The organism is Streptococcus mitis (assembly GCF_000722695.1).
Classification (GTDB): Bacteria; Bacillota; Bacilli; order Lactobacillales; family Streptococcaceae; genus Streptococcus; species Streptococcus mitis_O.
This window is the reverse complement of the sequence record NZ_JPFU01000013.1, coordinates 691,532-749,202: the sequence shown is the minus strand read 5'-3', so window position 1 is coordinate 749,202 and position 57,671 is coordinate 691,532. Positions and strand designations below refer to the sequence as shown.

The following is a 57,671-nucleotide window of genomic DNA, read 5'->3' as shown; positions in this document are numbered from 1 at the left end:
TTTGGATTATAAAACAAAATATGTTGAAGACAAAGAGTCAGAAGCAGGTAAAAAGACAGTTGTTACAAAAGGTAGTAAAGGTCATGAAACAAGCACGATTACCTATAGTTTTAATTCTGAAACAGGAGAAGCAACCGCAAATGAACCAAAGGTTGAAAAAACTGAATCTGTAGACGAAGTTATTTCTGTGGGAACAAAGCCTGTTGTCACAACTAAAGAGTTGGATTATAAAACAACATATGTTGAGGATAAAGAGTCAGAAGCAGGTAAGAAGACAGTTGTTACAAAAGGTAGCAAAGGTCATGAAACAACCACGATTACCTATAGTTTTAATTCTGAAACAGGAGAAGTGACCGCAAATGAACCAAAGGTTGAAAAAACTGAACCGGTAGACGAAGTTATTTCAGTAGGGATTAAGCCCAAAGTTGAAATTAGGGAAACAGAATTTAAAACTGAAAAACGAGAAAATAAAGATTTAAAGAAAGGTGAAGAAAAAATTGTTCAAGCCGGTGTTAAAGGTAGAGAAACAATTACGACAACTTATTATCTTAATCCAGATACTGGAGAGGTAAAAGAAAACAAACCGAGTCTTGAAAAAGTAGATCCTGTAAATGAAATTATTGAAGTAGGCACCCAAGCTGAAAAAGTATTACCTAATACGGGAACTAGTTTATCCAATTTCTTGACTTTGACAGGAATCATTGGAATAGCATTAGGAATCTCTGTAATAATCTATAGGAAGTTAAAGAAAAAGTAGTAAAATATAATGTAAAAACAATATAAAAAATATTGTTAAGGTTGTCGATTTATGCTATAATTACGGTAGATTGTGGAGGGGTAGAGTTATGAAATTTGGGAGTGATTTTTCCTGGTTATGGGTAGCTTTTATTAGGATTTTTACAGCTCCCTTTTATATCATTCTTTGGTGTATTAATGTTGTGAAATCAGCTGTCGGTATGTTTTTATTCTGGATTATAGGAAAGATATGTCTGACACTTGTGTTACTTGCGTTGTTAGGTTGTGTACACTATTTTTTTAAAGAATCCAGTGAAAAATTTTTATCAGCTATTCTTGGATGGTACTATTCTAATATTATGGGGTGGTCCCCTGAACCATGGATGACTGACGGTCAAATATTTGAAGCTCCCAAGGGGGCTGTTAGTTTCTTCCCATATCCAAATATTGAAGTTCCGATAATGATTGTACTTACTCTTCTAGTAGCTACTGTTCGGACGATTTATCGTGAAGAATTTGATGAATTATAAAAATAGTATTGTGTTTGGCACTGTAGAAATCTCTGCAGTGCCTTTTGTTATAAAAAAAGAAATTAAAAGAGGTAAAACAAATGGAAATTCTTACAAAAATTTTTGCTGGTCTAGGCGGTGTTGGAACAGTTTTAGGTCTTATTTGGATCTGGAATGGTACAATTGACTATATCCAAGGAAGAAAGAATAAAGATAAGCAAAGGCAAGATGATGGGGCAGATTCTATGACTAATGGTGTCTATTTATCTGTCGCTTCTTCAGGGATTGCGGCCGCAATTATTGCAGCACTAAATCTGATAAAATTTTAGGAGTAGCCTATGAATTTAGATATTAGAGAGCTAACTAGTTCTCTTTCCAGTTACAGCTCTGCGACAAACCAAGCTGTAAATATAATGGCTGATGCAGTCAGACCTATTGGGTATATCCTTTTAGGTCTTTTTTTCTGGTTTGAAATGGCATCATGGTTACAAATGGTCAAGTCGCGAGGAGGTTCATTAACACAGAAGATTTGGCTAGAGGCCTTGATGAAGTATTTATTTGCTTTCATAATGATTTCTGCTTCATCTCAAATTTGTGATGCCATTCTGGAATTACTTAATATTGTTGTGAAAGTGATTGCTCATGTAACACCTACCGTTAAAACAACCATTGATTCTAATATTTCTGGTGGAAAAGGTTGGTTTGAAAAACAAATTATTGGATTTGTTGGTTTTATTGTCGGTAAAGTTTCTAACATTATTCTAGGGATTATTGTTTTCTTACGTTACTTGGATTTATATATGCTTAAAGCCATAGCTCCATTGTTAGCAGCCTTCTTTATGATGGATTCGTTGCGATCTGTTACGATTAACTTCCTGAAATACTTTGCGGCCTCTGCCCTTATTGGTGTCATCCTAATTATTGTTTCTGTTGTATACGATTCGATTGTGGCAACAGATCTTCTCAAGGTTACGACTGCAGACAATGGTACTTGGGGAACAGCATTTGCTTCAATTGCCAAAGGAGTAATCTATATCTTTGTAATGGTTGGATCTAGTCGAAAAGCCAAGCAGCTTTTAGGAGTGTAATCCATGTCTAGAGAAATTAGGATTGTCCGATGTGAACTATGTATAGAGAATCGTGTGGATGTTTTCTATAGAAAGAGGTGACTATCGATGGAAACGTTAAAAGAGATAGGAAATAAACAATTTAATAATTTACAAAAGCAACATGGGACAAGAGAGTTAAAGGATAAAATAACTTCTCTTGAACAAGAAATAACACGTCTTTCTTGGTTTGCCTATGAACATGAATTATTATCGGAGCCTTTATTGGAGTGGATATTGGATGGTAAAGTTAAGATATCTGAGATTCCTCGTGCTGTTCGGATGAGTAGTTACGGTGATGAACTATATATTTATGCTTGGGGCTACGCAGAAGCTAAGCAAGATGCTTTTTATGGCATGAGAATTCTTACCCTTCTTCAGGAAGATATAAAGCACTGTGTTATAGCCGATAGTATCAGTCAAACAGAGTATGTTTACCGTTTGGAACAGTGGATTAAATATATGGCTCGTGGTAAAATGGTCTTCAAAGGAGATGAAAACTTTGAACGCTATTTTCAGGAACAAAAAGCGGCTAACAGAAGTCTATTCGATACTGAGGGGTTATGAGAATGAAATCAAATTGTTAAAGAAACAGTTAAGCATTCTTAATAGAGATTTGCCAAGAATTGAAGAATCGAATTATAGTGAAAGAATGATTCTTTTTAGTAAGACTATTCAGAATAGACGTATTATTATCACGGTGCGCTATAACCTAAATTATAAAAAACAGGTTGAGATGCTTTATTTTAGCTTGGATGATGGTCAAGGAAAGACTAAATACGCTCATCAGTTACAACTTCAAGCCCTCTATGGTAATCATGATGGATTATTTAAACAATTGGTAATAAGGGATTTTCTTATAAGAGATCCTAATAGAGGATATGGCAGTCTATTATTAAGGGAATCTCTTCTTCATATTAGTCAATTATTTGGAGTAAAGACTAAAATTGTTGGAAAGTTGTCTTTTGTAGACGAAGTAGACAAGGTAAATCATCAACGTTGAGATCATTTGTACCAAAAATTTGGTTTTTCTATCACAGATGGAAGAATTTCGCTTGATGAGATTCCTGTAGCTATGCTTGTAAAGGAACGTGATAAATAACTGACATAACACTAACAGTTCTAGAGGAACTGTTTTTTTGATGGGAAGGAAACTAATTGAAAAAAATTGGATCAGAATTTTTAAGAGAATTTGAAAACGAGGACAAGCCAATTCTATTTGGTCTAACTACTAGAATGCTTGTTCTATACGTGTGTTTGATAATAGCTGTCTCAGGGACAATTGCTATATACTTCTTTGGTTTGCCTGATTGGTACATTTATCTGTGGGATGCTCTATTTGTCGTTCCTGGTGCAATGTACGGTACAGGCATGACAAAAAGAATGCGGATTAAAGAAAAAATCAATTTCTTTTTCCGAATCCAACAAAGAACCTATGAGACAGAATTTGGAAAGGTAGGAATGTATACGAAAGATGAGTTTATTCAAAAGCAAAAGAGAAAAACTAGAAAACGCAGAAAAGAAAAGAATTGAGCGCTTGCGTCGTCAGATGAAACCTACGACGCAAAATACGATCAATTACACACATCTACATGAAGATGGATTAATGCACATTGCACGTGAGAAGTATTCTCGTAGCTTTATGTTGGGGGATGCTTCTTACTCTACAGCTCAACAAGATGAAAAAGAGAGTATCATCGATACAACGATGGACGCTCTAAATTCACTGGATGAGGGCAGTAACTACCAACTCCTAGTCATTAACCGTCGAGTATCGGATAACTCCTTGCAGAATATCTTGTTTGAAGAAACAAATGATGGCTACGATGACTATCGTGAAGAATTGAACGAGATGATCAAGGAGCGATTTACAACACATGCTAACAACTTCGAGGTACATAAGTATGTGACCATTTCAACGAACGCTGATGATCGAAAACAGGCGCAGTTGATCCTACAAGATATTGGAGTTTCCCTAGGGACTCAGTTCCAGGAATCTGATATTACTTTTAGGGATATGAATGGTTTGGATCGCCTAAAAGTCTTTTCTGAGCTACTACGAGGTAATCCCTATGTTAATTTTGATTACAAAGAAATTGCTTTGACAGGTTTATCTACTAAATCATTTATTGCGCCAAACAGGATTGAATTTCAAGAAAAACGCATGATTATAGATGATAGCTGGGTCAAGGTACTTTATGCCCACCGCTATCCTAACTGGATGTCTGATCGGCTTATTCGGGATTTAACAACACTAGGATTTGAACTAGCTATTACTATCCATGCAGAACCTTATGAGAATGTTGAAATCTTAGAGAAGATTGACGATGCAGAAATGGATGCTGAAATTGGGAAACTTCGTTCTAAACGCAAGGCGGCTCAATCTGGTATCTTTGATGATGCGGTGGTTGCTGGTCGTGACCAAGAAATCTCAGAAGCTACCAAGAAGTGGCGAGACGAGATTACTGAGTATGATCAGAAAATCTTCTCTGGTTTGATTGCAGTGTATTTTAAGGCAGAGAGCCAAGAGGAATTACAACGTAATGAACAAAAGATTAAGCGTGCGGGCCGTAAATTAGGGGTAGAGTTTGATGATCTTTATTATTATCAAGAAGAGGCTTTGAATACGATTCTACCTATTGGAGAGTGCTTCTTGAATGTGAAGAAGAATTTCATGAGAAAGATGACAACAGCTAATATTGCTACGCAAGTTCCTTTTACCAACGTGGACTTGAAGTCTGAAAGCTCACTCGCTCGCTACTATGGTCAAAATCAGTTATCAAACAATATCATTACACTAGATCGAAAACGTGATTTGAACACGGGTTCAGGGGTTGTGTTAGGTTCTTCAGGATCTGGTAAATCTACGACAATCAAGGGTGGAGAACTTATTCCAACTTTACTGAAATATCCAGAAGACCGAGTTATCATCGTGGATCCCGAAGATGAATATTCTGATATTGGCCGTGCTTTCGGTGCTCAGATGGTGGATATTTCGATTGGTTCTAAAACACATATCAATCTTTTGGATCTACCAGATCTGGATCGTTTGGATGATGAGGATGACGATCCAATAGGGGATAAAGCAAACTTGTTGATGGGATTGTTTGAATCGATTCTGTCAGAGGTGACAGATGCCCAGATTGGGATTATTGATCGAGTGACAGGTGTGACTTATGAACGCTATTTGACGGAGAATTTTACCCCAACATTAAAAGAGTGGCACCAGGTCTTGAAAGAACAACCCGAACCCGAAGCACAAGACTTAGCTTTAGCAGTAGAGACCTATACAACTGGTTCTCAAGACATTTTTGCTCACAATACCAACGTGGATCTCAATCATCGCTTTGTTATCTTTAATCTGAAGAAGTTATCGCACAAATTGAAGCCGTTCGCTTTGATGGTGATTCAGGATTATATCTGGAATCAAATTGTAGAGAATCAAGGGAAATGTACTACATGGGTTTACTTTGATGAGATGCAGATTCTATTTAAAAATAAGGCTCAAGCAGACTTCTTTACTACGTTGTATTCACGGATTCGGAAATACGGTGCGATTCCAACAGGAATTACCCAGAACGTAGAAACACTAGCTGCTGTTGAAGAAGGTCGGAAATTGCTCTCAAATAGTGAGTTTATGATTTTACTCAAACAAAAACCCCAGGATTTGGCTATCCTAAAAGAGATTGTCAATCTGACTGACAAACAGATTCGCTACTTAGCACGGCCAAAAGCTAAAGGTACTGGCTTAATCGTAGCAGGGTCAGTTGTGGTGCCTTTTGAAAATCCAATACCAAAGAATACTAAGTTGTATAACTTAGTCGCAACAGACGCTTAGGAGTCTTACTATGGATCAGGAGAAAGGCAGACCAAAAACAATCGGTCATAGGTTAGATCGAAAGCTAGAAAAAGTTCGTAAGAATTACCGAACGGTTCAACAAGATAGCGCAAAACAACTTACGAAGTTACAATCTCAGACCAACTCTAAACGTCAGTTGGTAAAGAAGAGTCGAAGCCAATTTCGAGCTTCTAAGAACAAGGTCAAGAAGATACAAAAAGAGTACAAGAATATCCAGAAACAAGGAAAAAACCTTGAAAAAGAAGGAAAGGCACTTCGTCCAGAGGAAATTAAAAAGCAGGCCTTCCTTAAGCAGGAATTAGATAAGGCGAAACTGGAGAAAAAAACTTCTAAAAGAACTTTTAAAGTCGCTCAAGAGGCTAATGGTGGTTCACGCAAGAAGAAGTTGTTCCGTGCTACGAAACAGGCTCTAGAACGATCAACCAGTCAACAGGCTAGCTCTGTTGCGCATCAGGATGATACACTGTCAGATATAGCACGAGCTAAGTATCGGTATCAGGATATTCAGATTCAAGGGAAACGGATCAAAACGATTGGGAAGTATAGCGGTAAAATTGGCCAAGGAATGGTTAAATCGAGCTATAGCCTTGGAAATAGAGCCTACAATAAGGCTAAGGGTAGGGGCTTCACTCGAACTCCAAGAGAATTTTCTTGGGAAGGAAAACTCTCTCGTCGTATTCAGGATTATAAGAAACGCTTGGCTGCTTCTAAAACAGGGAAAGTGGCTAAGAAAGCGAGGAAGTTTTACCGTGTAGGTTCTAAACCGCTTAAAGCTATTCTCAAAAATCCATTTAGCTTAAAGGCTTATCTGATTGCATTTGGTCTGCTTTTGTTTCTGGCTATACTTGGTATCGGTAGTTCAGGAATTACCCGTCAAGATGAATTTGATTTGAATGATACTTGGTTGTATCTTTCAAAATTGGATCGTGAAAAATCGGATGACAAGGTAGATTATTGGACAAATATTGACGATCCACTTCTGTACTTGAATTATAAGTATGATGATATTTCAGATAAGCTTCGTATAGACGGGAATAAATATTTTTCACAACAGAATCGAGGGAAACTTTACTTAGATACCTTATGGAAGAATTTGAATGGGGATAAAGACAATCTTAAAACGATGGAAGAGCTTTATACCAAAAATAATCTCTATAAGCTTGATAAGGACGAGTTAGAGGAGTATAAAGAACTCTTAGAAATTGCTAGAGATAGCGGAAAATATATGTTGCTTCAAGAACTAGATAATCCATTTTATACAGAAGAACAACCTGAATCACAAGCACCTCTTCAGATTATTGAGCGTTTTGGATATAAATCGAAGACGGAAGTTTTTAATGGCTCTGTTTTGCAGGTTTCAGGAGGTCAGTCTCTGTTAGCTGTTTTAGATGGGAAAGTTGAAGTTAAGGGGAGTGACATAGAAATTAGTGATCAGGATTCTAAGTTTCTGTATAAGAATGTAGATACGATTCGCTATAAAACAGGTGATCATGTTAAATCTGGAGAGATCATCGGGAAAGTAGCACCTGAAGGGAATCAAACTGTTTATTATCAAAAGCTAGAACCTGATCGATCAAACAAGAAAGATAAAGATGGGAATATCAAGAAGAGCTGGACTTATGTCAATGTCGGTTTTTACTTCCAGCGTGTAGAATATACCCAAGCAACGTCTGTTGTCAGTAATATTGAAACATCTGGAGATAAAGGAAGACGTGCAAGAGCTTTTGCGGATGCAATCAAAAAAAATATACCAGAAGCAACAGATGAAGGAATCGCAGCCGTTTTGGGAGGATTTGATATTGAGAGTTCCATCACCTTTAAACGCTATGAAACAGACTTTCTAACCAATAATCAGTTTGATAAAGTCGCTAAAGAACCAACTGCAGAAAATCTAGTTGGTAATTGGGGAGCCTTTCAAGCTATGTACCCTACCTTGCCTCTAAATGAAAGAGGTTATCTAGTCAACGGTTTGCACTATATCGGTATTGGGATTGGTCAATTTACTGGCCCTCGTGCTCTTGCATTGTGGAATTTTGCAAAATCTGTGAATGGAGATATTTGGTCTGCGGAAGTCCAAACAAAATTTCTTCTGGAGGAAGATGATCCAACTAGACGTGCAGCATTCAGAAGAATTGTAACATCTACTGGATCCGTAGAAGCTCTTACGGAGGACTTCTTGAACGCTTGGTTGGGAGTACCAGGTAATAAGCTCTTAGAACGACAAAATGCAGCCCGTCAATGGCTAAATTTCTTAAAAAATAAAGGAGGAGGTTCAACAGGTGTTTCTAGCAAGCAAGTTCCAGCAGAATATAAAGATAAGCTACCTTATGGACTACCTACCGATCAAGCACTTTTAGAAGGACAAGGCTATTCAGGTAACGCTTATGAACTAGGGAATTGTACTTGGTATGTTTATAATCGCTTTGCTCAAATTGGAGTTGGCATTCATCCCTATCTAGGAAATGCCAATCAGTGGGTTGATAGTGGCCAAGCGCAAGGATATGACATTTCAACTACTCCTAAACCAGGTTCTGCAGCTGTATTCATGAATGGTGTAGCTGGGGCATCGCCATTCTATGGTCACGTTGCTTTTTGTGAGTACGTTAATAGCGATGGTAGCTTCTTAGTTTCAGAAATGAATTTTGGTGGTTTATATGTATCAAGTTGGCGTACCTTGAAACCACAATCAGGTATCTATTTTGTTACCCCTAAATAAGAAAGGAAAAGAATGTATAATCAAAAGTTAATCAAAATGGTAAAGGGACTCTTTATGGGATTCATTGCCGTTTTATGTATTGTCCTGGGCTATTCTATTGCTCAAGTACAACAGAATTTGAGACAGACTAGTCAAAGTCAGGAAGAGGTGAAGCAAGATAAAGAAGAGAAACAGCAGGAACAATTTTCTCTTACTGAACAACAGGTTGAAGATTTTTTGATTGCTTACTATACAAAAAAGGATTTAGAAGAGAATCGCCCACGCTATAAGCCTTTTATGACGGATTCTATGTATCAGGAAACTGTTCAAGAAGAACAAAAGCCAGTCAACCAGACCTATAAGGGGTATGTGGTTGACCAAGCTTTTGAATCAGGATCTATATACATTGATAAACAACATAAAATTGCTTTAGCTCAGGTTCAATATACTAGTACCACCCTAACAGAGAAAGATAATAGGGCTTCTAAGGGGCTTACTGGTAGTACTAAGGCTACAATTCGGTTGACCTATGTAGAAAAAGCAGGGAAACTATTGGTTAATAAAATTGAGCCTATTGTCTTGACTGAGGCAAAGGGGCAAAGTATAGGAACCTATTCAGATACTAGCAGTTCAAGCTCGACTCCAGTTTCCTCTACATCAACGACAACACCTACATCTTCTGAACCAACAACCGCAACTAGTAGTCACCAATAAGGAGAATGGAATGAATAAAAAAATAGAACAACTTGAAGGTAAGCTTGAGAAAGTGAGAAAAGATAAGGAAAAAGCGCAACTACAAAAAGAAGAAGCAGATAAAAAAATCAAGAATTACATAAATCAAGAAAAAGATTTTGAAGCACAGCTTTTTGTGGCACTATCAGAAGAAAGTGGCTTATCCTACCAGGAAATGAAGGAACTCATTCTTCCAGCACAATCAAGTAACCAAGGAGTGAACCATGTATAAAATTATCAATCAATTGACTAATCAAGAGGAAACATTTGAGCACCGAGATGATTTATTATCAAGGCTAGAAATCATCAATGAGCGAATGAAGAGTAATAAAATAAACGGAACATATCGGCTTTATTCTCTTAATCCTGAAGGTGAAATCCTACAAGAAGAAAGTCTAGAAATACCTTTTGTTGGAATCATTGATCAGTTGCTGGGAAATTTTGGTATGAGTGCAGGAAAGAAAAAGAAAGGTTTTCTTCATTTTTTAGCAAAACATAAAGAAAAAAACTCCTTACTAGGAACACCAGAACCTCAACCCCAACCAGAAGCAAATCCTGAACTAGAAGATTTAACGGTAAAGGAAGAGGCGAATATGGCTCGTCAAAGAATTGCTGAGCTAGTTTCTCAGAAGCCTCAAGATGAGGTTGGAGAGAAAGTACCTTTGGAAGATAAAAATACCTATTCTTCCAGTGAATGGACTACAGAAGACTTCAGTAGGTTGGATAAAAAAGAGGAAGAACTAGTAGAAGCTTCACAAGATATGCCTACACAAGAAGTAGTTTCTATTGTTGAAAAATCAACGCAGGAAGAGAAAATACTTCTTTCTGTTAAAGAAGATAAGGGTAATGTTGAACCTTCCTTCTCCCTTTCTCATGTGACTTCAGTAAATTTACCTTCAGAGGTCATTGATAGCTTTGAGACTCAGACCATCACTTATAAGCAGTCTATTAAACATAAAATTCAGTCTAACGAAGAGTTTATCCAGGAAGCAAACGAGGAAATTATTGAGTGTCAAAATAAAATCAATGAGTTGCGACAACAGATTCTTGCCAAAGAGAAACAAGCTAGTCAACTGAAGGATCTTTATTTCAAAATTGAAGAGGTGAGCTAAAATGGAACAAGAACAAGTGGTAGCCCAATTAGGACGGGCAACTCTTGTGACAGGAGAAATCATCTTAAAAGGACTCTTCCTGGTAAGCTCTAAGGCAGTTGAAATGTATCAAGCCAGAGGGGAGAATGTGGTCTTTACTGGTGAGACAGACTGGAATAAATTCATGGCAACAGCAGATGCTAAAGAAGTCCAGCAATTACTAAATAATGAAGTCAATCTCGAGGCAGTTCGAAAAGAACTTGGCCAATACGGGATTGGCTTTTCTTTTTATACACACCCTGATGGTAAGACAACTCTTGCTTTCAATGCAAAAGATAAAGGAGTTGTCGAACAAGCCTTTAAGGATGTCCTAGAAGGCATCACAAGAGATCCGAGAGGATTCAATGAGCGGAACCTTAAAAATGGGAAAACAACTTCTTTTGAGGAGAAATTACAACATTTCAAAGCAGTGGAACAAGAGAAAATTTCTTCCCTCCAGGTAAACATTCATACGAAGGAGTTTGTTCTTCCAGAAAATATCGAACCACAGATTGGAGGAAAAATGAAGTGATTACAGAAAAGAAGAAACGGAGACTTAGACCGTATTTGTTGTTAGGAATTGGTCTATTCTACCTCTTTCATTGGTTCTTTAAACTATGGCTGTTGGCACCAAATACTGATTCAGTAACAGATGTATTTGGATTTGGAAAGCTTAACTGGATGAATGACCATCTAAACGATAAATCTTGGTTTGATTTTCAATTTACTCCAGCTTCGTTATTAATTGGTATGGGCGGATTTTTGATTGCTTTTCTACTGTATTTAAGAGTATCGGATACAGGTACGTACAGGTATGGGGAGGAACATGGATCGGCTCGTTTTGCGACAAGAGAAGAGTTGATGAGATTCCGAGATGAAGAACCTGAAAAGAATATGATCTTTACCCAGAATAGCCAGATGGGACTATTTAATAACCGCTTGAGCTTTGAAAATCAGATTAATAAAAATATTCTGGTATATGGAGGTACAGGGGATTCAAAGACACGTAGTGCTGTAAAACCGAATATATTACAAGCTAACTCTAGTTTTGTAACTACAGATACCAAAGGGATTTTGATTCATGAAACAGGGAAATCTCTTGTAGAAAAGGGTTATAAGATGAAGATTTTTGATTTGATTACTTTCCTGAATTCAGATGGTTTCAACGTTTTTAGATATATTCATAATGAAATGGATATAGACCGAGTGGCAGAGGCAATTACAGAGTCTCTCAACAGAAATGGTCATGAAAGTGATCCTTTTTGGCCTGCAGCAAATAAACTCTTGATGCGTTCTCTAATTGGCTATCTTTATTTTGATGGTCAAATCGATCACTATCTGCCTAATTTGGGGCAGATTACAGATATGATTCGAGAATTGAGAAGGAATCATCCAGAAGCGGAGAGTCCTGTTGAATTGATGTTTGAAGATCTGGAGAGAAGGAGCCCAGGGAATTATGCCTGCAGGCAGTGGGAACTATTCAATAAAAACTTTGATGGCCAAACACGGGCTTCTGTTTATGCCATTTTTGCAACAACCTTCTCAGTGTTTGACCATGAGCAACTAAGAAAGATTATTGAAAAGGATACGCTGGAGATTGAAAAATGGAATATTGAGAAAACAGCAGTTTTTATTCATATTCCAGAAGTAGATCCAGCTTACCAGTTCTTATCTGCCCTTTTTTTTAGTACCATTTTCGATGTGCTAATAAAAACTGCAGATGCAGTTATATTAGGTAATCATACAACAAAGACCAAAGAAGAGCTATTACATCTACAAGTGTGGGCAGATGAGTTTGGTCAGATTGGGAAGATTCCTAATTTACCGCCAATTATCTCTGTTATTCGTTCTCGAGAGATTTCTATCAAGATGATGGTACAATCTCAAAGTCAGATTGAAGTGTTATATGGTAAAGAAAATACGAAGACGATTATCAATAACTGTGGTGCTATTCTTTATTTAGGTTCCAATGACTTAGACACGCTTAAGTACCTATCTGAACGATCAGGGAAGCAAACTTTGAATGATCAGAATTATAGTGAGAGCAGAGGAAGAAATGCCAGCAGTTCTAAGCAAAACTCCAAAATTGGTCGAGAACTGTTGACACCGCATGAGGTTGCCACGATTGGAACAACAGAAGCCCTACTCTTTCTATCCAAACAAAATGTCTTTCGAGATCAAAAATTTAACCTGGACACGCATCCGAGAGCTTACCTCTTAAGTAATGGCCCGAATGATGACAACTGGTATCGATACAAGCGCTATCTGAGCGATATTGATGAGTGGAAAGCCCAGGTTGGGGAAGAAAATGTTATTCATATTGGGATTAAGGAAGTTGAGGAAGTTCCTCTCAAAGTGAGTTAGAAAAGAAAGGAAATCTAATGGAATTTTATGACTCTTATTGCGTTTTCATAGCAATAAATTGGGATCAGTATGTGTGGCTACATCAGGAAGGCGAAAAAATAACCTGGCATGAAAATTTTGCTCATGCAGGTTTTTTCCGTGATTTTAATACAGCTAAAAGGGTAGTGGAAACTCATTTATTAGAAACTTTTGGAGCCATAGGCTTCTATAAAATTGTTGGTTTTTCTACAGATGAACGTGGGTATTTAGAAACTAAGAACTAGATAGCACAATGTGTTTTGGTATTTTGTGATATAATGAATGGAGAATAAGCGATGATTGAAAGGAGTACACTAATCCTATGATATCTACTATAAAAAATTATTATGAAAGGTGGATGAAACGGCATGAACGCCGTTACAAAGAAGCTTTTGGGTACTATAATCGACGGTCAAAAGAGGCAATCTTAGCAGAATTTATAGAGTTAGAAATAAAAAAAGAGAGAAGTTCCCGTAGCTGGAAATTATTGGTAGGTCTAGTATTAACCATCATTTTTTCAAATGATTTAAAACGAATTTTAGCAATCTTATTTTCACCTTTAACAGGATTACCTACTAAGGAATTGAATGAAAGTGTGTTACTGAGTATCATTATAGCACTATTTATAGTTTTGTTATTTTTGACTATTTTGATCTATAATTTTAGCTACTCATTGTTATTAAGACGCTATCTTATTTTGAAACGCTATATAGAAGAACACTATACTTAAATAGAGGAGATGAATTTGAATAGAGATCGAATGTTTAAAGTATTAAAAAGTCCATGTACGCCTTATGTGGCAATAGAATTAATTTATGCAATAGTTGTTATTTGCTTTAATATTAATCTGGGAAATTTAAATAAGCAACTAACACATCATTTTGATATTGATAAAATGATAAATCAGAAAGATGTGTCAATTGCGTCTAATGTCATGTCATATGAAAATAATATATCATGGCACTTTTTGTTTTTTGGAATCTTGTTAATTATCATTGGTTTTATAATACCTATATTATTTTCAATGATAAATAAGTCTAGTTATAAGAGTGAGGAAATCAAAAATGTCATTTGGTTCATTATCTTTATAGTCACACTGGTTAATTTCTTTTTAATTGCTTCAATATCGAAATCTCTTTATAGTCCGATTATCATAGCCACTTTAATAGTGTGTGCGGTAGGAGCATTATTGGGAACTCTTGCAATCTCTAATAACTAAACAGTAAAAGGCAGCCGTAATGGCTGTTTTTTTGATGAGGAGAATCAAATGAATTTAGATCAACTTAAGCAACGGCGAGATGAGCTGATTAAAGATAATGAGTTTATGGATAACTTAATTAAGGAGAAGGAAGAAGAGTTATGGGAAGTGAAAGTGAGAATGATTGCTGCTTCTGAGTTGGCTAGATCAGCATTGGAATCTGCTTTACGTTCCGCAGGTATCGTAGATACCTTTTACGGCTCAGATAACGGAAAGAAAGGAAACGAAATAGAATGAATACACTACCACAAAAACAATTTAAACGAATGAAGCGTGAAGTTGAGGAAGAAACTGCTCGAGGGATTGGTTATTTTGAGGGGATTTTAGAACATATCCCTTCTTACCCCCTATCTGAAGCAGTAAAAGAGCTGGCTTTAGCTGGTTGGATTACACCTCATACAGATGTCGTTGATGTCCAAAATATGATTGTTACTGAATCCATAAAATGGATGAATTATCAAGATTTCAAAGAAGTTGCTCCCTATTTATTTTCATATCCTCGAGAGCAACGAGACAAAGATTTATTGGTTCAACCAGTGAAAATCTCCAGAGAGTATTTTGAGGAATTACAAGCCAATGCAGAAGAATTATTTCACTTGAAACAAGACTTGCTTCAGGTTAATAATCAATTAGATGCTAAGATTAAAGAATTGGAGATGGATCAGCTACCCAATGGCGATCAGGTCATTGGAGTTGATCCGGAAGCTGAGGAGGTATTGTTACTACGAACTCCAGAAAATGCTCAGGTTGAGGAGTGGGAGGTTCGTAAAGATGGCTTGATTACTGATTATCGTTCCAATCTTTCAGAATCAGCTCAAATTGTAGATACTTTGCTTGAAATGGAGAATCCAGAGATCGATACCATTCTTTACGAAGAAGTAATCAACTATTCTAAGAAAACTTGGCCAGATTCAGAACCGATTCAACTTCCAGAAAATATCAAGGAACTATTGAATCAAGAGGGCAAGCTTGACCCCTCATATTATCAAATAGCCCAGTTTGAAACAGTAAAACAAGCCTATATCTATGGAATGATTTCACCTAGTTTTCAGGAACATTTCCCTCATTATTCAGACTTTGTTAGGAACTATGTAGAAGATAGGGAACAATATGAGTTTTTCAACTATCGTACAGAAGCCGTTTCATTAGCTCAGGAAATTCTAGTACCACGTTTAGGAGATATTAACCAGATTTTAGGAACGAATAACCAGGAGTTAATCGTTCAAGAGGTCGTTGGTTATTCTCAAGGTGAAAGCTGGGAACTAGCTTATTTACGGGATACAAAGACGGAAGATAGAGAATCTGTTCGATTCTATCTTGAAAGTGAGATTGGAGCTTGGTATAAGGGGAGTTTGACAGAGTTGGCTGTTATCCGCTTTGATGATATTGATTTAGAGAAAGGATTTAATGGCCATCAGGAAGCAGTCTATCATATCGATGAGAACTTGTTAGTTCAGGATAAGCTAAAACAAGCCCAACTCCATTTTCCTGATTTAAAACGCTTTGTAGAAGCAGAAGAACTTAAGAGAGAACAGACACAAGATATAGTAGCAGAAAAAGAAGATCCGGAATTTTCATTTTAGGGGGATAACAAATGGTGTTAAGCAAAGAAGAAGCCAAAAGATTATCTATTATTTCTGTTGCAGAACAACTAGGTATGGAGTTAAAGCGTACAGGGAGCCATAGCTATAACTGGGTAGAACATGATTCATTTGTAATAGATACAAAGAAAAATGAATTTTACTGGAACTCAAGAACTGAATTTGGAGATGTTATTCAGTTAGTTCAAACCATACGAGGTGTTTCTTACAAGGAGGCGATGCATTTTTTAGAAACTGGAGAATTTAAGGAAGTCGATGTAGAAGCTCAGACGGCTTCAAAAGAGCCTTTTAGCTATCACTTGGAAAGATATGAGCGTCAGGATTTCAGCGCCTCTAGAAGCTATTTAAAGGCACAGAGAGGCCTTTCAGATGATACGATTAACTTCTTTATTAGCCAAGGGAGTATAGCGGAAGCAATCCGAAAAAAGGGAGACTATTTTGAGCCTGTGATTGTCTTTAAGTATAAGGACAATACAGGCTTTTTAGCTGGAGCGAGTCTTCAGGGAATAGTAGAGAATCGGGAGCACTATCCTGAACGTGGGCGTCTAAAACAAATTATGAGAAATTCAGACGGACAATTAGGCTTTTCAATTGATATTGGGAATCCTAAACGTTTAGTATTTGCGGAAGCTCCAATCGATCTAATGAGCTACTATGAGCTTCATAAAGATAGGCTTCAGGATGTCCGCTTAGTAGCTATGGATGGAGTAAAAGAAGGAATCATTAGTAGACGGTTTATGGAATTGTATGCAGAGATAAATGATAAATCCTATCAAGTCAATCAGAATACTGGGAAAGCTCTAGAAGTAGTCGCTAGAACAACGAACCATTTTAAAGATGGTCAGCATCAGGATATGATTACCTTGGCTGTAGATAATGATATGGCTGGCCATAAATTTATAACTAGTCTGCAGGAAAAGGGGATTCCAGTACAGATTGCGATTCCACCTATCCTTCAGGGAGACCAGGAGAAGGAAGATTGGAATGACTTTCTGAAGGGAGGGAATAACACTCCTAAAGAGTTAGCACACGTTTATACAGTAGATGAAAAGTCTTGGTATTACCAGGGCTTTTTTGAGAAGGAACTAGCTCTTGCAAAAGCGCAAGAGCTAACTACACAGGATGTAAAAGCTTTTGTGTCAGATGTCCAGCTGACAAAGGAGGAAGTCCGTCAAAAATATCAAACAATCATTCATCAAGAGAGAGGGAGAGAAAATACTATGTCAGAATCGTACGATAATGGGACTAAGTATGAAGCAGAGGATGTACCAAGTAGTTCTAAAAAAGATGACGGATTCGTTATTCAACCAGAAACACAGGATATAATTGATTCTGGAGAGGTCAAACAATGGGCTGAACATCCCAATATCTACTTTGTAAAAGGGTTACGTCGAGTTGCTTTAGAACTGACAGAAGAAGGAAAATTTGAAAAATCATCTCAATATCTCCCTAATACGAAGGAGGAAAAAGAGGTAGTAAACAAGTTACTGTCCAAACAAAAAAAGCAAGACGATCAGAGTTCTGAATTGAACATAGACACTAGTAATTTATCCTCCGAAGATGCAGAATGGCTGAGGCAAAACTGGCATAATATTAGCTTCTCAGTAGAACCTAAAAAACAGATGGTCATTGATGGAGATAAAACGGTAATCTATGAAAAGCCTTCCAATCCTGTTGGAGATACTTATGAAGCGCAGGAAGAAATTCAGAGCATAGAAAAAGCTCTTGAGAAGTCTCAAGAGCAAATAAAGAAGACTGAGAACGAATTCGGGGATTTTTCTGAGATTTATCAGAAGGCAGCACCTCTACCTGAAGCGAAACAATCGCAACCTTTGGATGGCTCGTCACCGAACCAAACTCAGTCTCAATCTTTACTTCATTTTACTATATTGGATGCGGATAAGTCAATTTATAAACCGAATTATCACCCAATTAAAGCAAATGAATTACGAAAGTTGAATCGTTATGCACCTCAATTGCAACAGACAGCTAATTGGTATTTAAATACGCTAGCAGATAGTAAGGTGTACTATTTTTTTAAAGATGAAGAAGATATTAAAGTAGTATCTGTTTCTTTTTATAAAGAGAATTTCATGCACCTTACAGGAATTGCTCCAATAAAAGATGACCAAACCCCAGAACAAACACTACTTGATTTTGTGGAGGGGAGAGGGGAATTTGATAATATTATGATTGCTAATAGGGGAGCCGCATTTGAAAAACTACAAGTGTTACCTGACTTTGAAGCAATTATTGATGCAGGTTCTTTCTATTTTGATGATTTATCTCAAATTGAAAAATTCAATCGTATTGATTTATCTCAAGCAATTATGTCTGAGGATAAGGATTTGTTGCTTGCGCTAAGAGATATTGATGGGATTGGAGTTCCTGCTTCTTTGATGAAAGTAAAAGAAACATTATCATATGAGCTAGGAGGAAAAGAAAAGATAATTCTTGGTGTTTTTCGTGACCGCGACGGTCTAATCGAACAGCTATCGATCAACGAGGATTACATCAAGAATGATGGCAAAGAATTGCAATCCATTATGGAAAATGGCTTGTTTGAGGCAATTCAACCAAATGAGATTGACAAAAATAACTACAATGTCCGCCTTCAATGGGCAGAAAAGCATGATGGTGGGCTAAGTTTACCTTTTAGCAAAACAGAGTTGGTTGATTATCAGTCTTTTGCAACAGAGCTATATAAGCAGAATAATATCTATTACGAAAAGCATCATGCAAGTGTAAGTGATCGAATGAACCAGGTAGAAGGTGCTTCCTATACCCCTTTTACAAAGGTTCAATTTACTTTATACAGCCCCGATGGTGAACTGATTCAAGATGGTATTCGTTACAATATTGGGGATGAGATTAACCCAATCGCTCATAAAGAAAGACTTGGTACACGAGAAATGCTAGAGCATCCAGAGTTGATGAAGATAGATGGGGCATTATTTAATCAATATCATCTGGAGAGATTGGCGAGTGAACTAGATATTTCCCAATTCAGTTACGCTTTGGAAGATATTCCTTATGCAGATAAACTGCTATCTCAACTCCCTTATGGAGATTTAAAAAATAGTCCCATCGGATTTACAGATAGTAGTTACGATAGCCGTCTTGGTTTTATCTCTTTTGATGGAATGGATAGCGTTGAAGTTGAAAATTTATCTGCTTGGTTTGAGAAGTTAGGAGTTAAAGATTCGCATCTAGAACAAGTAGCTCTTGTAGAAAAATGGCAAAAAGAAGTGAATGATTTATCAGAAAAAGTTGAACAAACTATGGCCAATGTTCGAGAAGAATTTGAAAAATTACAAGTCAAAGATTCGCAAAATACACCAGATAATCCATACGAAAAAATTTATCAGTATAACCGAAAAGATGAGAGGGATCGTGATTTGGATGGTGATGGTATTTCCAATTCTGATGAGATGTTGCAGGGAACAGATCCATACAACGGTGCCTCTAACCTTCATAAAAAACAGGAAGATAGAGAAAGAAGGACAGATGTTGAATCGGAAACTGGAGCTATTATAACCGATGCAATTGCTGCTAAAACTTCAGAACAAACCATTTCCCAGTTAGTCGCAAATAAAGATACAAAAGCTTTAGCTGAACACTTGAAAGAGGGAATGAAGAACTATTTAGATTCAGAACAGTTTAAATCATTCTTGAATACGATGAGTAAGTTTCACAACTACTCACTCAACAATATTCATTTGCTGAAGATGCAAAATCCTAATGTTTCCCAAGTTGCTAGTTTCAATAAATGGAAAACAGATTTTGACAGAACAGTTAAAAAAGGTTCAAAAGCTCTGAAGATTTGGGTTCCGTATCAAGTGAAAACCAGCATTCCTGTTCATCAAAAGGAGTTAGATTTTACTCCAGCTGAAAATGAAATGGAACAGAAGGAAATCATTGTTACTCGATTCAAGTTAGGGAATGTCTTTGATGTATCTCAAACAGAAGGAAAAGAATTGCCAAAAGCAATTCATGAATTGACTGGAGATGTTAAAGATTATGAAGATTTGTACCGAGCAGCCAAAGCTGTTTCAATGGATAATCAGATTCCTATTAGTTTTGAAGAAATTAAAAGAGAGAGCGCAAATGGTTATTACTCTCCAGATGAAAATCGAATTGTTATTTCAAAAGGATTAAAGGGTCAAGAACAGATTTTAAAAACCATTTTTCATGAAATGGCTCATGCAGATTTACATAGAGGAAGCAATGCCCAATATGGGGACGACCAATATCGTAAGCAAGAATTACAAGCTGAAAGTGTAGCCTATGTTGTAGCTAATCATTTTGGTTTTGATACGAGTAGCTACAGTTTTGGATATTTAGCTATCTGGGCGAAGGATAAAAATGGTTTTGAAGATATGGTAGAACAACTGCAGGTTGTTCAAAAGGAAGCAAAAAGTTTGATTGATCGGATGGATGCTAAGTTAGAATTAGTGAAAAATAAAACTGTGACGAAAGATAAGTTTGCTGCTAAACTCCAACAGGCAAAAGAAAAATCTGAGCAGTTGGGGAATCAAAAGGCGGAGGCTGTAAAGCAGGTGGAAGAAAAAAAGTCCCTGAGCAGCCCTCGATAATGGAGGCATTAGTCCGTAGGAAGAAAAACAAAAAAGGAGAAACGGAAGATGATTGAACATCTAAAACAAGAAACTTTTGATCTTTTAATGGAGATATTTTTTGAGGATGAGGCTACAGATTCGCCAAAAGTGAATGAAGTCAATCAGCACATTTCACGTAAGGAATGTCTATACATTCTTCGTAGAGATATGCGAATTAAAACAAACTATGAGCTAGAAGAAGTAGAAATGTATCCCGTTGCACTTAAAGAAATTGAAGGGATGAGTGATGAACGATTTGAGCAACTAAAAGACGAAATTCTTAAAATGGAGATGGTTGATACAATGGAGCTTCTACTGGAAGACTTAAAAGTTTAGTCAAACTTTTCCCTCGTTATAGAACAAGATTCCTGCTTGCAGGGATTAGGGGATTGGGGATTTCCCCAAAGATTTAAAAAGTCAAGAATGGTCAGGTGTACACGCTGACCATCTTTGACCTTTTTAAAAACAGCATTTGGGTACCCAAGTGCTAATCTTGCCAGAAGAAAAGGGGCCTGAGCCCCTCAAGAGAAAATAGCAGAAGAGAGGTGAAGATTTTTTGAAAAATAAAGAAAAAAGAAAACGAATGATTCAGAAAAAAATTCGTTTAACGGAAGAAGAGGCACGATTTATTTCAACTAAAGTTGCAGAATCTGGAATGTCAAATTTTAATACCTTTGCCCGAATCCTATTGATTATGGGAGAAGTCAATATTTTAAAATTTGAAGAATTGAAAGAGTTACGTAAGGAAATAAATCGGATAGGGGTCAATATTAATCAGGTCGCAAAAAAAGTAAACGAAGATAATCAGGCTAGTCTAAATGAATTGAGTCAGATTCTGGAATTGCAGAAATATTTGAAAGATACAGTTAGCCAATTTATCCAAAAACAGGAAAATCAAACAAAGGAACAAGAGCGATGGTTGTAACAAAGGTTCTTCAAATAAAGGGTGTAGCTTCTTTAGGACGATCTACAAAATATATTGAGGATGAAGCTAAGACGGTCGAGCTGACTGATACGAAAAGTTTAAATAATGCTTTACGCTATATCGAGAATCCATCTAAAACGAGTTTTTTAGAACAAGATGAACAGTTTGAATTTCCAGCAGTAGTTAAAGATGGCCGAGTAGTCAAGCAACTTGTATCTACTTATGGAATTACAGACGCTAGCACAGCGACAGAAGAATTTCTTTTGACAAAAAAGAATGCTGCTCAACGAGCAGGAACAAAAGAACGATCTGACATTCACAATCCAAATCGAGTGTTGGCTCATCATATCATCCAATCATTTTCTCCTGAAGATGATTTGACTCCACAAGAAATTCATGAGATTGGTCGAAAAACAATTTTAGAATTAACTGGTGGACAACATGAATTTGTCATAGCGACTCACATGGATAAGGGGCACATTCATAATCACATCATTTTCAATTCCACTAATTCTGTTACATTAAAAAAGTTTCGTTGGCAGAAAAATACTGCTAGAAGCTTATTTAATATTTCAAACAAGTATTCTGATTTGGCTGGAGCTAAAATTCTCAAGGAGAGATTATGGACTAATCGAAAAACCTATCATGCCTATCGCAAAAAAAATTCTTTTCGCTATGAGATTAAATCTCGTTTAGATTTCCTTTTAAAACACTCAACCTCTTTAGAGGATTTTAAGATCAAGGCACGAGCTTTAAATCTTGAAGTTGATACTTCAGGGAAGGAAATAAAATATCGTTTAACTGATCAGGAACAAACAAGAAATGTGAGGGATCGTACACTGTCCAAAAAAGGAAATTATTCTTTAGAGAAAATTTCTGAAAGAGTAGTTGCTAACGAGGTGATCTTATCTGTTGATGAAATAAAATCTGAATATGAAAAAATGGTTGCGGAACGAGAAGATGATTTTGAAATGAGAATCACAGTTGAAGAATGGCAGGTGATGGAAGAAACAAAAAATGGGATCTATCTTGAAATGGAATTTGGGATTAGAAATAAGGGAACAATTCTTATTCCAGCTCATCAGATTGAAAAAGCAGAAGATGGTTCTTATGAAATTTTTATCAGAAAAAATGACTTCTACTATTTTGTTAATCCTGAACACGCCGATAAGAATCGGTACATGAAGGGAGAAACAGTCGCTTCCCAGTTATCGTATGATAATGGAGAAATGATTATCCGAAAAAATCCTAAAATCTCAACTTTGGATCAGCTTGTTCGTGAATATAATTATCTATCCGCTCATGGAGTGACAGAAGGACAGCAATTTGATGAATTGCTAAATCGTTTTGAAGAGGAACTAGAAGAAGTAGATAACTTGCTTGATAAATTAGATCAACGCTTGGGTGATCTTAATAAAATTCAGTCTGCATTTCTTGCATTGGAATCAAGCGATCCTCAGGAAGTGAAACTAGCTATTGCTATTATGAAAGACCTGAGAGTAGATCCTAGCACTCGCAAATCTGAGATTGATAAACTTGTTAAAGAGGCAACCTTTGAGCGTCAGGCTTTGTATCAACGAGTAGAATCAATTACAAAAGATTATAAGTTACATCAAGACATTGAGAAAAATGTGGAACAGCGAAAGGAAAGAGAATCTTTTTTGTAAAATAATTATAAACATAAACATACACATATTGACAAATATAATTATAATGGTATAATAGAAGTATAGAAAAAGAGAAGGAGAAATAGAATGAAGATTATCACATTTGCTGCTATTAAAGGCGGTGTTGGAAAAACAACTTTGACATTTAATTATGGAGAATGGTTGGCTAGGAAAGGTCATAAGGTTCTCTTTATAGATTTAGACCATCAGTGTAATTTGACTCAATGCTACAATATTTACGAAAGTCAGAATACGATTGCGAATGCTTTCAAAGGAGGCGACGTGGATATTAAGCAAGTCAAGGAAAATATCAGTCTCATTCCAGGTTCAGTTCAGCTGGACTCGGTGGAACGAGATCTGGAGAATAGCGATAAGAAAAACATGCTCCTTTATCTTTGGTTAGAAGATAACTACGAAAAGAAGAAGTTGGGTCAGTTTGACTATATCTTGATTGATTGTAGACCAGACTTTGCGACCGCTACAAAAAATGCTGTTGCGGTCAGTCACGCTATTATTAGTCCCTTGACTCCTTCAGAGTTTGGTTATAATGCTAAATTCAATCTATCAACTCGGTTAGAAGCATTCAGAAAGGATGTAATCGATTATCGTACCAGAGAGTCCTACATTACTGCTGAGTTATATTTTCTAGCAAATATGATCCGACCAAATTATGGATCATCAAGAGAATTACTGGAAGCCCTAGGACTTGAAGCTAAAGAAAAGGGAACAGATAACCTTCTAGGGATTGTACCAGCAAAAGAGCTATTCAATCATTCCACGATTGATAAGGTCTCTATTGCAGATATGAAGGAGAATTCTGATCTTTATCAAAAACATAAAAAGTTTTTTATGGAGCTAGAGGAGACTTTTTCAAGAATTTATGATACAATATAATTATATTTGTAAACATAAATACGGTTATAAATATAATTAGAAGGAGATTATGATGGCATTTACACCGAAAGAAAAAGAAATTTCACAGATTATTGAAGTAACTCATCAACCTGAACAGCTTCCAGATATAGATAGTTTTGAAAGTTTTGAACGTAAGAAGCAATTCCAGTTTACTTTGAAGCCAAGTAATCGGAAAAAGTTAGATCAAGTTGCAAAAGCAGCTGGTGCAAAGTCTGCATCAGATTATCTTGATAAGTGGTTGGAAACTTTACAATAAAAAATAGATATAACTATATCTGATTGCTACGAGGAGAAAGTCATCCCTTAAAAAAATAATTATAATTATATTTACAAACATAAACATAATTACAACTATAAATATAATTATAAAGTCTGTTATTTTTTGTTGTAAAATACTTCTATTGGTTGTGGGATAATAATCTTGACAACCGTACTGAGCCTGGTTCTTATATCAGGCTCTTATTTTACCTTGAAATAGAAACAGTTGAATTTCTGATACCCAATTAAATCACTTTAGTATTTTTCAATAATAAATAGGGCGTTGATTTTAATTCAAAGAAAGAGCATATTTTATTCTTGGAACAAAAATAAATTTGATGACTTGTTTTAAAAATCATACAATTTTCATAAGAATTGAAAGGGAAATGAAAAATTGTATGAAACAATTTGATGAATTGAGATTTAGTAGTCAGGAACAAGAAAAGACAAAACAAAATTTTTTACAGCATATTGCACAATATGATGAGTCGATAAGCTCTAGTATGAGATCTAAAGGATATCGTTGTAAAAATCAGTCTGAACGTACAGTAGCTTTTACATTTGGAGAAGTGACCTTTTCTAGAAAACGTTGGTATAAGAATGGTGAATGTAGAATACCAGTTGATGAAATGTTAGGCTTAGAAAAAAATGTACGTCATTCACAGGAACTATTATATCAAGCTGCGGTTCTAGCTACAAAACTACCCTATCGTCAGGTAGGAGAGACAATTGAGATGGTTTATAATGTAACTGTCACTAAAGATACCGTCAATAAGGTCGTTAAATTAGCCAATCAATTACTAGAAGAAAAGGATGATTATCGATTTTTTAAAGAAGAGAAGAAGATTGAAAAAATTAAAGCAGATACCATCTATATAGAGGGAGATGGTGTATATGTGAAAACATCCGAAGATGGTTCTGAAAAAAAGAATATGGATTTATCACATTTTGTAGTTCATACAGGCTCAAAACAGATTGGCCCAAATCGTTTTGAGCTAGAAAATAAAAAAGAGCTTATCCGATTGGATAATCGCTCAGCTCGTAGAGAATTGTTGGATTTATTGGAAAATGAATATGAAATTACAAATGAGACTGTACTAGTTACCAATTCTGACTGTGGCAAGGGCTATACTCCACATGTATTTACTGAAATTGCTAAATCATTTAATATTAAGAGGCATGAGCATTTTTGGGACGAATATCACTTGAACAAAGAAATCAAAGAATTTACAAAGTCTTATCCGAGAGAGTTGAGAGAAGACTTATTTCAAGCTATTAGAGAGCATGATAAGAAATTATTAAGGCGTTCACTAGATACTATAGAATCTTTGGTTAGTAGTGAAGAAGGACAAGAAAAATTTGAATATTATTCGAGTAGATTAATTAGAAATTTTCAGTATACGAAACCAGCGGAGATGAGAGGACTTCCAAAGGCAGGTATTGGGATTATGGAGAGCCAACATAGAAAAATAACGTATAGAATGAAGCATAGAGGGATGTATTGGACAAGTGAAGGTGGGATAGCCGTAGCGAATATGATATTGTTAGAGCGTGAAGGAAAATTAAGAGATTTATTTTTTGGAGAATGGAAGGAAAACTATGATAAGTATACGTCATTGGATCATATCAGTGCGGATAGTGTTCGGCCTAAAAATGACTCTAAAGACTACAAACTCCCCCGTTTACATAAAAATATAGAAAAGATATTTAAGATGAAATAATTTAAGTGCTAATTTTAACGAAAACACAAATATAAATAAGCAAAAATTTCTAGTGAGATTTGGGCTTTTTTGGCGTGGAATAATTGACATTTATCCTGATTTTGGTATAATAGAGATATAAAAACAACGAAAAAAGGAGTTGGAAATGAGCCTCCAACTCCGCAGAGTAACACAAACCTCACTTGTATTACTCAGTCAACTAAAATGATAGCATAAGAAAAAATCATTGTCAAGGGCTGAGCATACAAAAATGTTTAGCCCTTTCGTATATCTGCATGTATTTATATGGAAATTTAGGATTTCTCAAAAATCACGACACATACATTTTTCCAAAAAACATTGACAAAAGCCAACATTTTTTGTAAAATAAGAATCAATTAAATACCAACACCGAATGAAGTTTAATAGAAGTGGCAAATCGTTTGATTTTCCATGACTGTAAATGGACGGAACTCTGGAGAGACCGTAAAGGCACCGAAGGGGCAAGGCAGGCAACTGCTCAAACTCTCAGGTAAAAGGACAGAGCTAGGATAGACCGCTTTTTAGCATTTATCTAAGCATTCCAGAGTACGTGTATCTTGCATGTGCTCTTTCTTTTGGGGTTGAAAAGATAGGAGAAGGAAATGTTAGAATTGCTTAAATCAATTGATGCTTTTGCTTGGGGACCACCCCTCTTGATTTTATTGGTTGGGACAGGGATTTACCTAACTGCTCGTCTAGGACTCTTGCAGGTTTTGCGTCTCTCTAAGGCCTTTCAGCTTATTTTTATCAAGGATAAGGGGCACGGCGATGTGTCCAGCTTTGCGGCACTATGTACAGCCCTGGCAGCGACAGTTGGTACGGGAAATATTATCGGGGTGGCGACAGCTATCAAGGTCGGTGGACCAGGAGCTCTCTTTTGGATGTGGATGGCGGCTTTCTTTGGAATGGCTACCAAGTATGCGGAAGGACTCTTGGCTATCAAATACAGGACTAAGGATGACCATGGTGCAGTAGCGGGAGGTCCCATGCACTATATACTTTTGGGTATGGGAGAAAAGTGGCGACCACTTGCCATCTTTTTTGCTATCGCAGGTGTCTTAGTAGCTTTGTTGGGAATCGGGACCTTCACCCAAGTCAACTCGATTACAGAATCTATCCAAAATACAACGACTATTTCGCCAGCTATCACAGCTCTCGTTTTGTCTGTCCTAGTAGCGATTGCCGTCTTTGGCGGACTCAAGTCTATTTCTAAGGTTTCGACAGCTGTTGTTCCTTTTATGGCTATCATTTATATTTTGGGGACCTTGACAGTTATTTTCTTCAATATGGGGAAACTCCCTGCCACAATTACTTTAATCTTAACATCAGCTTTTAGTCCTGTTGCTGCGGTAGGTGGATTTGCTGGTGCTAGCATTCGGATGGCTATTCAAAATGGTGTGGCGCGTGGTGTCTTTTCAAACGAATCTGGTCTAGGTTCTGCTCCCATTGCAGCTGCTGCAGCTAAGACAAATGAACCAGTAGAGCAAGGTTTGATTTCCATGACAGGAACCTTTATTGATACCCTCATCATTTGTACTCTAACTGGTTTGACCATCTTGGTAACTGGAGTATGGAATAGTGACTTGAATGGAGTGGCTTTGACTCAGTCAGCCTTCTCAACAGTCTTTTCACACTTTGGGCCTGCCCTCTTGACCATCTTCCTTGTACTCTTTGCCTTTACGACGATTCTAGGTTGGAACTACTATGGAGAACGCTGTTTCGAGTTCCTCTTTGGTGTTCGTTTCATCTGGCTTTACCGTGTGGTTTTTGTACTCATGGTCTTGTTGGGAGGATTTATCGAGTTGGATATGGTTTGGATTATCGCAGATATCGTCAATGCCTTGATGGCTCTGCCAAACTTGATTGCCCTCTTAGTTTTATCACCAGTCGTCATTGCTGAGACTAAAAAGTATTTTGATAAATAATGAAATCACACAGATTGTGTGGTTTTTTTACTTTCATAAAGAATTTTTATCAGTGCAATTTAAAATATATATTATACACGGTATAGAATCTGTGATAGACTAGGTTTCAACAAAATGAAAAGAGGTTTTATGATGACAACATTTACAATCCATACAGTAGAATCAGCACCAGCAGAAGTGAAAGAAGTTCTTGAAACAGTAGAAAAAGACAACAATGGCTTTATTCCCAATCTAATCGGACTCTTGGCTAATGCACCTACTGCCCTAGAAGCCTACAGAACTGTCGGAGCTATCAACCGTCGCAATAGTCTGACACCTGTTGAGCGTGAAGTGGTGCAAATCACGGCAGCCGTAACTAATGGTTGTGCCTTCTGCGTCGCAGGTCACACAGCCTTTTCAATTAAACAAATCCAGATGAATGATGATCTGCTTCAAGCCCTCCGCAATCGTACTCCGATTGAAACAGATCCTAAATTGGACACCCTAGCTAAATTTACCTTAGCGGTTATTAATACCAAGGGGCGTGTTGGAGATGAAGCCTTGTCTGAGTTTTTAGAAGCTGGCTATACCCACCAAAATGCCTTGGATGTGGTTCTTGGTGTCAGCCTAGCAAGCCTCTGTAACTATGCCAACAACCTAGCCAATACACCAATCAACCCAGAATTGCAACCTTATGCTTAAAAGGAGGAAAGACTATGGGATTTTTCTCAGAAGAATTTTTGAGCTGGTTGGACCAGCATGCTGATGAAATTGACAAACAATCTTGTCAGGCTGGAGAGCAGCTGATTGAGAAAATTGCAGCAGAGGGAGCCTTTCGTGTAGGAATTTCAGAATCTATCGGAGGTTCAGGAGGAAGTGACCAAGATGTCATTGATATCCTTGCAGAGCTCGCACAACATTCCTTAACAGCTTCTTTTATTTCATGGGGACAACGCACCCTAATTGATAATATTCTTCATACAGATAACTCCTATTTTAAGGAAACCTATCTGGAAAAACTCTTGTCTGGAGAATATGCAGGTGCCACTGCCTTGTCCAATGCTGTCAAATATCTATCTGACCTAGAAGAACTGAATGTTCGGATTATTGAAGAAAATGGACAATTGTATCTAAAAGGGCGACTACCATGGGTCACGAATGCTCGAAGAGATCAATTCTTAACTATTTTTGTGGCAGGTTTTCCAGATGATCCAAGTACAAGTTATGTGGTGGCTGTACCATCGGACGCAGAGAATTTTAGTCGTTCTGAAGACTTAGAATTTGTTTCTCTTCAAGGAGGAAACACGGCTGCTCTGACTTTTAATAAGGTCCTTTTGAAAGAGGAATGGATTCTATCCAAAGATGCTCATCAATTTTTAGCACAAAATCGTCCTACTTTTTTAGGCTACCAATTTGGTCTAGCTTTTGGTTTAGCTGAACGTTCTCTCTCAGAAGTAGAAAAAGAATTGGGGAAACGAAGTGTATTAACAGATGAATGGAAACATCAGGTCGAGCAGTTAGAGGCTATTCGACAAGAGCTTTATCAAGGTTTGTCTGACAGGTCTTATTTTGTTACCAATCCGCGTGAACTATTTCAGTTAAGAATAGACATTGTGGATGTTGTTGCTCAGAGTCTTCTATTAGAGTTACAAGCAGGTGGTGGTAGAGGTTACTTTAGTAAATCAACATCTGGATTTATTCGTCGTTGGAATGAAGGAGCCTTTCTTCCAATTGTTTCTCCAAGCGCTGTTCAGTTGCGTCATATCTTAGCAACGAGTTAAAAAGTAGAACAAACGAAGTTTGAATTTTCAACTTCGTTTTTTTAAGTCCTCATTTAAGCGCTTTTATGCTATACTGAAACTAACATGATTATTGGAGGTTAGGATGAAAAAACTCCCCTTAGTATTTTCTGGTTGCTTGCTCGGTTTAGCAGGAGCTGGGAATCTCGTTTTAGATACGTTGCCGGTTCTGTCACATCTTTTTAGTCTGACAGGTTTGATTTTGTGGATTTATTTTCTAATTCTACATCTCTTTAATTGGAAAGAAACAAAGCAAGAATTGACCAAGCCCCCTCTTTTATCAGGAATGGCCACCTTTCCCATGGCTGGAATGATTTTATCTACCTATGTCTTCCGCTTGTTTCCTTATCTTCCTTTAGTAGCGCAAGGACTCTGGTGGTTTTCATTTCTCTTGGATGTGGCCCTGATTGCTGGTTTCACCATCAAGTTTGCTTGTCCAGGTAAGAGGGTTCATGCAACTCCAAGCTGGACGGTACTTTATGTGGGAATAGCAGTAGCAGCCTTGACCTATCCTCTTGTAGGCATCATCGAAATTGCCTATGCGACCTTGAGTTTTGGATTTCTCTTGACCTTCTATCTCTACCCGCTTATTTATAGCGATTTAAAGAAACATCCGCTCCCACTAGCCATGCTTGGACAAGAAGGGATTTACTGTGCTCCTTTCTCTCTACTCTTGGCTTCTCTAGTTCGAGTTGGAGGAGTCAACCTACCGACTTGGCTCTTGATTGCCATGATTTTGGCTTCCCAATCCTTCTTTTTCTTTGTTTTGACTCGTCTGCCCAATATTTTAAAACAAGGCTTTCAACCAGCTTTCTCAGCCCTCACCTTCCCAACCATTATCACAGCTACCTCGCTCAAGATGGCTCAGGGACTCTTGAAACTTCCATTTCTGGATTATCTGGTACTGGCTGAAACAGCTATATGCCTCACTATTTTATTCTTTGTATTAGGCGCTTATCTGATTTGGTTACGAAAAAAGGTCTAGCTAGGAATAGCTAAACCTTATTTTTTATGGTTTGATAACTTCAGCTCCACCCATGTATGGACGAAGTGCTTCTGGGATGGTCACAGAACCATCTGCATTTTGGTAGTTTTCAAGAATAGCGGCAACTGTACGTCCAACTGCAAGTCCAGAACCGTTCAAGGTGTGGAGGAGTTTCACCTTGCCATCAGCTTCATCACGGTAACGGATTTGGGCACGACGGGCTTGGAAATCTTCTGTGTTTGAACAGCTTGAGATTTCACGGTAATTGTTTTGCGCTGGAATCCATACTTCCAAGTCGTAAGTCTTAGCAGCTGAGAAGCCCATATCTCCTGTAGAGAGCGCAACGACACGGTATGGAAGGTTGAGCTTTTGAAGGATATTTTCAGCGTTGGCTGTCATTTTTTCCAATTCTTCGTAAGATTCTTCTGGTTTGGCAAATTTGACCATTTCAACCTTGTGGAATTGGTGCAAACGAATCAAGCCACGCGTATCGCGACCAGCAGAACCAGCCTCAGAACGGAATGATGGGCTCATAGCAGTGAAGTAAATCGGCAGATCTTTACCGTCAAGGATTTCATCACGGTAGTAGTTTGTCAGAGGAACTTCAGCTGTAGGAATGAGAACGTAATTGCTGTCGCTGAGTTCAAAAGTGTCTTCCTTGAATTTTGGATATTGACCAGTACCAAACATAGAATCGTGGTTAACCATGTAAGGTGTGATGACTTCAGTATAGCCTTCTTTACCATGCTCATCCAACATAAAGTTGTAGATAGCACGTTCCAAACGAGCACCGAGGCCTTTATAGAAGAGGAAGCGAGCGCCTGTTACCTTACCGCCGCGTTCCCAGTCAAGGATACCAAGGTCTTCACCAAGATCCCAGTGAGCTTTTGGTTCGAAGTCAAACTCGCGTGGAGTCCCCCAACGGCGAACTTCCACATTGTCATCTTCATCAGCCCCAACAGGAACACTGTCAGCTGGGATGTTTGGGAGAGTAGTGGTAAATTCTGTCAATTTAGCATCGATTTCTGCCAATTCAGCATCCAAGGCTTTGACTTCAGCAGATAGGTTTTGCATGGCAGCAATCTTGTCATCTGCATTTTCCTTGTTGCGTTTGGCTTGGGCAATCTCAGCAGAAACTGTGTTACGTTCTGCTTTTAAAGTTTCAACCTTGACCAAGATGTCACGACGTTTAGCATCGATTTCTTTCATCTCATTCAAGATAGTAGCATCTACACCACGTGTAGCCAATTTTTCTGCGACAGCATCAAAGTCTGTACGAATACGTTTGATATCTAACATAAGAACTCCTTTATGAAAAAAGCACACCTGACAAAGCGTTGGAGTGGCAGGGCCACGGTTCCATCCAACTTCACAGATGTGCACTTGATTGTGTATGCAATTGTTACTAACGGTAGAATTTCACCTATCCCTCCTATCTGCTCGCAGCACCCGCAGACTTTCTGAAAGAAGAAGATAACCTACTTATCCGTTGCTATGATTATACTAAAGTTTCTACTTTTTTGCAAATAGATTTTTAAATTTTTGACCAATGGTCTGAATTAGGGTAGGAAGCTTGACGACCTTATCATTACCCAGTTTTTCGCGAGCAATTTTGAGAATGGCACCTGAGTCTTTTGATGCAAAGAGGAATTTTCCTCTGTCTGTAAAGACTTCGAAGTGGCGACTGATTTTGCGACCAGTGACATTGGCTCCAATCTGGTTGATATGGCTCCAAGGAATCTGGATAAATTGTTCGACATTGACATCTGGATAAAATTCTAAAGCCTGATCTCCGACCAGGAATTTCCCAACTTTCCCAGCTATAGAGAGATAGGAAGTGCCTGTCGTATTGAGGAGCACTGTTTTGTTAAGTGATTGAGCCATGATTAGTCTTCCTTACTTTCGCCGAAAAAGGCATTGTAGAGGGCTTTGATTGCTGCTTTCTCTTGGTCTTTATTGACAACGAACATGATAGAAACTTCACTAGAACCTTGAGACATCATCTGGATATTGATCTTGTTTTCAGATAGAGCGCGTGTAGCAGTAGCAGTTACTCCAATGTGACTTTTCATCTTTTCTCCAACAATCATAATGATTGAAAGGTCGTGTTCGATTTCTGCATGGTCTACTTCAGCCTTTTGAACCAATTGACGCAGGATTTCTTCTTCCTTGATAGGAGTTAGTTCGCGAGAACGAAGAATAATTGAAAGATCGTCGATACCTGTTGGCATATGTTCCCAACCGATGTTGAGATCTTCAAGGATTTGAAGAACCTTGCGACCAAATCCCACCTCACGGTTCATGAGGTATTTAGACATGTTGATGCTGACAAAGCCAGAATCACCAGCAATCCCCACAACTGGGAATTCATCACTACTGTGTTTTAGGACGATACGAGTACCTGGATGGTCAGGATTGTTGGTATTTTTAATAACAAGGGGGATTTTTCCGCGGTAGGCAGGAAGAAGGGCTTCGTCATGAAGAACTGAGAATCCTGCATAGGCCAATTCACGCATTTCACGGTAGGTTAACTCAGGGATCGAGTGTGGTTGGTGAATAATACCTGGGTGAGCTGCAAAGATACCATCAACATCCGTAAAGTTTTCATAGAGATCAGCTTTTACACCTGCAGCAATGATAGAACCTGTAATGTCTGAGCCTCCACGAGAGAAGGTACAGATTTGATTTTCCTTAGTAACACCAAAGAAGCCAGGGATGACAAGGACTTCATTTGAGTTTGTCAATTCTTCAATCTTGTCATAACTTGATGGAATGATGCGAGCGTGACCAGGCTCACTTGTGACCACAATCCCAGCTTCTCTAGGGTGCACATAGCGTGCATCAATCCCATTTTGATTAAAATAGGCAGCAATCAATTTAGCATTGTTATTTTCACCAGCTGCTAGGAAAGTATCGTAGAGAAATTCATTTTCTTCAATAGGAAGAGTGGCCAAGGCGCGAATGCTTTTTGAAATTTTTTCTAGCACAGCTGGTTTAAGACCTAGTTCACTAACCATAGCAGCATAGCGGTCGATAATCCAGTTTTGACTCTTGCTAATATCGTTACCAGCAACATAGTCGCGATAGTATTTAATCAAGGCATCCGTAACCTTAGTATCTTCAGCATTGCGTTTACCAGGCGCAGAAACGACGACAAAACGACGCTCTGAATCGCTTTTGACGATGTTTAAAACTTTTTCTAATTGACTAGCAGAGGCAAGAGAGCTACCTCCAAATTTAACAACTTTCATAAGAACTCCTAAAGTAAGTATTTTATACGATTATAGCAGAAAGAAAGGCTTTTTTCAATGAAGAAAATAAGCTATTTTACAGGGAAAGATAAGGAATCTAAAATCGGCTGAGACACTTATTACATTCTTATTCTTGCTTTTTAAGAGTAAAAAAGATATACTTTGATAATAAAATGATTTAACTTGCTTATAAAAATAAAAAGGAGTCCAGATGGAACATATTATTTATCAGCTTGAAGAGGATTTGGCAATCATTACATTGAACCGTCCTGAGGTTGCGAATGGTTTCCATATTCCCATGTGTGAGGAAATTTTAGAAGCCTTGACTCTGGCGGAAGAGGATCCAGCTGTGCATTTTATTATAATCAATGCCAACGGCAAAGTCTTTTCAGTTGGAGGAGATCTAGTAGAGATGAAGCGAGCAGTGGATGAGGATGATATTCCATCATTAACGAAAATCGCAGAACTAGTCAATGCTATTTCTTATAAAATCAAGCAAATTGCAAAGCCTGTTTTGATGGAGGTTGATGGGGCTGTTGCAGGTGCTGCAGCTAATATGGCTGTTGCCGTAGATTTCTGTTTAGCGACCGATAAGGCTAAATTTATCCAAGCCTTTGTTGGAGTTGGTTTGGCTCCAGATGCAGGAGGAATTCATCTCTTGAGCCGCAGTATCGGTGTGACGCGTGCTGCTCAATTAGCTATGACAGGAGAGGCTTTGACAGCAGAAAAAGCTCTGGAGTGGGGGCTTGTTTACCGCGTCTGTGAAGCTGATAAACTTGAAAAGACGAGAGAACAGCTTCTTAAAAAATTAAGACGCGGCTCAGCTAATTCCTATGCAGCCATCAAGAAGTTGGTTTGGGAGAGCCAATTTAAAGATTGGCAAGATTATGCTGTTTTAGAACTGCATCTACAGGAATCACTAGCTAAAACAGAGGATTTTAAAGAGGGAGTTCGGGCTCATTCGGAGAGAAGAAGACCTAAATTTATAGGAAAATAAAAAAATACTTGCGTCATTCTTTGAAGTTTGATATAATTCTTTTGTCAAATGTTTTGATTGTAAAAGTTTTTTTGAGAAGGAGGGAAAGAAGGATTGGACTACCAACGAATTAATGAATATTTAACATCTATATTTAACAATGTCCTCGTCATTGAGGAAGTTAGCTTGAGAGGTAGTCGTTTCAAGGATATCTCCATCAAAGAAATGCATACGATTGATGTGATTGGGAAATTCCCAGACGTGACACCAAGTCAAGTGTCAAAAGAGTTGATGGTGACTCTTGGGACAGTTACGACTAGTTTGAATAATCTCGAACGCAAGGGTTATATTGAACGCATTCGTTCAGAACATGATCGACGTGTGGTGCATCTGCATTTGACAAAGAAAGGTCGCTTGGTTCATAGACTACATAAACGCTTCCACAAGGCCATGGTTGAAAAAATCATCGATGGTATGAGTAAACAAGAAATTGAGGTTATGAGCAAAGGTTTGACCAATCTTTATCAATTTTTGGAGGATTTGAGATAATGGCTTTTGCAAAAATAAGCCAGGTTGCTCATTATGTGCCAGAGCAGGTGGTTACAAATCATGATTTGGCCCAGATTATGGATACCAATGATGAGTGGATTTCAAGTCGAACGGGAATACGACAAAGGCATATCTCAAGAACAGAATCTACTAGTGATTTGGCTACAGAAGTTGCTAAGAAACTGATGACAAAAGCTGGAATCACAGGAGAGGAGCTGGATTTTATCATCCTAGCTACCATTACTCCTGATTCGATGATGCCCTCTACAGCTGCTCGAGTCCAAGCTAATATTGGTGCTAATAAGGCCTTTGCTTTTGACCTAACAGCTGCTTGTAGTGGATTTGTATTTGCCTTGTCAACTGCTGAAAAGTTTATCGCTTCTGGTCGCTTTCAAAAAGGCTTGGTGATTGGTAGTGAAACCCTCTCTAAGGCAGTCGATTGGTCGGATCGATCAACAGCTGTGTTGTTTGGAGATGGTGCTGGCGGAGTTTTGCTAGAAGCTAGCGAGCAAGAGCATTTCTTGGCTGAGAGTCTCAATAGCGATGGAAGTCGCAGCGAGTGTCTGACCTATGGACATTCAGGCCTACATTCTCCATTTTCAGATCAAGAAAGCGCAGATTCATTTTTGAAGATGGATGGACGCGCAGTCTTTGATTTTGCCATTCGAGATGTAGCTAAGTCTATCAAACAGACCATTGAAGAATCTCCTGTAGAGGCGACAGACTTGGATTATCTGCTACTTCATCAGGCTAATGACCGTATTTTGGATAAGATGGCTAGGAAAATCGGTGTCGACCGAGACAAACTTCCAGCCAATATGATGGAATATGGCAATACCAGTGCAGCAAGTATCCCGATTTTACTTTCAGAGTGTGTAGAACAAGGTCTCATCCATTTAAATGGTAGCCAGACTGTTCTTTTATCAGGCTTCGGTGGAGGCTTGACCTGGGGCACGCTCATTCTTACAATTTAGGTAATCATGTGGTGAACACATTGTTATAAAAAACTATTTATTTTAAAGGAGTCCTATCATGGCAGTATTTGAAAAAGTACAAGAAATTATCGTTGAAGAACTTGGAAAAGACGCATCAGAAGTAACACTTGAATCAACTTTTGATGACTTGGACGCAGATTCATTGGACTTGTTCCAAGTAATCTCAGAAATCGAAGATGCTTTTGATATCCAAATCGAAGCAGAAGATGACTTGAAAACAGTTGGTGACTTGGTTGCCTACGTTGAAGAGCAAACAAAATAATACTCAATGAAAATCAAAGAGCAAACTAGGAAGCTAGCCGCAGGCTGTACTTGAGTACGGCAAGGTGACGCTGACGTGGTTTGAATTTGATTTTTGAAGAGTATAAGCAGAATATAGATAGAAGGAGTAGGGAAACCCGCTCCCTCTTGTTTAGGCAATAGTTTGATTTTCAAATTATGACGATATCGAACTATTACGTAAGCAAGAAACGATGGAGGCACTATGAAAACGCGTATTACAGAATTATTGAACATTGATTATCCTATTTTCCAAGGAGGGATGGCCTGGGTTGCTGATGGTGATTTGGCAGGGGCTGTTTCCAAGGCTGGAGGACTAGGGATTATCGGTGGGGGAAATGCCCCTAAAGAAGTTGTCAAGGCAAATATTGATAAAATCAAATCATTGACTGATAAACCCTTCGGTGTCAACATCATGCTCTTGTCTCCCTTTGTGGAAGATATTGTAGACCTCGTTATCGAGGAAGGTGTTAAGGTAGTGACAACAGGAGCAGGAAATCCAAGCAAATACATGGAACGATTTCATGCTGCTGGTATAACAGTTATTCCTGTTGTGCCAAGTGTTGCCCTAGCTAAACGCATGGAAAAAATCGGTGCGGACGCTGTTATTGCAGAAGGAATGGAAGCTGGGGGACATATTGGGAAATTAACAACCATGACCTTGGTGCGTCAGGTTGCTGCTGCTGTATCTATTCCTGTTATTGCTGCAGGAGGGATTGCGGATGGTGAAGGTGCTGCGGCTGGCTTTATGCTAGGGGCAGAGGCTGTTCAGGTTGGAACTCGTTTTGTCGTTGCAAAAGAGTCTAATGCTCATCCAAATTATAAGGCGAAAATTTTAAAAGCTAGAGATATTGATACTACGATTTCAGCTCAACACTTTGGACATGCTGTTCGTGCGATTAAAAATCAGTTGACTCGTGATTTTGAACAAGCTGAAAAAGATGCCTTTAAACAAGAAAATCCAGATTTGGAAATTTTTGAACAAATGGGAGCGGGTGCTCTAGCCAAAGCGGTTGTTCACGGAGATGTGGATGGTGGATCTGTCATGGCAGGTCAAATTGCAGGCCTTGTTTCCAAAGAAGAAACCGTTGAAGAAATCCTAAAAGATTTGTACTACGGAGCAGCTAAGAAAATTCAAGAAGAAGCCTCTCGTTGGGCAGGAGTTGTAAGAAATGACTAAAACAGCCTTTTTATTTGCTGGTCAGGGTGCCCAGTATCTAGGTATGGGACGAGAACTCTATGATCAGTACCCTATTGTCCAAGAAACAATTGATCAAGCGAGTCAGGTACTCGGTTATGATTTGCGTCATCTCATCGATATGGAAGACGAAAAACTTAATCAGACCCGCTATACGCAACCAGCTATTTTAGCAACTTCAGTTGCTATCTATCGTTTATTGCAAGAAAAGGGCTATCAGCCTGATATGGTTGCTGGTTTGTCCCTCGGAGAATATTCTGCCTTGGTGGCCAGTGGAGCCTTGGATTTTGAAGATGCGGTAGCCTTGGTAGCTAAGCGTGGAGCCTATATGGAAGAAGCAGCTCCTGCTGGCTCTGGCAAGATGGTGGCTGTTCTCAATACGCCAGTAGAGGTCATTGAAGAAGCCTGTCGAAAAGCTTCTGAACTTGGCGTAGTTACCCCAGCCAACTATAATACACCTGCACAAATCGTGATTGGTGGAGAAGTAGTTGCAGTTGACCGAGCTGTTGAACTCTTGCAAGAAGCAGGTGCCAAACGCTTGATTCCTCTCAAGGTGTCAGGTCCCTTTCATACCGCTCTCCTTGAGCCTGCTAGCCAGAAACTAGCTGAAACTCTAGTTCAGGTAAGTTTTTCAGATTTTACTTGTCCCCTAGTTGGTAATACAGAAGCTGCTGTCATGCAAAAAGAAGATATAGCTCAACTCTTGACGCGTCAGGTCAAGGAACCAGTTCGTTTCTATGAAAGCATTGCAGTTATGCAAGAAGCAGGAGTAACCAACTTTATCGAGATTGGACCGGGGAAAGTCTTGTCAGGCTTTGTCAAAAAAATTGATAAAATGGCTAAACTAGCCAATGTTGAAGATCAGGCGAGTTTGGAAGCCTTGCTAGAAAACGAGTAATCCCTTCTCCCATAAATACAAGAGGAAACAGGAGAAAAGAATGCAACTAAAAAATAAAAATATCTTTATTACAGGTTCTAGTCGTGGTATTGGTCTTGCCATTGCCCATAAATTTGCTCAAGCAGGAGCCAATATCGTCTTAAACAGTCGTGGGGCAATCTCTGAGGACTTGCTTGCCGAGTTTGCAGACTATGGTGTTAAGGTAGTTCCCATTTCAGGAGATGTGTCAGATTTTGCAGACGCTAAGCGTATGGTTGAGCAAGCTATTGCAGAGCTGGGTTCAGTAGATGTTTTGGTCAACAATGCAGGAATTACCCAAGACACCCTGATGCTCAAGATGACAGAAGCAGATTTTGAAAAAGTGCTCAAGGTTAACCTGACTGGCGCCTTTAACATGACACAATCAGTCTTGAAACCGATGATAAAAGCCAGAGAAGGTGCTATCATTAATATGTCTAGTGTTGTTGGTTTGATGGGGAATATCGGTCAAGCTAACTATGCAGCTTCTAAGGCTGGTCTGATTGGTTTTACCAAGTCTGTGGCGCGTGAAGTGGCCAATCGCAATATCAGGGTTAATGCTATTGCACCTGGAATGATTGAGTCCGATATGACAGCTGTTCTATCAGACAAGGTAAAAGATGCCATGCTGGCGCAAATTCCTATGAAAGAATTTGGTCAGGCAGAGCAGGTTGCAGATTTGACAGTATTTTTAGCAGGCCAAGATTATCTAACTGGTCAAGTGGTTGCCATTGATGGTGGCCTCAGTATGTAGCAAAAGCTAGAGGTGAAAAAGATGAAACTAAATCGCGTAGTAGTAACAGGTTATGGAGTAACATCTCCAATCGGAAATACACCAGAAGAATTTTGGACTAGTTTGACAACTGGAAACATCGGAATTGGTCAAATTACAAAATTTGATCATAGTGACTTTGATGTGCATAATGCAGCAGAAATCCAAGATTTTCCTTTTGATAAATACTTTGTAAAGAAAGATACCAATCGTTTTGATAACTATTCTTTGTATGCCTTGTACGCAGCCCAAGAAGCTGTCAATCATGCCAATTTAGATGTAGAGGCTCTTGATAAAGATCGTTTTGGTGTTATCGTGGCCTCTGGTATCGGTGGAATCAAGGAAATCGAAGATCAAGTGCTTCGCCTCCATGACAAAGGACCAAAACGTGTGAAACCATTGACCCTTCCAAAAGCCTTGCCAAATATGGCTTCAGGAAATGTTGCTATGCGTTTTGGAGCAAACGGTGTTTGTAAATCCATCAATACTGCCTGTGCTTCATCAAATGATGCGATTGGGGATGCCTTCCGCTCAATTAAATTTGGTTTCCAAGATGTTATGTTGGTAGGTGGTTCAGAAGCTTCTATTACACCTTTTGCTATTGCTGGTTTCCAAGCCCTAACTGCTCTCTCAACTACAGAGGACCCAACTCGTGCTTCCATTCCATTTGATAAGGACCGTAATGGTTTTGTCATGGGAGAAGGTTCAGGGATGTTGGTTCTTGAAAGCCTTGAACACGCTGAAAAACGTGGGGCAACTATCCTTGCTGAAGTGGTTGGTTATGGACATACCTGTGATGCCTACCACATGACTTCTCCTCATCCAGAAGGTCAGGGAGCTATCAAGGCCATCAAACTAGCCTTGGAAGAAGCTGAGATTTCCCCAGAACAAGTAGCCTATGTCAATGCTCACGGAACCTCAACTCCTGCTAATGAAAAAGGAGAAAGTGGTGCTATCGTGGCTGTTCTTGGTAAGGAAGTACCTGTATCATCAACCAAATCTTTCACAGGACATTTGCTGGGAGCTGCAGGTGCGGTAGAAGCTATCGTCACAATCGAGGCTATGCGTCATAACTTTGTACCAATGACAGCTGGGACAAGTGAAGTATCAGATTATATCGAAGCCAATGTCGTTTATGGACAAGGCTTGGAGCAAGAAATTCCATACGCTATTTCAAATACTTTTGGTTTTGGTGGCCACAATGCAGTTCTTGCTTTCAAACGTTGGGAGAATAAGTAAGTATGAATTTAAACGATATTAAAGACTTGATGGCTCAATTTGACCAATCAAGTTTGAGAGAATTTTCTTATAAGAATGGGACGGATGAGTTGGAGTTTAGTAAGAATGAAGCGAGACTTGTATCTGAAGTTGTACCTCAAGTTGCTCCAGCACCAGTTCTAGCAACACCTAGTCCAGTAGTTCCTACATCTGCTCCAGCAGAGACTGTAGTGGAAGAGACTTCGACGCCAGCTGAAACAAGTGTAGCTGCTGAGGGAGATGTTGTAGAGAGCCCACTTGTTGGGGTGGCTTACTTGGCTGCTGGTCCAGATAAACCTGCCTTTGTAACAGTTGGTGATAGTGTTAAAAAAGGTCAAACATTGGTAATTATCGAAGCAATGAAAGTCATGAATGAAATCCCAGCTCCTAAGGATGGTGTGGTAACGGAAATTCTTGTTTCTAACGAAGAAATGGTTGAGTTTGGTAAAGGATTGGTACGTATCAAATGATCGATATTCAAGGAATCAAAGAAGCTCTGCCCCACCGTTATCCTATGCTCCTAGTAGACCGTGTCTTGGAAGTGAGTGAGGATACCATTGTTGCCATCAAAAATGTGACCATCAATGAGCCCTTCTTTAATGGCCATTTTCCTCAATATCCAGTCATGCCAGGTGTTCTAATCATGGAAGCCTTGGCGCAAACAGCTGGTGTCTTGGAGTTGTCAAAACCTGAAAATAAAGGAAAACTGGTCTTTTACGCTGGTATGGACAAGGTTAAATTCAAGAAGCAAGTTGTACCAGGCGATCAATTGGTTATGACAGCGACTTTTGTAAAACGCCGTGGCACTATTGCCGTGGTTGAAGCTAAGGCTGAAGTGGATGGCAAGCTTGCAGCCAGTGGTACTCTTACCTTTGCAATTGGGAGCTAAGGAGGTTCTCCATGTTTCGAAAAATTTTAATTGCCAATCGCGGTGAAATTGCGGTTCGTATTATCCGTGCGGCGCGTGAACTGGGGATTGCGACGGTGGCGGTTTATTCAACTGCTGATAAGGAAGCCCTTCATACGCTTTTGGCAGATGAAGCAGTTTGTATCGGTCCTGGCAAGGCAACAGAGTCTTATCTCAATATTAATGCGGTTCTATCAGCTGCAGTCTTGACTGAGGCAGAGGCCATTCACCCAGGTTTTGGATTTCTCAGTGAAAATTCCAAATTTGCGACCATGTGTGAAGAGGTGGGAATCAAGTTTATCGGTCCATCTGGTCATGTCATGGATATGATGGGGGATAAAATCAATGCACGTGCTCAGATGATCAAAGCAGGTGTACCTGTCATTCCAGGTTCAGATGGAGAAGTGCATAACTCTGAGGAAGCTTTGATTGTTGCTGAAAAAATTGGCTACCCTGTTATGCTCAAGGCTTCAGCAGGTGGAGGTGGTAAAGGGATTCGTAAGGTTGAAAAACCAGAAGATCTCGTTTCCGCCTTTGAAACTGCTTCTAGCGAAGCCAAGGCCAACTATGGCAATGGTGCCATGTACATAGAACGGGTTATCTATCCAGCTCGCCATATTGAGGTTCAAATCCTAGGAGATGAGCATGGACATGTGATTCACTTGGGAGAACGGGATTGTTCTCTTCAACGGAATAATCAAAAGGTTTTGGAAGAAAGTCCTTCAATTGCAATCGGAAAAACACTGCGCCATGAAATCGGTGCTGCTGCTGTTCGAGCGGCAGAGTCTGTTGGCTATGAGAATGCAGGGACCATTGAGTTTCTTCTTGATGAAGCTAGCGGTAAATTCTATTTTATGGAGATGAATACTCGTGTACAAGTAGAACATCCAGTAACAGAGTTTGTTTCAGGTGTGGATATCGTTAAGGAACAGATTCGCATTGCGGCAGGTCAACCTCTGTCTGTGAAGCAAGAAGATATTGTCCTACGTGGCCATGCCATCGAGTGTCGTATCAATGCAGAAAACCCAGCCTTCAACTTTGCTCCAAGTCCCGGTAAGATTACCAATTTATATCTTCCAAGTGGGGGAGTTGGCTTGCGCGTGGATTCAGCGGTTTATCCAGGTTATACTATTCCGCCTTATTATGATAGTATGATTGCCAAAGTCATCGTTCATGGAGAGAATCGTTTTGATGCCTTGATGAAAATGCAACGAGCCCTCTATGAACTAGAGATAGAGGGGGTGCAGACCAATGCAGATTTCCAGCTTGACCTCATTTCAGATCGCAATGTCATTGCTGGAGATTATGATACTTCTTTCTTGATGGAAACCTTCTTACCTAAATATCAAGAAAAAGAATAAAATGACTTTAAGAGTTTAAACCGAAAAGGGGAATCAATGGCTCTATTTAGTAAAAAAGATAAGTATATTCGAATCAATCCTAATCGTTCGGTTAGGGAAAAACCTCAAGCCAAGCCAGAGGTTCCAGATGAATTATTTTCTAAGTGTCCAGGTTGTAAGCATACCATCTATCAGAAGGATCTGGGAAGTGAGCGTATCTGTCCACAATGTAGCTATACTTTTCGTATTTCTGCCCAAGAACGCTTGGCTTTGACAATTGATATGGGAACCTTCAAGGAATTGTTTACAGGGATTGAAAGCAAGGATCCCTTGCATTTCCCTGGTTATCAAAAGAAACTAGCAACTATGCGTGAAAAAACAGGTCTGGATGAAGCCGTTGTGACAGGAACTGCTCTTATTAAAGGTCAGACTGTGGCTCTTGGGATTATGGATTCCAACTTTATCATGGCTTCTATGGGTACAGTTGTAGGGGAAAAAATTACTCGCTTGTTTGAGTATGCTACTATTGAACAGTTGCCAGTTGTTCTCTTCACAGCCTCTGGTGGAGCCCGTATGCAGGAAGGAATCATGAGTCTCATGCAAATGGCCAAGATTTCTGCAGCGGTTAAACGCCATTCAAATGCAGGGCTCTTTTACCTGACCATTTTGACAGATCCAACGACAGGTGGTGTAACAGCTTCTTTCGCTATGGAAGGCGATATCATTCTAGCAGAACCACAGAGTTTAGTCGGTTTTGCTGGGCGTCGTGTGATTGAAAATACGGTTCGTGAAAGCTTGCCTGAGGGGTTCCAAAAGGCAGAATTCCTATTGGAACATGGCTTTGTGGATGCTATTGTCAAAAGAAGAGACTTGCCAGATACCATTGCTAGCCTAGTCAGATTGCACAGAGGGGGTCCTAGATGAATATTGCAAAAATAGTCAGAGAAGCGCGTGAGCAGAGTCGCTTGACAACCTTGGACTTTGCGACAGGCATTTTTGATGAATTTATCCAATTACACGGTGACCGTTCTTTTCGTGACGATGGTGCAGTTGTTGGTGGTATCGGCTGGCTTGGAGACCAAGCTGTAACAGTGGTTGGTATCCAAAAAGGCAAAAGTTTACAAGATAACCTTAAACGGAATTTTGGGCAACCGCATCCAGAAGGTTACCGCAAGGCCCTACGGTTGATGAAACAGGCTGAAAAGTTTGGTCGTCCAGTTGTGACCTTTATCAATACAGCAGGTGCCTATCCTGGTGTCGGAGCGGAAGAACGTGGTCAAGGAGAAGCCATTGCTCGCAATCTCATGGAAATGAGTGACCTGAAAGTTCCGATTATTGCTATCATTATCGGTGAAGGTGGTTCAGGCGGGGCTCTGGCATTAGCAGTCGCAGACCGTGTCTGGATGCTGGAAAATTCTATCTATGCCATTCTCAGTCCAGAAGGTTTTGCTTCTATTCTATGGAAGGACGGTAGTCGTGCTATGGAAGCAGCAGAACTGATGAAAATCACCTCACATGAACTATTAGAAATGGGCGTGGTGGATAAGGTGATTTCTGAAGCAGGACTTTCTAGTAAAGAACTGATTAAGAATGTTAAAAAAGAACTCCAAGATGAGCTAGCTAGACTTTCGCAAAAACCGATAGAAGCGTTGTTGGAAGAACGCTATCAACGATTTAGAAAATACTAATACTCTTCGAAAATCAAATTCAAACCACGTCAGCTTCGCCTTGCCGTACTCAAGTACTGCCTACGGCTAACTTCCTAGTTTGCTCTTTGATTTTCATTGAGTATAATTCTTTAGAATACGCAAAAACTAGAACTGGCAGTCAGTTCTAGTTTTTATGTGGTTATTACTCTGTATCAAGGACGAAGTAAAAGGTGCTTGGAAGACCAAACACCTTTTCGATTATTCATTTTCTTCAGTTACAAATTGACTAAGCAGTCCGTTGATAAAGCGGGCTGATTTTTGATCTGAAAAATTCTTAGCGAGTTCAATAGCTTCATTGACTGCTACCAGCTGAGGTGTATCAAATGAAGTGATTTCAAAGATACCCAAGCGTAGTAAGTTTTTTTCGACCAAGGTTAAGCGTTCAACTGTCCAGCCTGACTTGAGGTGCTGGTTGATTTGTTTATTCAACTCGTCTTTTTGAGTTTGAACACCAGAAACCAAGTTCAGAAGAAAGGCAGGGATTTGCACATCTTCATCTTCACGGTCATGCGTGTAGGCAAAGTGACAAGCTGTTTCCACATCTGTTCCGAATTCAAGGCTCATAAGAGCTTGAAAAGCGCATTTACGAAGTTCGCGTCTAGATTCTAATAATGGACTAGTCATTGAGGAAGTCCTCGTTAAATAGATCTTTCAACTCAGGTTTCGGTGTTTTATCTGGAACGATTCCTGCAACATGGATGTTAACAGCAGAAAGTTCCACATCAGCCATATCACGAACAGCATCTTTGACTGCTTTTTGAATAGCAAGAGCAACTTTTGGTACTTTCACACCGTACTCAAGATAGAGATAGATGTCAGCAGTTAGTTCTTCGTTGCTTTCTTTTAAGTAGACGCCGCGACCAAGAGAGAGTTTTGATAGGGTATCAGATACGGATTTATTTGAAAATGAGTGGACCCCATCAACTTTAGCAGTTGCGATGGCAATGATTTTTTCAAGTACACGTGGAGCAATAACGATTTCGCCAAATTGTTCTTCAATTCCCATAGAATGACCTCTTTCTAGAGATTAGGCACGAGAAACGTAAGTTCCTTCTGCAGTGTTGATGATCAATTTTTGTCCAGCTTCGATGAAGTCTGGAACGTTGACAACAAGTCCAGTTTCCATAGTTGCTGGTTTACCAGAACCTGTAACAGTAGCCCCTTTGATAGATGGTTGTGTTTCAGCAACTGTCAATTCAACAGTAGTTGGCACAGTTACACCGATTACTTCAGTTCCGTAGAATTGGATTTTTACATCAGAGTTTTCAAGGATGTAAAGCAATTCATTTTCAACGTTTACGACTGGGATTTCGTATTGGTCGTAAGTTTCAGTGTTCATGAAGTAGGCAGTTTCATCCATTTTGTACAAGTATTGAGCTGGAACAGTTTCGATAATAGCTTGTTCGAATTTTTCTTCTGGACGGTAGCTTGTGTCAAATGTAGAACCAGTACGGACATCACGCAATTTCATACGCATGATCGTGTTCCCTTTACCTGGTTTGTGGTGGCTAGCTTCCAAAACACGGATCAATTTTCCGTCTGCAGTTTCAAATGTCATACCAGCTTTCAATTTGCTTGCTTCAATCATGTTTTTACCTCTTTAATAAATATTATTACTCTTCATTTTACCATAAAAGGAATGAAAAAGAAAGTTGAAGGTGGGATAATGGAGATATTTATATAAATTTATACTTGTACAAAAAATGTTTTAGAATGGTATGTTTTTTAAATGAAATTTATAAACAAATATCTTAAAAATTACTTTGAAATATGATATAATACAGTGAAAGTATATTTGTACCTAAGTGTGCATATATATATATATAAGGTGGTAAATCATGTTTAAATTATCTAGACAACAAAAAGATCATCGGTATTTTTGTGGAAACCGATACGAAAAATATTCGATTAAAAAATTAAAAGTTGGTGCTGCGAGTGTTTTAATCGGGGCAGGATTTTTGTTTGGTTACAATGTAGATACGGTAGAAGCTGACTCTGTTACTGAAACAGTAGTCAAGAAGGAAGCTGATACGGAACTAAATCAAGCTCAAGAAAATACTCAAGCAGGAACTGTCTCTGAGCCAAAAGCAGAGTTAGCTGAGCAACCAAAAACAAATGGAGAAAAGTCAGCTGAGCCAGCAACACATGTAAAAGAAAATGAAAAAGCTACAGAACAAGCTTCAACAGGTTCAGAGAATACTAACACAGTAGAAGCAACTGATACAAAACCATCTGTCGATTTATCTCTCTTGCAAGTAAAACTAGCAGATTTGGAAGCGCAAATAGAGCGTGTCAGAGGAAATAAAAAACAAGTCTCTCAAATTCAGGCTGCCGAAAAACTAGTTGCGGAAGCTAAGCAATATTTAAACGCTTTGGGTGCTACACAGTCAGTAGCTGATAAAAAGGCCAAAGAAATTAGCTCATTAACTTCTATCTTAAAATCAATTAAAGCTGAAGAGATATCTAAAGAAAATAAAAATCAAGATAGCCGTAATGGAAAAAAGATGGAAGAAGGAACTGGTTTCCGTACTGGAGTGACAGCCCAAGCTTTAACAGGGTCAATTCATTTTGATAATTCAAATGGACCAACAGAAAAACAAATTCCTGTTGCAAATAATGGTGACGGTGAACGTGTAATAAATATGGCGATTAGTTATTCTGCGTCTTCAACTGAAACGGTTACCGATGGGAAAGTGCGTGTAACTATTCCAAAGGCATTTCTGCACTCTACCAAAAAACCGGAGTTTAAAAATTCATCATTTGTAAAAAGTGTTGATGATTTATCAACTACAACGAATTATGTTTATGATTTAAATTTAAATCCCATGAACGGAGGAACTGTTGCAGAAAGTTTATTAAAATTATATGTGGGTACCTCTATAAAAAATGCTCCATCGAGAGGTGATGTATTAACAGTTAATACAGATTTTATATCAGGAGGAGAGACTCTATCAACGAAGTCAGCTAGAGCTTCTTTTGACTATTTGTCGGAAATTTTATATAGAGAAAAAGAGTGGCGAACTAAAACTGTAAAATATATGGTCGATCAGTTTGGTGCTCCATTACCGGAATTTAAAATGGGGTCAGTTTCGAATGGAACTTTCAAGCCAATTGAAGGAAATACATTTAAATTACCATTTATTATGAGTGATCAGAGTTTTTTCAATAACGAAGAAACGAATCAAAATGGTAATGGACGTTTAACAAGTTATGATTATACGATTAGTGGAATTCCAGATTTCTTAGAATTAGACCCAACAAATATTAAAAATAATAAGTTTTGGACATTAGAAAATGGAGTTTTAACTTTACATCCAGATGAAAATAAAGGTATCGATCAAAGTTTACTTTATGGTGGACCAATTTTAAGAGTAAAAGAAGGAGCTTTTAATACTCCGGAAGCTATTGAAAGAGTAATTGAGTCAAATTCTACTAAAGGATTCAATGCTAATATCGTTTATAAAGCAGTTGGGCATAGACCTGATGGTTCAACATTTACTCAGACATTAGATAATCCTGATGGATTTAGATTATATCTCGGTGATGGTATTCCTGCTATTAAAGAGATGGATACAAGAATTTTTCCTGAAACCAATCAACGATTATATTCACATGTAAGTAATGAGGACAAATTTAACGCTAGATTTTCTATTCCAAATGATAAATTAAAAGGTGATGGAGCATTTTTACCAAGTCAGTATATAAACTATTTTATTCCAAAAGATCAAGAAGGGAATTATTTCACAAAATTCCAGTTAAATAGAGTATTTACAAATGAAATAAAAGCTGATGGTTCAAGAGGATTTAGAGGTTATTACAGAGAAAAGTTAGAAGGAAATTTAAAAGAGAATTTTAAATTATATGGAGTAACTAAAGATAACCAAGCTGAATTGTTGAAAGAATATACTTCAATTGATGAATTATATAATACTATTGAAATTAATCCTGAAAAGAAATATGATCATTTAATTCTAAAACATCCGGGTATAGTAGATGAATTTCAAAGATATAATTCAACTTCTAAAACAATAACTGGATTAGAAGCAAGACTTGGTGTAACTGTTGGTACATGGAAGGAAAAAGCCCAAGATAGTACAATTCAACGTTATAGAGATGAAATAGCTCAAGGTTCTACATCAGAGAATACAATAGAGAGTGCTATAGCGATGGAACGTCCTGCTACAGGAAGTGGAGAGGTTGCAGAACACATTAAAACTCCAACAAAATTAACATTAAATATGAATCAAATAGGGAGTCAAACTTTAACTAAAGATGATTTAACAAGAGGTCAAACAATTCCTATTGCAGTAACGTATTCAGCAGAGGATTATTTTGGGTTAATAGAATCAGATAATGATGGAAGTAAGACTTACGATATAAATAAATTAGATCCCAATATTACTAAAACAAGTGTAATGTTATTAGCAGATCCAAAGTTACCATTGAAAGACTTTAGATTAGCAGCAGATAATCGTTTATTATCAAAATACACATTATATTTTGGTGGAGCGAATGGTGATGCTGCAAAAGAACCGTATGATAAATTAAAAGAATCTTATGATACTGTAAATCCAACTAATATTATCGAAAATTATAAAGGAACAGGTAAGCGAGCTTATATCTTTGATTCAAAAGATTTAAATCTTACTGGTTATGATTTAAATAGATGGATAAAAGGTGGATTATATAGTCCTACAGCTTTGACTTTCGAAGTTGAAAATAATGGACAAGTTGAAGCTGGAACTTATGGGATTGAATCTTATTTAGTATGGAATAGTGAATCGGAGATATTGATAGGTAATGACAATTCAATTAATGCTAATTTTGTTGAAAATCATGCGCCAGGTTTATCTATTTCAAAAGCAACTATTAATGTTACTATTAATAATATTGCTGAATATTCAGCTTCTTTAACAATTGCTAAACCTGGGACTACAGGTGTGCGAGGAATTATTGATGTTAAGAATGGACAAGAAGTTATCTTATCGCCACAAATTGAAAACTTAACAGACCTTCCTCAAAAAGTAAAAGAAGCTGTAGTATTAATACCTAAGAAAGAAGCTCTGACATATTTAGAAGCTCCAATAGTTGATAATTCTGATGAGTATGATGTAGTTTATACAACTACAACTGAAGATGATAAAACACAAGGTACATTTGTAAGTGCAGCACAAATCACCAATTGGAAAGATGTTACTGCCGTTAAATATGTATTTAAAGATAATTATACTGTAACAAAAGAGCATGGATTTAAACATAATTTTAATCTGCGTGTTGACCAGAATAATCCAAACTATGTGAAAAGTACTTCTCAAATTTTTCTTAAAAATGGTCAAGATGTTTGGTTAGAATCGAATGTTGTTGGTTTGAGAACGGAAGATACTCGCGGAAAACTAGAAGTGTACTATAAAACTGTAGATGGCGAGCTCTTGAAAGAGTTCCCAAAAACTAGAGATTTTGAAGGACAGCCTTATACTACAACTAAAGAATCAATGCTTAAAGGTTTTGTAAATAGATGGTATGCTACGAACGACTATATTTTTATTGAAGTTCAACCAGATTCCGATCCAGTATCAGGAACTTACGAAAGACAGGTAACTAAGAAAGTTACTTATCTATATGATAAGGCTAAAGTAAATGTAGAAACTAAAGAAATTACAAGAACTATTAATTATATTGAAAAAAATAATGAAGGTAATATCATTTCTAATCCAGTAATTCAAAAAGTAACAGTCTCAAGAAAAGTGTATACTGGAGAAAAAACAGGACGTGTTGTAGAAGATGATTGGGAAATTCCTGCAAATGCTAAATGGGAGTCTGTAACTTCTCCAACACCTTCAGAATGGGAAAAACCAGAAGTAAAAGTTAATGATCAATATATTGCTAAAGAAGCAATTGATGAAGTGGTAATTACTCCTGAAGTTCTTAATAACGGTAATGTAGTAGAAAATGTATATTATGAAAAAATTATACCAGTTGGTGGAGATGTAGTTGCAAAATATGTTATCGAAGGTACAACAACTGAATTAAAAACAGCAACAGATGTCGCTAAGGGATTAAAAGTCGGGAAAAACTATACTTCAACAGCGCCAGCAGCAGGTGAAGAGTTAACAGCTACTGATGGTAAAGTTTATGTATATAAAGGACATAAAGATACATCAGCCGCAGAAACAGGTACAGTTACAGCAGATAAACAAGAAGTCGTTTATGAGTACGCACCAAAATTAGGTGGAAACGTCGAAGTTAAATATGTCATTGCAGGAACAGAAGAAAACTTAAAAGATCCAGTAGCATTAGTAACAAATAAACAAGTAGGAAGTGACTACACTGCGACGAAAGATGCAACTATTACAAAAGAAGATGGAAGAGTTTATAAACTTGTTGTAGCAAATAATGGACTAAAAACAGGTTCAGCTGGAGAAACAGGTAAAGTAACTACAGAAAAACAAACAGTTACTTATGAGTACGAACTCCAAAAAGGTGATGTAACAGTAAACTATACAGATACTGAAGGAAATGCGATTGAAGGTAAGACAAGTGTCAAAGCTGAAACTCAAAGTCCAACAGGTAAAGAGTACAACACAAACACACCAGACTTAAAACCAGAAACAATCACAACTGAAAGTGGCAAAGTGTACAAATTAGTACCAGCCCAAACAGTAGGAAAAGAAACAGGTAAAGTAACGGTTGAACCAACAGAAGTAACGTATAAATACGAACTCCAAAAAGGTGATGTAACAGTAAACTATACAGATACTGAAGGAAATGCGATTGAAGGTAAGACAAGTGTCAAAGCTGAAACTCAAAGTCCAACAGGTAAAGAGTACAACACAAACACACCAGACTTAAAACCAGAAACAATCACAACTGAAAGTGGCAAAGTGTACAAATTAGTACCAGCCCAAACAGTAGGAAAAGAAACAGGTAAAGTAACGGTTGAACCAACAGAAGTAACGTATAAATACGAACTCCAAAAAGGTGATGTAACAGTAAACTATACAGATACTGAAGGAAATGCGATTGAAGGTAAGACAAGTGTCAAAGCTGAAACTCAAAGTCCAACAGGTAAAGAGTACAACACAAATACACCTGAGTTAAAACCAGAAACAATCACAACTACTAAAGGTGATGTTTATGAATTCGTGAAAAAATCTGAAACATCAGCTCCTGAAATTGGAAAAGTCAATAAGGGAGTTACAACAGTTGAGTATATTTACCGTAAAGTCGTAACAACTTATGTGAATGAAGAAGGAAAAGAAATCAACCCTTCAGACAAAGGAACGAAAGATAAAAAAGACATTCCAGAGTACATTTACAAAGAAACTAAGAAAGATAAAGATGGAAATACAACGCATGTATATCGTCAAGTCGTAACAAGTTATGTGAATGAAGAAGGAAAAGAAATCAACCCTTCAGACAAAGGAACGAAGGATAAGAAAGATATTCCAGGGTACATTTACAAAGAAACTAAGAAAGATAAAGATGGAAATACAACGCATGTATATCGTCAAGTTATAACAAGTTATGTAGATGAAAAAGGAAAAGAAATCAGCCCTTCAGACAAAGGAACGAAGGATAAGAAAGATATTCCAGAATACATTTACAAAGAAACTAAGAAAGATAAAGATGGAAATACAACGCATGTATATCGTCAAGTTATAACAAGTTATGTAGATGAAAAAGGAAAAGAAATCAATCCTTCAGACAAAGGAACGAAAGATAAGAAAGACATTCCAGAGTACATTTACAAAGAAACTAAGAAAGATAAAGATGGAAATACAACGCATGTATATCGTCAAGTTATAACAAGTTATGTAGATGAAAAAGGAAAAGAAATCAACCCTTCAGACAAGGGAACGAAGGATAAGAAAGACATTCCAGAGTACATTTACAAAGAAACTAAGAAAGATAAAAATGGAAATACAACGCATGTATATCGTCAAGTTATAACAAGTTATGTAGATGAAAAAGGAAAAGAAATCAACCCTTCAGACAAAGGAACGAAGGATAAGAAAGATATTCCAGAATACATTTACAAAGAAACTAAGAAAGATAAAGATGGAAATACAACGCATGTATATCGTCAAGTTATAACAAGTTATGTAGATGAAAAAGGAAAAGAAATCAACCCTTCAGACAAAGGAACGAAGGATAAGAAAGATATTCCAGAATACATTTACAAAGAAACTAAGAAAGATGAAAAAGGAAATACAACGCACGTATACCGTCAAGTCGTAACAAGTTATGTGAATGAAGAAGGAAAAGAAATCAACCCTTCAGACAAAGGAACGAAAGATAAGAAAGACATTCCAGAGTACATTTACAAAGAAACTAAGAAAGATAAAGATGGAAATACAACGCATGTATATCGTCAAGTTATAACAAGTTATGTAGATGAAAAAGGAAAAGAAATCAACCCTTCAGACAAGGGAACGAAGGATAAGAAAGACATTCCAGAGTACATTTACAAAGAAACGAAAAAAGATAAAGATGGAAATACAATCCATGTATATACTAAGAAATCTTCTTCAACACCAAATTCACCAACACCTTCAACTCCAAGCAATGAAGAAAGTAAATCAACAGTTTGGAAAGATACTGAAGGTAATGTTCTAAAACCTCAAGAAGATGGTACAAAAGATAAGGGAACATTTACTGGCTATGAATATGTCAAGACTATTTTAGTTGGAAATGTAACAACTCATATCTTTAAGAAAGTGATTACTCCAAGTCATGATGAAATCCCTTCTCATTCAGATGTAACAGCAACATCAGATAAATCAACTCAAATAGCGACTTCAAATGAATCAACATTTGTAGATGGTAAACGGGAACTTCCGAATACAGGTACTCAATCATCAACTTCATCTCTCCTTCTTGGAGCTCTAGCAGCAATAACTGGCTTAGGATTAGTTTCAAGACGTCGTAAAGATGATAAAGAGTAAGAAATGGTATAAAGCGCAATAAGTAGCTTATCTATCATTCTGAAGTTTATGATAATCAAGAAAAGCCTTTCCTCTATTCTTAGGGGAAGGGCTTTTTGAAATAGGATGTGTAGGTAAGGCAAACCCCAATAACGAGGTATATTGAAAAATCTCCAGACTAGAGAACTCATTGATAGTTCCTAATCTGGAGATTATTTTTTTACTCTTCTTTCAACTTCGCTAATTCCTGGGAAAGGAGTTTAAGGGCGACTTGCGGGTTGGCTTGGTCTCTTGTTTAGCAAGTTTGTTAAAGAGTTCTTGATTGGTATTGAGGCTATTGAAAAGGTAGATCTCTTAATTAACCTTTAAAAATCATCTAAGATATACTTGTCGTTATTTACTAGCAGTTAGCTTCTTTATGGAATGTTGCTCAATGAGCCACCCTACAATCCACCCCGTCGCTAGCAAGTAATTTTCGAAAGCACCGATAGCATTTACAGGAGAATGATACTCCATAAAATTGACTAAGTGATTTGTTCCTATTCCAATCCCACCGAAGATGAGAGCGAGAAGCACGATTCGTAGATAGAACCAATCGTACTTAATATTGACACCGAGAATAAGAATCAATACAGCTAGGTTCCATATTCCAATTTCTCGTTGCCAACCAGCAGAGATTCCGTACCCAGAGTGACTTCCCATGTATGATGGAAAGAAAATTTGTAGTATAGAAGCGCCTAGCATAGCGATGATGACTAAAACAAATAGCAATCGTAAAAATTTGTTCATTTCTTCTTTCTAAAATATAAAAAGTCTGTTATTTATCTTCTTTCAACTTCGCCAATTCCTGAGCAAGGAGTTTTAGGGCAACTTGTGGGTTGGCTTGGCCTTTGGTTGCCTTCATGAGGAATCCTGTGAAGGCTTTGTCTGCGTTACGTTTACCTGACTTGAAGTCGGCAACGGCAGCTTCGTTATCGGCAAAGACTTGATGGATAATTGGAATCAAGACTTCAGGATCTGAGATTTGGACCATGCCAGCTTTTTCCACGTATTCACGCGCTCCACCACCGTTCTTAGCTAGGTGGACAAAAACTTTCTTAGCAATCTTAGAAGAGATAGTGCCGTCTTCGATAATGGCAATCATTTCAACCAAGTTTTCTGGTGTCAATTTGATTTGTTCAAGTGTTTTTCCTTCAGCGTTCAAGAACTGAGCGACTTCGCCTTGGAGCCAGTTAGAGACTTGTTTGGCATCGCCACCGAGAGCAACAGCTTTTTCAAAGAAATCAGAAGTGACTTTATTTGCAGTCAACTGGCTAGCATCGTAGTCTGACAAGCCAAGGTCAGATACATAACGTGCACGGCGTTCCTTTGGAAACTCTGGCAATTCAGTACGCATTTCCTCAATCCACTCGTCTGAGATTTCAAAGAGTGGTAGGTCTGGTTCTGGGAAGTAGCGGTAGTCTGCAGCCCCTTCCTTGACACGCATGAGGATGGTTGCCTTGTTAGCTTCATCGTAACGGCGTGTTTCTTGGCGAATTTGACCACCTGAGCGAAGAATTTCAGCCTGGCGTTGGACTTCGTATTCAAGACCTTTACGAACGTTTGAGAAGGAGTTGAGGTTCTTCAACTCAGTCTTGGTACCGAATTTTTCTTGACCATAAGGGCGAAGAGAAATATTGGCATCCACACGCATGGAACCTTCTTCCATCTTAACGTCAGAAATACCAGCATACTGGATAACTTCCTTGAGGGCTGTTAGGTAAGCATAGGCTTCTTCTGGTGAACGCATATCGGCTTCAGATACAATCTCGATCAAAGGCACACCTTGACGGTTGAGGTCAACGTAAGAGTAGCCGTCTGTACCGTGGGTGTTTTTACCAGCGTCTTCTTCTAGGTGGGCACGTTCGATACCGATTTTCTTAGTCGTACCATCTTCTAGTTCCACTTCAATCCAGCCGTTATAACCGATTGGCTCATCAAACTGAGAAATTTGGTAGGCTTTTGGATTATCAGGATAGAAGTAGTTCTTGCGGTCAAAGTGCATCTTTTTGTGGATGTCCATGTTGAGGGCAAGAGCAGCCTTGATACCGGCATCAACAACACCTTTATTGAGAACTGGCAGAACTCCTGGGAAAGACCAGTCAATCACGTTAGTGTTGGCATTTTGGTCATTTCCAAAGTGGGCAGAAGTAGGTGAGAAGATTTTTGAATTGGTGTTGAGCTCTACGTGGACTTCAAGTCCAATGACTGTTTCAAAGTTCATTAGTTGTCACCTCCAAAAATCACGGGTTGTTGTTTGTGGTAGTCTGTTGTTGCTTCAAAAGCAGCAGCAGCTTGGTAAATGGTTTCCTCAGAATACTTAGGACCAATCAATTGCAGACCGACAGGTAGACCTTGAGAGAATCCAGCAGGAATCGAAATTCCTGGGAGACCAGCTAAGTTGACTGGGATGGTCAAAAGGTCAGCCAAGTACATGGCAACAGGGTCGTGGTTGAGTGAATCCAAGTCATAGGCAACGCTTGGAGCAGTTGGTCCCAAAATCAAGTCGTAATCCGCAAAGACTTGTTCGAAATCTTGGATGATGAGGGTACGGACCTGTCCAGCCTTTTTATAGTAGGCATCGTAGTAACCTGATGAAAGGCTGAAAGTACCTAGCATGATACGACGTTTCACTTCTTCACCGAAACCTTGGCTACGGCTGTTTACATAGATTTCATCAAGGTTGGTTGCATCCTCTGCGCGGTAGCCGTAACGGATACCGTCAAAGCGTTGCAAGTTTGATGAAGCTTCTGATGAAGCGATGATGTAGTATACGGCAACACCGTATTTAGAGTGAGGAAGACTGACTTCTTCGACGATAGCACCCAGTTTTTCAAAGTGTTTAGCGGCATTAAGGATGGTTTCTTTAACCTCTGGGTCAATTCCTTCGCCAAGATATTCTTTAGGTAAAGCAATTTTCATGCCCTTGATGTCTTGACCGATTTTTGAAGTAAAATCGGCAATTCGGATAGGAGCAGAAGTAGAGTCTTTAGCATCTTCGCTGGCAATCGCATTGAGCAAGAGGGCGTTTTCCTTAACAGTCGGAGCGAAAGGTCCAATCTGGTCTAGAGAGCTACCAAAGGCAATAAGACCGAAACGAGAAACCGTTCCGTAGGTTGGTTTGAGACCAACGATTCCGTTGAAGGCGGCAGGTTGGCGGATAGAACCACCAGTATCAGAACCTAGTGACAAGCGGACTTGTCCTGAGGCTACGGCTGAAGCAGAACCACTTGATGAACCACCAGGAACCTTGGTCTGGTCCCAAGCATTTTTAGTGGCACCGTAGTAAGAAGTTTCACCTGAACCACCCATGGCAAACTCATCCATGTTAGTCTTTCCTACGACAATCATGCCTTTAGCTTTTGCATTGGCAACGGCTGTCGCATCAAAGATTGGCTCATAGTTGTAGAGCATTTTTGAGGCAGCAGTTGTGAGAATACCATCTGTAGAGATATTATCCTTAACAGCCAATGGAATTCCTGAAAGGACATTATCAGCATCGATTCCAGCTTCATCAATAGCTTTGGCTTGAGCAAGAGCCTGCTCCTCAGCGATGGTAACAAAAGCGTTGATAGCTGTCTCGCGAGACTTGATATCTTCAAGCGTAGCTTGGGTTAATTCTGTTGCTGAAATTTCCTTAGAGACAAGGAGATTGTGCAAGTCTTCAATGGTTTTATTGTTAAAAGTCATTAGGCATCTCCTCCATCGTCTAGGATAGCTGGTACCTTGATATAGTAGTTG

At 38.3% G+C, this 57,671-nt stretch carries 54 protein-coding genes, 1 pseudogene and 1 riboswitch (2 of these 56 running past the window's edge); of the genes and pseudogenes, 44 read left to right on the top strand and 11 right to left on the bottom strand.

Going from position 1 to position 57,671, the window contains the following annotated elements:
- The 30 genes from SK629_RS08755 to SK629_RS08610 form a co-directional block, all read left to right on the top strand.
- Window positions 1-757, top strand: partial view of a G5 domain-containing protein gene (locus SK629_RS08755; protein WP_042901491.1) — the end only. Its footprint begins 1,976 nt before the window's first position; only the last 757 of its 2,733 coding nucleotides appear in the window; its start codon lies beyond the left edge, outside the window; its stop codon occupies window positions 755-757.
- An 88-nt stretch (window positions 758-845) separates the two neighbouring features.
- A complete protein-coding gene (locus SK629_RS08750) occupies window positions 846-1,265 on the top strand; it encodes a hypothetical protein (RefSeq protein WP_042901490.1) in 420 nt (139 codons plus the stop codon).
- Between the two features lie 80 nt (window positions 1,266-1,345).
- Window positions 1,346-1,573, top strand: coding sequence for a hypothetical protein (locus SK629_RS08745; protein WP_042901489.1), 228 nt, complete (start codon window positions 1,346-1,348; stop codon window positions 1,571-1,573).
- A gap of 9 nt (window positions 1,574-1,582) precedes the next feature.
- Complete coding sequence (locus SK629_RS08740; RefSeq protein WP_042901487.1) at window positions 1,583-2,332, top strand: conjugal transfer protein TrbL; 750 nt, start codon at window positions 1,583-1,585, stop codon at window positions 2,330-2,332.
- 87 nt (window positions 2,333-2,419) lie between these two features.
- Window positions 2,420-2,917 (top strand): hypothetical protein, encoded by a 498-nt coding sequence (locus SK629_RS08735; protein WP_042901485.1) that lies wholly within the window; start codon window positions 2,420-2,422, stop codon window positions 2,915-2,917.
- A gap of 13 nt (window positions 2,918-2,930) precedes the next feature.
- Window positions 2,931-3,353 carry a hypothetical protein gene (locus SK629_RS08730; RefSeq protein ID WP_050492368.1) on the top strand — a complete coding sequence of 141 codons (423 nt, stop codon included), beginning with the start codon at window positions 2,931-2,933 and terminating at the stop codon, window positions 3,351-3,353.
- 155 nt (window positions 3,354-3,508) lie between these two features.
- On the top strand, window positions 3,509-3,883 hold the full coding sequence (locus SK629_RS08725; RefSeq protein ID WP_042901484.1) for a hypothetical protein: 375 nt from the start codon (window positions 3,509-3,511) through the stop codon (window positions 3,881-3,883).
- A complete protein-coding gene (locus SK629_RS08720; protein ID WP_042901483.1) occupies window positions 3,825-6,188 on the top strand; it encodes a VirB4-like conjugal transfer ATPase, CD1110 family in 2,364 nt (787 codons plus the stop codon). The genes SK629_RS08725 and SK629_RS08720 overlap by 59 nt, the downstream gene beginning before the upstream one ends.
- Window positions 6,189-6,198: 10 nt before the next feature.
- Entirely contained in the window at window positions 6,199-8,925 is a 2,727-nt protein-coding gene (locus SK629_RS08715; RefSeq protein ID WP_042901482.1) for a phage tail tip lysozyme, read from the top strand.
- A gap of 12 nt (window positions 8,926-8,937) precedes the next feature.
- Complete coding sequence (locus SK629_RS08710; RefSeq protein WP_042901480.1) at window positions 8,938-9,618, top strand: hypothetical protein; 681 nt, start codon at window positions 8,938-8,940, stop codon at window positions 9,616-9,618.
- A 10-nt stretch (window positions 9,619-9,628) separates the two neighbouring features.
- Window positions 9,629-9,868 carry a hypothetical protein gene (locus SK629_RS08705; protein ID WP_042901479.1) on the top strand — a complete coding sequence of 80 codons (240 nt, stop codon included), beginning with the start codon at window positions 9,629-9,631 and terminating at the stop codon, window positions 9,866-9,868.
- A complete protein-coding gene (locus SK629_RS08700; protein ID WP_042901478.1) occupies window positions 9,861-10,748 on the top strand; it encodes a hypothetical protein in 888 nt (295 codons plus the stop codon). Before SK629_RS08705 ends, SK629_RS08700 begins: the two co-directional genes overlap by 8 nt.
- A gap of 1 nt (window position 10,749) precedes the next feature.
- Complete coding sequence (locus tag SK629_RS08695) at window positions 10,750-11,298, top strand: DUF3801 domain-containing protein (protein WP_042901477.1); 549 nt, start codon at window positions 10,750-10,752, stop codon at window positions 11,296-11,298.
- Window positions 11,295-13,130, top strand: coding sequence for a VirD4-like conjugal transfer protein, CD1115 family (locus tag SK629_RS08690; RefSeq protein WP_042901476.1), 1,836 nt, complete (start codon window positions 11,295-11,297; stop codon window positions 13,128-13,130). Before SK629_RS08695 ends, SK629_RS08690 begins: the two co-directional genes overlap by 4 nt.
- Before the next feature lie 17 nt (window positions 13,131-13,147).
- Window positions 13,148-13,393: a hypothetical protein gene (locus tag SK629_RS08685; protein WP_042901475.1), complete on the top strand. Its 246-nt coding sequence runs from the start codon at window positions 13,148-13,150 to the stop codon at window positions 13,391-13,393.
- Window positions 13,394-13,506: 113 nt separating this feature from the next.
- Window positions 13,507-13,878 carry a hypothetical protein gene (locus SK629_RS08680; RefSeq protein ID WP_235219620.1) on the top strand — a complete coding sequence of 124 codons (372 nt, stop codon included), beginning with the start codon at window positions 13,507-13,509 and terminating at the stop codon, window positions 13,876-13,878.
- A gap of 30 nt (window positions 13,879-13,908) precedes the next feature.
- Window positions 13,909-14,367 carry a hypothetical protein gene (locus SK629_RS08675; protein WP_235219619.1) on the top strand — a complete coding sequence of 153 codons (459 nt, stop codon included), beginning with the start codon at window positions 13,909-13,911 and terminating at the stop codon, window positions 14,365-14,367.
- A 48-nt stretch (window positions 14,368-14,415) separates the two neighbouring features.
- A complete protein-coding gene (locus tag SK629_RS08670) occupies window positions 14,416-14,643 on the top strand; it encodes a hypothetical protein (protein WP_042901473.1) in 228 nt (75 codons plus the stop codon).
- On the top strand, window positions 14,640-15,989 hold the full coding sequence (locus SK629_RS08665; RefSeq protein WP_042901472.1) for a hypothetical protein: 1,350 nt from the start codon (window positions 14,640-14,642) through the stop codon (window positions 15,987-15,989). The genes SK629_RS08670 and SK629_RS08665 overlap by 4 nt, the downstream gene beginning before the upstream one ends.
- A gap of 11 nt (window positions 15,990-16,000) precedes the next feature.
- Window positions 16,001-20,602 carry a PBECR4 domain-containing protein gene (locus tag SK629_RS08660; protein ID WP_042901471.1) on the top strand — a complete coding sequence of 1,534 codons (4,602 nt, stop codon included), beginning with the start codon at window positions 16,001-16,003 and terminating at the stop codon, window positions 20,600-20,602.
- A gap of 48 nt (window positions 20,603-20,650) precedes the next feature.
- Complete coding sequence (locus tag SK629_RS08655) at window positions 20,651-20,959, top strand: hypothetical protein (RefSeq protein WP_042901470.1); 309 nt, start codon at window positions 20,651-20,653, stop codon at window positions 20,957-20,959.
- Window positions 20,960-21,206: 247 nt separating this feature from the next.
- A complete protein-coding gene (locus SK629_RS08650; protein ID WP_419991775.1) occupies window positions 21,207-21,548 on the top strand; it encodes a plasmid mobilization protein in 342 nt (113 codons plus the stop codon).
- Window positions 21,539-23,215, top strand: coding sequence for a helical hairpin domain-containing protein (locus tag SK629_RS08645; RefSeq protein WP_042901468.1), 1,677 nt, complete (start codon window positions 21,539-21,541; stop codon window positions 23,213-23,215). The genes SK629_RS08650 and SK629_RS08645 overlap by 10 nt, the downstream gene beginning before the upstream one ends.
- A gap of 87 nt (window positions 23,216-23,302) precedes the next feature.
- Window positions 23,303-24,109 carry a ParA family protein gene (locus SK629_RS08640; RefSeq protein ID WP_042901467.1) on the top strand — a complete coding sequence of 269 codons (807 nt, stop codon included), beginning with the start codon at window positions 23,303-23,305 and terminating at the stop codon, window positions 24,107-24,109.
- A gap of 52 nt (window positions 24,110-24,161) precedes the next feature.
- On the top strand, window positions 24,162-24,386 hold the full coding sequence (locus SK629_RS08635; RefSeq protein WP_042901466.1) for a hypothetical protein: 225 nt from the start codon (window positions 24,162-24,164) through the stop codon (window positions 24,384-24,386).
- 400 nt (window positions 24,387-24,786) lie between these two features.
- Window positions 24,787-26,109 (top strand): ISLre2 family transposase, encoded by a 1,323-nt coding sequence (locus SK629_RS08630; protein WP_042901608.1) that lies wholly within the window; start codon window positions 24,787-24,789, stop codon window positions 26,107-26,109.
- Between the two features lie 444 nt (window positions 26,110-26,553).
- Window positions 26,554-26,642, top strand: a riboswitch (glycine riboswitch).
- A gap of 90 nt (window positions 26,643-26,732) precedes the next feature.
- Window positions 26,733-28,055, top strand: a complete 1,323-nt coding sequence (locus SK629_RS08625) for an alanine/glycine:cation symporter family protein (protein ID WP_042901465.1) — start codon at window positions 26,733-26,735, stop codon at window positions 28,053-28,055.
- Between the two features lie 132 nt (window positions 28,056-28,187).
- Window positions 28,188-28,736: a carboxymuconolactone decarboxylase family protein gene (locus tag SK629_RS08620; protein WP_042901607.1), complete on the top strand. Its 549-nt coding sequence runs from the start codon at window positions 28,188-28,190 to the stop codon at window positions 28,734-28,736.
- A 14-nt stretch (window positions 28,737-28,750) separates the two neighbouring features.
- Window positions 28,751-29,815, top strand: a complete 1,065-nt coding sequence (locus tag SK629_RS08615; protein WP_042901464.1) for an acyl-CoA dehydrogenase family protein — start codon at window positions 28,751-28,753, stop codon at window positions 29,813-29,815.
- A gap of 103 nt (window positions 29,816-29,918) precedes the next feature.
- Window positions 29,919-30,818: a TDT family transporter gene (locus SK629_RS08610; protein ID WP_042901463.1), complete on the top strand. Its 900-nt coding sequence runs from the start codon at window positions 29,919-29,921 to the stop codon at window positions 30,816-30,818.
- Window positions 30,819-30,842: 24 nt separating this feature from the next.
- Here SK629_RS08610 and serS read toward each other — a convergent pair whose 3' ends face one another.
- The 3 genes from serS to SK629_RS08595 all read right to left on the bottom strand — a co-directional run bounded on the left by serS (window position 30,843) and on the right by SK629_RS08595 (window position 34,069).
- Window positions 30,843-32,117: a serine--tRNA ligase gene (gene serS, locus SK629_RS08605; protein WP_042901462.1), complete on the bottom strand. Its 1,275-nt coding sequence runs from the start codon at window positions 32,115-32,117 to the stop codon at window positions 30,843-30,845.
- A 213-nt stretch (window positions 32,118-32,330) separates the two neighbouring features.
- Window positions 32,331-32,702: a DUF956 family protein gene (locus SK629_RS08600; protein ID WP_000079349.1), complete on the bottom strand. Its 372-nt coding sequence runs from the start codon at window positions 32,700-32,702 to the stop codon at window positions 32,331-32,333.
- Window positions 32,703-32,704: 2 nt separating this feature from the next.
- On the bottom strand, window positions 32,705-34,069 hold the full coding sequence (locus SK629_RS08595; RefSeq protein ID WP_042901461.1) for an aspartate kinase: 1,365 nt from the start codon (window positions 34,067-34,069) through the stop codon (window positions 32,705-32,707).
- A 211-nt stretch (window positions 34,070-34,280) separates the two neighbouring features.
- Between SK629_RS08595 and SK629_RS08590 the strand changes: the two genes are divergently transcribed.
- From SK629_RS08590 to SK629_RS08530, 13 genes are all read left to right on the top strand, one after another.
- Window positions 34,281-35,066: an enoyl-CoA hydratase gene (locus SK629_RS08590; RefSeq protein ID WP_042901460.1), complete on the top strand. Its 786-nt coding sequence runs from the start codon at window positions 34,281-34,283 to the stop codon at window positions 35,064-35,066.
- 93 nt (window positions 35,067-35,159) lie between these two features.
- Window positions 35,160-35,594, top strand: a complete 435-nt coding sequence (locus tag SK629_RS08585; protein ID WP_000386351.1) for a MarR family winged helix-turn-helix transcriptional regulator — start codon at window positions 35,160-35,162, stop codon at window positions 35,592-35,594.
- Window positions 35,594-36,568 carry a beta-ketoacyl-ACP synthase III gene (locus SK629_RS08580; RefSeq protein ID WP_042901459.1) on the top strand — a complete coding sequence of 325 codons (975 nt, stop codon included), beginning with the start codon at window positions 35,594-35,596 and terminating at the stop codon, window positions 36,566-36,568. The genes SK629_RS08585 and SK629_RS08580 overlap by 1 nt, the downstream gene beginning before the upstream one ends.
- 58 nt (window positions 36,569-36,626) lie before the next feature.
- Complete coding sequence (locus tag SK629_RS08575; RefSeq protein WP_000257838.1) at window positions 36,627-36,851, top strand: acyl carrier protein; 225 nt, start codon at window positions 36,627-36,629, stop codon at window positions 36,849-36,851.
- A 222-nt stretch (window positions 36,852-37,073) separates the two neighbouring features.
- Entirely contained in the window at window positions 37,074-38,048 is a 975-nt protein-coding gene (gene fabK, locus SK629_RS08570) for an enoyl-[acyl-carrier-protein] reductase FabK (protein WP_033684213.1), read from the top strand.
- On the top strand, window positions 38,041-38,964 hold the full coding sequence (gene fabD / locus SK629_RS08565; protein WP_042901458.1) for an ACP S-malonyltransferase: 924 nt from the start codon (window positions 38,041-38,043) through the stop codon (window positions 38,962-38,964). Before fabK ends, fabD begins: the two co-directional genes overlap by 8 nt.
- A 40-nt stretch (window positions 38,965-39,004) precedes the next feature.
- A complete protein-coding gene (fabG, locus tag SK629_RS08560) occupies window positions 39,005-39,736 on the top strand; it encodes a 3-oxoacyl-[acyl-carrier-protein] reductase (protein WP_042901457.1) in 732 nt (243 codons plus the stop codon).
- A gap of 21 nt (window positions 39,737-39,757) precedes the next feature.
- A complete protein-coding gene (gene fabF / locus SK629_RS08555) occupies window positions 39,758-40,993 on the top strand; it encodes a beta-ketoacyl-ACP synthase II (protein WP_042901456.1) in 1,236 nt (411 codons plus the stop codon).
- 2 nt (window positions 40,994-40,995) lie between these two features.
- Complete coding sequence (accB, locus tag SK629_RS08550; RefSeq protein WP_042901455.1) at window positions 40,996-41,481, top strand: acetyl-CoA carboxylase biotin carboxyl carrier protein; 486 nt, start codon at window positions 40,996-40,998, stop codon at window positions 41,479-41,481.
- Complete coding sequence (gene fabZ, locus SK629_RS08545; protein ID WP_042901453.1) at window positions 41,478-41,900, top strand: 3-hydroxyacyl-ACP dehydratase FabZ; 423 nt, start codon at window positions 41,478-41,480, stop codon at window positions 41,898-41,900. The genes accB and fabZ overlap by 4 nt, the downstream gene beginning before the upstream one ends.
- Before the next feature lie 11 nt (window positions 41,901-41,911).
- On the top strand, window positions 41,912-43,279 hold the full coding sequence (gene accC / locus SK629_RS08540) for an acetyl-CoA carboxylase biotin carboxylase subunit (protein ID WP_020901591.1): 1,368 nt from the start codon (window positions 41,912-41,914) through the stop codon (window positions 43,277-43,279).
- 36 nt (window positions 43,280-43,315) lie between these two features.
- Window positions 43,316-44,182 (top strand): acetyl-CoA carboxylase, carboxyltransferase subunit beta, encoded by an 867-nt coding sequence (accD, locus tag SK629_RS08535; protein WP_042901452.1) that lies wholly within the window; start codon window positions 43,316-43,318, stop codon window positions 44,180-44,182.
- Window positions 44,179-44,946 (top strand): acetyl-CoA carboxylase carboxyl transferase subunit alpha, encoded by a 768-nt coding sequence (locus SK629_RS08530; RefSeq protein ID WP_042901451.1) that lies wholly within the window; start codon window positions 44,179-44,181, stop codon window positions 44,944-44,946. Before accD ends, SK629_RS08530 begins: the two co-directional genes overlap by 4 nt.
- A gap of 219 nt (window positions 44,947-45,165) precedes the next feature.
- Here SK629_RS08530 and nusB read toward each other — a convergent pair whose 3' ends face one another.
- Genes nusB through efp form a run of 3 tightly spaced genes read right to left on the bottom strand, consistent with a single transcriptional unit; the run spans window position 45,166 to window position 46,555 of the window.
- Complete coding sequence (gene nusB / locus SK629_RS08525; protein WP_042901450.1) at window positions 45,166-45,591, bottom strand: transcription antitermination factor NusB; 426 nt, start codon at window positions 45,589-45,591, stop codon at window positions 45,166-45,168.
- Entirely contained in the window at window positions 45,584-45,973 is a 390-nt protein-coding gene (locus SK629_RS08520; RefSeq protein ID WP_020902992.1) for an Asp23/Gls24 family envelope stress response protein, read from the bottom strand. Before SK629_RS08520 ends, nusB begins: the two co-directional genes overlap by 8 nt.
- A 21-nt stretch (window positions 45,974-45,994) precedes the next feature.
- The gene (gene efp / locus SK629_RS08515) at window positions 45,995-46,555 is read right to left on the bottom strand and encodes an elongation factor P (protein ID WP_000568643.1); all 561 of its coding nucleotides are present in this window, start codon (window positions 46,553-46,555) and stop codon (window positions 45,995-45,997) included.
- A gap of 250 nt (window positions 46,556-46,805) precedes the next feature.
- Here efp and SK629_RS08510 point away from each other — a divergent pair, with 250 nt between their 5' ends.
- Window positions 46,806-53,912, top strand: a complete 7,107-nt coding sequence (locus SK629_RS08510) for a YSIRK signal domain/LPXTG anchor domain surface protein (RefSeq protein WP_042901449.1) — start codon at window positions 46,806-46,808, stop codon at window positions 53,910-53,912.
- Between the two features lie 199 nt (window positions 53,913-54,111).
- Here the strand turns inward: SK629_RS08510 and SK629_RS13015 are convergent.
- The 5 genes and pseudogenes from SK629_RS13015 to gatC all read right to left on the bottom strand — a co-directional run.
- Window positions 54,112-54,186: pseudogene (locus SK629_RS13015) on the bottom strand (glutamyl-tRNA amidotransferase); the annotation flags it as partial.
- A 98-nt stretch (window positions 54,187-54,284) separates the two neighbouring features.
- Window positions 54,285-54,680 (bottom strand): hypothetical protein, encoded by a 396-nt coding sequence (locus SK629_RS08505; RefSeq protein ID WP_042901448.1) that lies wholly within the window; start codon window positions 54,678-54,680, stop codon window positions 54,285-54,287.
- 28 nt (window positions 54,681-54,708) lie between these two features.
- Window positions 54,709-56,154, bottom strand: coding sequence for an Asp-tRNA(Asn)/Glu-tRNA(Gln) amidotransferase subunit GatB (gatB, locus tag SK629_RS08500; protein ID WP_042901447.1), 1,446 nt, complete (start codon window positions 56,152-56,154; stop codon window positions 54,709-54,711).
- On the bottom strand, window positions 56,154-57,620 hold the full coding sequence (gatA, locus tag SK629_RS08495; RefSeq protein ID WP_042901446.1) for an Asp-tRNA(Asn)/Glu-tRNA(Gln) amidotransferase subunit GatA: 1,467 nt from the start codon (window positions 57,618-57,620) through the stop codon (window positions 56,154-56,156). The genes gatB and gatA overlap by 1 nt, the downstream gene beginning before the upstream one ends.
- Window positions 57,620-57,671, bottom strand: the end of a protein-coding gene (gene gatC, locus SK629_RS08490; RefSeq protein WP_000705419.1) for an Asp-tRNA(Asn)/Glu-tRNA(Gln) amidotransferase subunit GatC. 251 nt of this gene lie beyond the right edge of the window; the window shows 52 of its 303 coding nt (coding positions 252-303); its start codon lies beyond the right edge, outside the window — the gene reads right to left on this strand; the stop codon is at window positions 57,620-57,622. The genes gatA and gatC overlap by 1 nt, the downstream gene beginning before the upstream one ends.

Bases quoted from the DNA above. Each gene is read 5' to 3' on its own strand.
- SK629_RS08750 (WP_042901490.1), top strand. From the start codon at position 846: ATGAAATTTGGGAGTGATTTTTCCTGGTTATGGGTAGCTTTTATTAGG.
- SK629_RS08745 (WP_042901489.1), top strand. From the start codon at position 1,346: ATGGAAATTCTTACAAAAATTTTTGCTGGTCTAGGCGGTGTTGGAACA.
- SK629_RS08740 (WP_042901487.1), top strand. From the start codon at position 1,583: ATGAATTTAGATATTAGAGAGCTAACTAGTTCTCTTTCCAGTTACAGC.
- SK629_RS08735 (WP_042901485.1), top strand. From the start codon at position 2,420: ATGGAAACGTTAAAAGAGATAGGAAATAAACAATTTAATAATTTACAA.
- SK629_RS08720 (WP_042901483.1), top strand. From the start codon at position 3,825: ATGAGTTTATTCAAAAGCAAAAGAGAAAAACTAGAAAACGCAGAAAAG.
- SK629_RS08715 (WP_042901482.1), top strand. From the start codon at position 6,199: ATGGATCAGGAGAAAGGCAGACCAAAAACAATCGGTCATAGGTTAGAT.
- SK629_RS08710 (WP_042901480.1), top strand. From the start codon at position 8,938: ATGTATAATCAAAAGTTAATCAAAATGGTAAAGGGACTCTTTATGGGA.
- SK629_RS08705 (WP_042901479.1), top strand. From the start codon at position 9,629: ATGAATAAAAAAATAGAACAACTTGAAGGTAAGCTTGAGAAAGTGAGA.
- SK629_RS08700 (WP_042901478.1), top strand. From the start codon at position 9,861: ATGTATAAAATTATCAATCAATTGACTAATCAAGAGGAAACATTTGAG.
- SK629_RS08695 (WP_042901477.1), top strand. From the start codon at position 10,750: ATGGAACAAGAACAAGTGGTAGCCCAATTAGGACGGGCAACTCTTGTG.
- SK629_RS08685 (WP_042901475.1), top strand. From the start codon at position 13,148: ATGGAATTTTATGACTCTTATTGCGTTTTCATAGCAATAAATTGGGAT.
- SK629_RS08680 (WP_235219620.1), top strand. From the start codon at position 13,507: ATGAAACGGCATGAACGCCGTTACAAAGAAGCTTTTGGGTACTATAAT.
- SK629_RS08675 (WP_235219619.1), top strand. From the start codon at position 13,909: ATGTTTAAAGTATTAAAAAGTCCATGTACGCCTTATGTGGCAATAGAA.
- SK629_RS08670 (WP_042901473.1), top strand. From the start codon at position 14,416: ATGAATTTAGATCAACTTAAGCAACGGCGAGATGAGCTGATTAAAGAT.
- SK629_RS08665 (WP_042901472.1), top strand. From the start codon at position 14,640: ATGAATACACTACCACAAAAACAATTTAAACGAATGAAGCGTGAAGTT.
- SK629_RS08660 (WP_042901471.1), top strand. From the start codon at position 16,001: ATGGTGTTAAGCAAAGAAGAAGCCAAAAGATTATCTATTATTTCTGTT.
- SK629_RS08655 (WP_042901470.1), top strand. From the start codon at position 20,651: ATGATTGAACATCTAAAACAAGAAACTTTTGATCTTTTAATGGAGATA.
- SK629_RS08650 (WP_419991775.1), top strand. From the start codon at position 21,207: ATGATTCAGAAAAAAATTCGTTTAACGGAAGAAGAGGCACGATTTATT.
- SK629_RS08645 (WP_042901468.1), top strand. From the start codon at position 21,539: ATGGTTGTAACAAAGGTTCTTCAAATAAAGGGTGTAGCTTCTTTAGGA.
- SK629_RS08640 (WP_042901467.1), top strand. From the start codon at position 23,303: ATGAAGATTATCACATTTGCTGCTATTAAAGGCGGTGTTGGAAAAACA.
- SK629_RS08635 (WP_042901466.1), top strand. From the start codon at position 24,162: ATGGCATTTACACCGAAAGAAAAAGAAATTTCACAGATTATTGAAGTA.
- SK629_RS08630 (WP_042901608.1), top strand. From the start codon at position 24,787: ATGAAACAATTTGATGAATTGAGATTTAGTAGTCAGGAACAAGAAAAG.
- SK629_RS08625 (WP_042901465.1), top strand. From the start codon at position 26,733: ATGTTAGAATTGCTTAAATCAATTGATGCTTTTGCTTGGGGACCACCC.
- SK629_RS08620 (WP_042901607.1), top strand. From the start codon at position 28,188: ATGACAACATTTACAATCCATACAGTAGAATCAGCACCAGCAGAAGTG.
- SK629_RS08615 (WP_042901464.1), top strand. From the start codon at position 28,751: ATGGGATTTTTCTCAGAAGAATTTTTGAGCTGGTTGGACCAGCATGCT.
- SK629_RS08610 (WP_042901463.1), top strand. From the start codon at position 29,919: ATGAAAAAACTCCCCTTAGTATTTTCTGGTTGCTTGCTCGGTTTAGCA.
- serS (WP_042901462.1), bottom strand. From the start codon at position 32,117: ATGTTAGATATCAAACGTATTCGTACAGACTTTGATGCTGTCGCAGAA.
- SK629_RS08600 (WP_000079349.1), bottom strand. From the start codon at position 32,702: ATGGCTCAATCACTTAACAAAACAGTGCTCCTCAATACGACAGGCACT.
- SK629_RS08595 (WP_042901461.1), bottom strand. From the start codon at position 34,069: ATGAAAGTTGTTAAATTTGGAGGTAGCTCTCTTGCCTCTGCTAGTCAA.
- SK629_RS08590 (WP_042901460.1), top strand. From the start codon at position 34,281: ATGGAACATATTATTTATCAGCTTGAAGAGGATTTGGCAATCATTACA.
- SK629_RS08580 (WP_042901459.1), top strand. From the start codon at position 35,594: ATGGCTTTTGCAAAAATAAGCCAGGTTGCTCATTATGTGCCAGAGCAG.
- SK629_RS08575 (WP_000257838.1), top strand. From the start codon at position 36,627: ATGGCAGTATTTGAAAAAGTACAAGAAATTATCGTTGAAGAACTTGGA.
- fabK (WP_033684213.1), top strand. From the start codon at position 37,074: ATGAAAACGCGTATTACAGAATTATTGAACATTGATTATCCTATTTTC.
- fabD (WP_042901458.1), top strand. From the start codon at position 38,041: ATGACTAAAACAGCCTTTTTATTTGCTGGTCAGGGTGCCCAGTATCTA.
- fabG (WP_042901457.1), top strand. From the start codon at position 39,005: ATGCAACTAAAAAATAAAAATATCTTTATTACAGGTTCTAGTCGTGGT.
- fabF (WP_042901456.1), top strand. From the start codon at position 39,758: ATGAAACTAAATCGCGTAGTAGTAACAGGTTATGGAGTAACATCTCCA.
- accB (WP_042901455.1), top strand. From the start codon at position 40,996: ATGAATTTAAACGATATTAAAGACTTGATGGCTCAATTTGACCAATCA.
- fabZ (WP_042901453.1), top strand. From the start codon at position 41,478: ATGATCGATATTCAAGGAATCAAAGAAGCTCTGCCCCACCGTTATCCT.
- accC (WP_020901591.1), top strand. From the start codon at position 41,912: ATGTTTCGAAAAATTTTAATTGCCAATCGCGGTGAAATTGCGGTTCGT.
- accD (WP_042901452.1), top strand. From the start codon at position 43,316: ATGGCTCTATTTAGTAAAAAAGATAAGTATATTCGAATCAATCCTAAT.
- SK629_RS08530 (WP_042901451.1), top strand. From the start codon at position 44,179: ATGAATATTGCAAAAATAGTCAGAGAAGCGCGTGAGCAGAGTCGCTTG.
- nusB (WP_042901450.1), bottom strand. From the start codon at position 45,591: ATGACTAGTCCATTATTAGAATCTAGACGCGAACTTCGTAAATGCGCT.
- SK629_RS08520 (WP_020902992.1), bottom strand. From the start codon at position 45,973: ATGGGAATTGAAGAACAATTTGGCGAAATCGTTATTGCTCCACGTGTA.
- efp (WP_000568643.1), bottom strand. From the start codon at position 46,555: ATGATTGAAGCAAGCAAATTGAAAGCTGGTATGACATTTGAAACTGCA.
- SK629_RS08510 (WP_042901449.1), top strand. From the start codon at position 46,806: ATGTTTAAATTATCTAGACAACAAAAAGATCATCGGTATTTTTGTGGA.
- SK629_RS08505 (WP_042901448.1), bottom strand. From the start codon at position 54,680: ATGAACAAATTTTTACGATTGCTATTTGTTTTAGTCATCATCGCTATG.
- gatB (WP_042901447.1), bottom strand. From the start codon at position 56,154: ATGAACTTTGAAACAGTCATTGGACTTGAAGTCCACGTAGAGCTCAAC.
- gatA (WP_042901446.1), bottom strand. From the start codon at position 57,620: ATGACTTTTAACAATAAAACCATTGAAGACTTGCACAATCTCCTTGTC.